Genomic DNA, 57,671 nt, shown 5'->3' with positions numbered 1-57,671 from the left:
TGATAAAGTAGAATTCATATATGCGTAGTAAGAGAACTGTGACAACTGATCATTAAATTGCTTCGTTTTCACTTCATCAGTAATTCGGTCAACACCTAATGTTTGTACACCCGAACCAATTCTCTGTCCTGGCGTATGACCGTTACTTGCTCCTACAGAACCTAAATTCACGGCTTGACGCACATACCCAGGTGTATGAATATTAGATAAGTTTTGTTTCGTCGTTTGTAATCCCATTTGGGCCGCTAGCATACCAGATAGCGGTGTATTATAATCGGATAACCTCATAATGCTTCACTTCTCCTTTACAATAGTTCATTCATAAAGATTTGCGAATTATTGTTTTTCTCCAAATTGTATTCAGAAACGGAATCCACAATGCTCTCTGTAGTTTTTAATAGTACGTTTAAGTAATATTGATTTTTCAAAAGAATCATTTTTACATTTTCTTCTAATCCATTTAAACTTTTTTGTAATTCTTCCATTTTTTCAATTTCTTCCGGTGAAAAATACGAAAATAGCGAACGCATACGCAATTGTTCGACTTTCTTTTCTTCACAAAACTGAACAACCATCTCCTCAAAAGAGCGAGATAATCCTTTTACACCTTCTATGTACTGCAATTGTTCCACTTGCAGCTTTTGAACTGCATTTACATTTTTATGTTTTAAATTCTCATATATTTGTTCTCCAAGCGTTTGAATATTTTCATATGCTTTTTGAATGATAACAAGCTTTTCATATAATTGTATGTACATATAGCTTCCTTCCCTTTTACAAGACTAAATTTACAATTAAACCATGAATTTCTCCAATTTGATTTAACATTTCTAAATGCCCTGTTTTCGTATTAATTAAATTCATAACATCTTCCATTTCATTTAATCCCACTTCAGCTTGTTTTACAATTGTCATTTTCTGCGAATATCCATAACGTGGATGACGAGACATAACATCTTTATATTGCAGTAAGTTATCAACGTAAAAATTCAAAAATGATTTCACAGTATTTTTGTATTCCATAACATTATCGAGCGTTAACTCTAATTCAATTTTCTCTTTAATTTCCCCAATATTATCAACTAGCGCTTCCATTTGTTCTAACAATTTATCTTTTTTCGGATCTGCATGCAAATTATCCGAAAATGCAAGTCCTGTCCTGACATTTGCTTCTTTCGGCATTTGAGTAGCAGGCGGTATATGCGATAAAATTGGATTATGCGCGATAGAACGTAGCATATATATCACCTATTTATTTTTTTATTTCTTTCAAAACTTAATCGTAAAATCCAGTTATTTATAATTATACTCTGAACACTCATATTTTGCAGTTATTTTTTATAGAAGATATGTTACAATTTAGCATGAGGTGGCACGAATCTATGAATATTTTTCTTTGTGGTTCAAATCAATTAACAGCATTAGATCAAGAAGAAATAAAAAAATTTTTAATTGACTATGCTCACAAACATAAAATTTACATATTATGTTATAAATCTATTGAAAATGAAGTTCTTCGTTTTTTCATTGAAAATGAAAGACTCGCTCAAAATTTATGCTTTTACACGCTACAACCGTTACATGTATTAACAGACGAATTTCAAGAAGTCGTTGATTATTTAAAAAAACACGGAGCTGAATATATTGCTTTTGATCATCCTTCCGACTCCATTTATCGATCAGATTATATGTTTTTTGTAAAACAAATTGTCGAAGATACTGATTTAGTTCTCTGTTTTTATAATAGGGATAAACATACGTCTGTCATTCCTGTTGACATTGCAAAAGAAGCAGGAATTGACGCCGTTATTTATGATTTACCTGGCTTACATGAAAAGCAGATGAAAAAAAGCTTTGAACAAAAAATTCGTATGATGTAAAGGGGGAGGCACAATATCGTTATTGTGCCTATTGTAAATATGAAAACTGAACAAGATTATAATCATTTTATTACGAGTTTTAAACAGCTATTTAATATGGATATCGCTTCCTATAAGCAAGATAGAATGCACAGAAGAATCGATGCGTTCATTTCAAGAAAAGGTTTTGACAATTATACAAGCTTTTTAAACAATTTACGCACTGATCAAACATTATTTTTAAGTTTTATTGACTACATTACGATTAACGTTTCAGAGTTTTTCAGAAATAAAGAACGCTGGCAAACATTAGAGACAAAAGCTCTACCAAAGCTACTTGAACAAAATAACGGTAAATTAAAAATTTGGAGTGCTGCTTGCGCTGCCGGTGAAGAACCATATACACTTTCTTTAATATTATCGAAGCATCTAGCTCCGTTTCGTTATGACATTCAAGCAACGGATCTTGATTTTCATGTTTTAGAAACTGCGAAACGTGGTCAATATACGGAACGCTCTTTGAAAGAATTACCTAATGATTTAAAACAACGTCATTTCACAAAAGAAGATGATACATATATATTGCATCAAAATATTAAACAACAAGTTACATTCAAACAACACGATTTATTAATGCAGACATTTGATACGAACTACGATTTAATCATTTGTCGAAATGTAATGATTTACTTTACAGAAGAAGCAAGAATAAAGCTCTATGAAAAGTTTAGTCGTTCTTTACGAAAAGGTGGCGTACTATTCGTTGGTAGCACAGAACAAATTTTAACACCCGAACGCTACAACCTTCAGCGTTTTGATACATTCTTCTACGAAAAAATATAAAAAAAGGTCGTCATAATTGAAATGACGACCTTTTTTTATTATATAATACGAATCAATATGATACCTATAACCCATATAAAGAGAAATAGAGCGGTAACAGACCATTTGTGCTCTTGAATCGTATGTTTCAACGCATGCGATAATTGCGTCATATTCATTTCTGCAAGTGCTTTCCACACACTTGCATCACGTTCTTTAGAAATACGATCCGTACCGCTAATTAAAATTGTTTCGTTAGACAATTTTGTCATGTAAGCTGTAATAACTGTTATCATTAAGTTCGTATTTCCTTCTGATGGATCTTGTTCCACTCTAGAAATGAGCGCACTTACATCAAGTAACGGAATATGTACTTTTCTTCCAAACGCAAGCTGCACTTCAGCGAAATCATACGTTCCATCTAATAACGGAACTCCCTTTATATGCGCTTGTTTAATAAGCCCCTGCAAACTTCTAACAATTTGTTCATATATTTTGTCCGATTGCTTCCCTTCCTCAGACAACATATGTAGCTTTGAAAACAACTGCAACACGGTATCCATTTCCTTAGAAAGCATTTCTTTTACAATCTTTCCATCACCTAAACTCGCAAGTAGAATCCCTATTTCATTATTTTTCGAAATGATTTGGGACTGCCCCGTAAACACAAGGTTACTCCGTTTTCGTTCTTTCTGAATTTCATGTTCTGAAATAGCAGCAGGCTGTTTTAATGGGTGTAGCGTCTTATTTTCAATTGTAGTACGTTTAATTTCCATTTAAGCGCCTCCACTACTATCAAATTATTAGCCCCACTCTTTATTACTCTTTAAAACTAAAAACAGTACAAATAATCCTGACATAATAGCAAACACATTAGAGGCTTGTACTCCCTGTTCACTTTCTTCTTCTTTTTTCTCTTGCTGTTCTTCTATTTTTTCTTTCTTTTTAGAAACGACTTGATCGTCATTTTTACCTCTTTTCTCTTTATGAGCCTTCACATTATTTACTTCCCTATTGTCTGCCCCTGGCTCTTTTATAACGTAATTGTTTTCCTCTTTCTCTTTCAACGGCTCTTTTATAAAATAGTTTACTTTCTCTTCTTGTTTTGGGATTTGAACAACTGGAAGCTTTTCTTCCGGAAGCGGAGTCGCTATTTTCGAATCTTCCTGCTTCTCAGCTTCTTTCTTATCTTCTAGTTTATTTTGATTCTCATGTTCTTCTATCTTTTCATTATCTTCCACTTTTTGTTCGATAATAGAAATGATATATTCACTCTCTGTCACAAGTTTGTTACCTGCCACATCTGTTACTTTCACAATAAGTTGGTGCGGGCCAATAGGCAGCGCTTCTGTTATTTCAATTATTTTCTGCCAATCCATGTCGTGTTTATTATAGTCTAATAAAAAAGTAATATCGTTACCTTCTTCTTTTCCCTTTAATATAACTCGCACTTCTTTAACAGCAGATTCTATATCTACCGTCTTTACTCGTATATGAACGGATTCTCCCTTTTTCCGTTCAATGAAGTTCTCTTTCGCATCATCAATAGTAACCTTCTCTAACTTCGGCAATTCTTTATCTATAGTCGGTGTTTCGTTATTTATTCGAATGAGCGGTACATTTAATTCATTCTCTATTACTTCTTCCTTCTCATCTTCTTTATAACTTTCAACGAGCTGAAGGTTCCAATCACCTTGCAAATCATATATTCCGACTTTGTAATTGGCGATCCATCGTTTCGTTCCTTCTTCATACTCGAAAGATATGACTCTTTCCTGCCTGTACTGCACACCATTTTTTTGTAATTGCAGTATACCTTTTACACTTTGAATATTTTTTTCATTTGGCGCTACAGCAATTCGCAATTCTTCGCCAACCTTTAATTCCTGCTTATTAACTGTAATAATTCCTCGGTCTGTTTCTATCTTTCTTTCTTCTCGTTGTTCTTTCTCTTCCTCATTCTCTACTGCTTTTTTTTCATCTTCAACTAGGGGCATTTCCGTTCGTTTCGGCTGTTCCCGATTCTCTATATTTTGCTCTTCTTGCTCATTCACTTCACTTACATTTTGCTCTTGTACAATTATTTCTTCTGCTTGCCCTTGCAACGGGAAGAAAGTACATATATATACAAATATCAAACTCACTAGAAAAAACTTTACATCTTTCATCTATTTGTTCAAACTCCTATTTCGACGCCCTAGAGCGATTTCGTCACTTTCACTCCGAAAAACCCATCTACATTTACAAGCTCTCCATACGCAACTAATACATCGTTCACATAAATTTGAATGGGTTCATCAATATCTTCATCAAGTACGACTGCTTCGTTTTCTTGTAAACTTAAAATATCTTGAATTGTCTTCACTGTACTTCCAAATACAAATTTAACATTCATTTCTACATTTTGTATAATAGATGCATCCATATACACTGGCTCAACTTGCTTGACTTCTTTATATTCAATCGGCTGTACGACTGGTGCAGGAATTTCTTCCTCTTCAATAACTTCCTCAACTATTTCTTCTTGCTCTTCCATCATCGGATAAAGAAGTCTTCTAACCATTTCTTTCGCTTCTGATATTGGTAGTATTTGATACATCTTTGACTGAAGGAGATCACCAATTTCAAGATTAAAAGTAATTTGAACGAGTTCGTCAACTGCCATCGACTCTCCCAAATACTCCATTTCTTCTTTTAACGAAATAAATTTAACATCTGGTGGTGTCATATCCATTTTTTCTTTAAATATTTCTGACATTGCTGTTGCAGCATGCCCCATCATTTGGTTCATAATTTCTTTAATGCCACTTAACTCTAATTCACTTAGCTCTTTCTCCGGATCAATTTCACCCGTTCCCATCATCATTAAATCTACCATTGTTAAAGCAACATCTTTCGTAAATACGAATACATTCTCATTCTTTAATCCTTCAACAAAATCGACATTTAATATAACAAATGGAACTGGCACTCCGTCATAATGGCGAACATTAATAGCCTCTACACTTGGTGTACTAATAGTGACAGGCTGATTTAAAAGCGTCGATAGTACTGTTGACGCCGAACCGATTGAAATATTCGCAATTTCACCAAGCACATCTTTCTCTTCTTGTGTTAATTGCTCTTTTTCTACATGTTCTTCTACAATTTCAGTTACTACCTCTTCAACTGGAGTCTCTGTTTTTTCTACTTCACCAGATAATTGCAGTAATTTATTTATCATCCGTTTCGCATGTTCAACTGAAACAATTTGCACAAGTTTAGAGTTTACAAGGTTATCTATTTTTAAATCAAACGATACTTTAACAATTGTGTTATTTCCAGTTATTTCAGTGATTTTCTCCATCTCTTCTGATAGCTTTACGACTTTAATTGTCGGCGGAGACATATCTACTGTATCTTGGAAGAATTCCGACATAGATGTAGCTGCGAATCCCATCATTTGATTCATCGCTTCTTGTACAGCACTTAGCTCTAATTCACCAAGTTCTTTTCCTTCTTCCACTTCACCTGTCCCCATCATCATTAAATCAGCAATTGATAATGCAACATCTTGCTTAAGGACAAGAAGATTTTCCATATCTAATCCTTTTGTAAAATGAATATTTAACACAACATGTGGAACTTCAACATCGCTTGTATTATATAAATCTACCAATTCTATACGAGGAGCAGTAATGTTTACTTGCCTATTTAAGATTGTTGATAATACAGTCGAAGCTGAACCAAATGATATATTTGCAATCTCACCAAGAATATCGCATTCTTGAGGCGTTAAATGCTCATTTTCTTTTTCGAGCACAATCGTGCTCGCATTCCCTTTTGTGTGTTGCTCAGGCATTTTCCTTGCCTCCCCATTTCTGTTTTTCTTTCAACGATATAAAGTGAAACTTTAATCAGTGGGGTTTTGTTCCTCCCCCACTGATTATCAGCCCTCACCAATTGGGCGTTTACGGGCAGCAGAGCTCCCACCTAACTTCTTTGTTCCAATCGAATTTTGAGGTGGGAGTTTTACTGCCCACAAATAGTGGGATAAACTGTCTATTACACTCGTTATATTTATCAAACGTATTATTCCCACAATATTTGCAAACGACAGTTGTCACACACTTAATGAATATTTCTAACCCAAAAGCTCCCCAATTGTATACAAGTGGGGAGCTTCCTTCATTCCTATTATAAACCTTCCGGGTTTAAAATGAGGACCACTCGTCCATCACCGAGAATTGTCGCACCAGAGAAACAGTTAGAGCTCTCTGCAAAGAAGTCGCCTAATGACTTTAAGACTATTTCTCTTTGACCGATAATTGTGTTGACAATAAGTCCATAGCTACGACGTGAATTACGAACAATTAATACAGGAACCATTTGACTATCATATGATGCAAACGCATCCTCTACTGTTTTTTCACCAAATACAGTGTTTAAATGTTTTACTTCAATAATTTGATTGCGATAATTTAAAACGTCTTTTCCTTGTAATGATTGAACGTCTTCCTTTTGAATTCGAATCGCTTCGACTATATTACCGAGAGGCAACGCATAACGCGTATCATTTGTTTGAACAAGCATTGATTGAATAATAGACAATGTTAACGGAAGTTCAATTCTGAATGTACTTCCCTTTCCTTCTTCAGAATCAATAATTAAATGCCCACCTAAACTATGAATCGTATGTTTAACAACATCTAATCCAACCCCACGTCCAGAAAGGTCAGATACAACTTCCGCTGTACTAAATCCCGGTTGGAAGATAAGATCAAACACTTCACGATCCGTTAATTTATTTGCCTCTGATTCCGTTACAACACCATTTTTTATCGCTTTTTCTAATACTTTTCCTTTATGAATACCATTTCCATCATCAGTAATTTGGATTACGACATGATTTCCACTATGAAACGCCTCTAATTTAATAGTACCTGTCTCATTTTTCCCGGCATCACGTCGGTTTTCGACAGTTTCAATACCATGATCAATTGCATTGCGAATTAAATGAACGAGTGGATCACCAATTTCATCAATAACTATTTTATCAACTTCAGTATCTTCACCTGTAATTTGTAAATCGATTTTTTTCCCTAAATCTTTCGCTAACATGCGCACCATACGCGGGAAACGATTGAAAACTGTTTCAATTGGTACCATACGCATATTTAATAGTACATTTTGAATATCTTTTGAAATATCCCCTAATCGATTTAAATGCTCGATTAACTCCTTATTTTGAATCGTTTCTGCTAATTCATCAATTCGTCCACGCTCAATTACACTTTCTTCAAACATATTCATTAATGTTTCGATTTTTTCTAACTGAACACGAATAGAACGATTCTCCACTTTAGCATTTTTCGTTTTTGTAGTACTTTTAGTTGACGTATTGCTCACCGGTTGAATTGCCAGTTCTAAAGGTGACTTCAGCTGTCTGGTTTCAACCTGTGGAATCGTTTCTTCCACCTGTACGACTTCTTGTACTTTATGACTACCTTGCTTCACTTCTACTTTCTCAATTTCAGAAACATGAAGCACTACTCGTTTCAATTCTTCAACACTATGATCAGTATTCATATGTACTGTAAACTCAAATCCAAAAGCATCCGCTTCAATTTCTTCAATGCTTGGAACCGTTTTTTGTATATTACCTAAATTTTGTAACGCTTCAATACACATAATGGCACGTACCGCTTTTAAAATAGCTTGTTGTTCAACAGTTATATACACTTCATGAGAAACTGTATCATCATTATTTATACTACTTTGCTCTACATTTTCCATAGAAGCTTCTACATTGCCATTCAATAATGCTTCTAATTTAAGTTTCGTTGATACAACATCTATATTACCCATTCCGCCTTGCTGCACATCTGCAACCATCTTTTCTAAATTATCAATACATTCAAAAATAACATCAATAATATTAGCATTCACCATCATATTTCCGTGACGGATTTCGTCTAAAACACTTTCCATCTTATGCGTTAAATCCGCCATTTCTGTAAATTCCATACTCGCAGACATACCTTTAAATGTATGAGCTGAGCGGAATATTTCTCCTACAACACCCATATCGGCAGGATTGCGTTCTAAATTTAGCACATTTTCATTTAGCGACTGTAAATGTTCTTCTGCTTCTTCAAAAAATATATTTAATAGATCTGTTTGCATTTTAATCCCCTACCTGTCTAACAAACATTTCATTTATGTATAACAATTTAGTGTTTTAAAACAAGAAAAAAGGGGGGCCACATATCTATCTACTATCATTGTTTTGATTCCTTGTGGCACCCCTTATATTAGCTGTTTGCTACTTTTGTTAAAGCTTCAATAACACGATCCGCTTGGAATGGCTTTACAATAAAGTCTTTTGCCCCGCCCTTAATCGCATCTAACACCATACCTTGTTGTCCCATTGCGGAACAAATGACAACCTTTGCACTCGAATCAATTTTCATAATTTCTTTTAATGCTTCAAGTCCGTCCATTTCAGGCATCGTAATATCTAGTGTTACAATATCAGGTTGAAGCTCTTTATACTTTTGAATCGCTTCTACGCCATTCTCTGCTTCACCGATAACTTCAAATTCAGAATTACTTTTTAACAAGTTTTTAATCATTGTTCGCATGAACATCGCATCATCTACAACTAAAATTTTATGTGCCATTCTTTTCGGTTCTCTCCTTACTATGTATAAAAATATCTTAATATTTCACCTTATCATTCTCACTCATTATACAAAATAAAACGATAAAATTTAATATTTTTTTAAAAGAATTTCTGTATTTTTATTATTTTATTACTAAAATAGAAATATATTATTCCTTAATATATATTACAACGCGACGGTTCTTCTCCCAATTTTGCGGTGAATCATTTGGTGCTACTGGTTTTGTGTCTGCATATCCTACCGCTGCTAACCTTTTATCATCCACATTATACACTTCAATTAAATGATGAATCATATTAGCTGCACGCGCTGAAGATAATTCCCAGTTGGAAGGGAATTTTTCATTATGAATCGGTCTGCTATCCGTATGTCCTTCTACAACAATTGGATTTGGTACCGATTGGAAGAACCCTACTAATTGACTAATTACTTCTTTCGCTTCCACCTTAACATTCGCATCACCCGTATCGAATATTAAATTGTCTACTATAACGATGCTAACACCTGTATCTTCTCGATATACATTCACTTGACTAACACCATTATTATCCACATATGCTTTTAACTTTTTATACAATTCATCCATGCGCTTTTTTGAAACTGCTTTTTCATCATTTTTTTCATGTGAAATATCTGGTATTGTATTTTCCATTGCTTTTGCATTTACTTGCTCCGCGTCACTAAACTTTTCAAGCATCTTTGATAATTTTACTGTATCTTGCTCTGAAGTCGCAACTAGTAATACAAAGAAAGTTAGCAATAACATTATTAAATCAGTAAAAGTCGTCATCCAACGAGGCGCTCCTTTTTCCGGTCGCTTACTCATCTTACCACTCCTCAAACTACTAGGCTGCTCGTTTTTCTTTTTTTATCTTCGTTTCATATACGTATGTATCAAGTTTTAACTTTAATTTGGAAGGAATTTGTCCTCGGTACAGCTCTGAAATTGCTTCTATTACAAACTTCTTCTCTGTATACAAATCTTCAATACCACGATACACTTTTTCAGATAGCGGTATTGCAATCATATTTGCAATAATAGATCCATATAATGTCGTCAACATTGCAACGGCCATCCCTGTACCAATTTGTGAAGTATCTTGTAAGTTTTGCAACATAATAATAAGACCAATTAACGTTCCTATCATGCCCCATGCTGGAGCGAAATCACCAATCTTATCTAATAATGTCGCTCCTTTTCTTAACTCATACACTTCAGTTTCAACATCTTTCATTAACACTTCTTTTAATTCCGCTTCATCATAGCCGCTTAACATTAAACGAATTCCCTTTTGAATAAAAGGATTGTCTACTTGCTCTCCATCAACTTCTAATGAAAGCAATCCATGTTTTTTCGATTTTTTCGAAAAATCAACGAACAAATCCGTTAACTGTTCTAAATCTTCTTCTCTTCTATGTAAAACAGTAAAAATACTTTTCATATATTTTTTTATTTCTCCAAATCTATATGCCACAACGATTGTCGCTGTTGTTCCCCCTACGACAATTAAAATAGATGAAACATCTAAGAAATTTTTAAACCCTTTTATTCCACCACCGCCAAACATGATTGCCGCTATTACAATGGCAAAACCTACTATAATGCCAATTGGGCTAGAAATTTCAAACTTCCTTTTTTTTCTTTGTGGTCTAGCTAATACTTGATTTTCGTCTCCCATATTCCTTCCCTTCCTTGTCATTTTTATAAAACATTTTTTTATTTTAATAATGCGTTTTCACATATAACATTCATTATACGCTTATCATCTATTTATCGCAATATACTCATAAAATTGACACATTTCATTTCCACATTAGAATTATAGTATGGAAATATGAGGAGGATCTCGATGGAACATAACATTTTGCAAGTCATTGCATTAGCAGAAAAACTAAAATATGAAATGCGACATAGTTGGCTTTCTAACGGACGTCAAGAAAGTGTTGCTGAACATACGTGGCGTATGTCCCTAATGGCTATCTTAGTTGAGCCTTATTTGGATCAAAAAGTAAATATAGAAAAATTACTTAAAATGGTTATTATTCACGACCTTGTTGAAGCAGAAGCTGGTGACATCCCCGCCTTCGATACGATGAATAGCCGTGAATTACAATTACAAAAACAAAAAAATGAGCAAAAGGCTATTTTAAATATTAAACGTACACTAGAAGGTTCTCTTGGCGTGGAATTATACGATTTATGGATGGAGTTCGAAGCGAAAGAAACGTATGAAGCAAAAGTTGCTAATGCACTTGATAAACTTGAAGTGAAAATTCAGCATAACGAAGCTGATATTGATACTTGGCTACCAATTGAGCATAAAATGACTTTCCAAGTTGGTAAACATACAGATTTTGACTCTTTCTTATCTAAATTACAAAAAATCATTGAACAAGACGGAGAAAAAAAATTACTCGCTGCCGGCATTGACGTTGAAGCATGCAAACAGTAATCATTTAATTATGAAATAAGACACTCAAAATGAGTGTCTTATTTCATAATTGTTGATATTGCCTGCTTATAAATAAGTTGTTGTTTTCCATCTACTAATATTAATACTGTAAATCTATCTACTCCAACTACTTCCCCTACTATTCTTACTCCGCTCTTTAAAAATATAGTAACTGTACCTTTTTCTTCTTTTATTTGTTTATACAACTCTTCTTGTAAATGTTCCAATAACTGTTCTCTCCTTTATCAGTAAATAATCCTAATATAAAAAATTAAAGATTAATCACTTACATACTTTGTCTTTTATATTCATAAACTTATTAATTAGTATATCTAAATCCCGACTAAATAACAAAACTTTATCATGATCTAATCCATGCCTAGCAACAAGTTGAATTAACTCTTTCTTTTTGTGTTCTATTTTATTGTGTAATTGTCCCATCTCCATCTCTATACTAAAACTCCCTTTTCCCATAATATTACTTGTAAAATTATAGTACATTTCCACTCATAAAAAAATAAAAAAATGGCTTTTTTTACAAATTTTATATTTATGAAAAGAAACTTTAATGTAATTGTAAGTTACATACCCCTTTCATTTGCAATACATTCACCTAGTATACACTTCCATATTGTTTTACCATTTTTAAAAAAGCGCTATGAAACAAAGTAAATATCACATTTAAATCCGATCACAGGCTCTTGTCTAATTAGAAGTAAGACTTGCTCCTTTTCTAAATAAAAACATATCTTATAAAGTAATCCATTAGTTATATAGATTAATTTCCTAAAAAGGAGGAAAAAACATGAGCTTTGGTGGTAGTTGCGCTGGTTTCGGCGGTGGATTTGCTTTACTCATCGTGCTATTCATCCTTCTAATCATTATCGGATGTAGCTGTTGGGGTGGCGGCGGAGGGTTTTAAATATAATACGTATCCTTTTCGCTAAACTCTAAATGAATGAAATAGGTTAACTAAAAACTATACGAAAACAGCTCATATTTGAGCTGTTTTTTCATACTTTCGTATGAATTTATGTCCATCTTTTTTGTGATTTCAACTAACAAGAAATCGTTTACTATGGAATAAGAAACATTTTTATTAAGGAGGATTATAATGATTAAAGGTCTTTATGAAGCACATTTACCTGTCTGTAATTTAGAAATTTCGATACCTTTTTATGAATCCTGGGGTTAAAATTATATAAAAGAGACAACGATATCGCCTTCTTTTGGATTGTAGAAAATGAAAGTTTGATTGGTCTTTGGGAAGGAAAAGAATACAAAGTCAATTATCATCCATCCTTACGACATATCGCTTTCCAAGTAAGCTTACACGATTTAGAAAACGCAATACACTGGCTCAAACAGAAAGGAATTCCAGCGCGAAAAAACTTTGGAATGGAGCCAATTGAGCCAATCGTTTTTCCAGAATTAGCACACGCCTCCGTATATTTTAACGATCCTGATGGAAATAGTTTAGAATTCATTGCACAATTACCTGTTGGACTACCTAAAGCAGAGAAAATGTATTTAAGTGAATGGAAAAAGCATGTACAAACATCGCCAATAGATAGGGATTAATTTTTATGTCAGTGCAATCAGTTTCTTATTCCACACTTCTTAGAACAAATAAAAACTTTAAAAAACTATTTTATGGTCAAACATTAAGTGTACTTGGGGATTGGTTTCATACTGTCGCTTTATTAACACTCGTCTATAGCATAACAGAATCTTCATTTATGTTAGCACTCACCTTTATGAGCAAAGGGTTACCTCAACTTCTTCTGAGCCCATTCATAGGCGGAATTGTAGACCGTTTTTCAAAAAAGAAAATTATGATTTTTACCGATAGTTTACGAGGAATTATCGTCCTCACTTATTTATTAGCATTCTACAAAATTGAAATTATTTTCGTTTCTAACATATGCTTATCAGTACTCTCTTGCTTATTCGAGCCTGCTAAGCAATCAACTCTAAAAAATATCGTACATCAAAAGCATTTCGTAACCGCTAACTCTCTTTCTAGTACAATCAATGGTTTTATGTCTATTATGGGAGCTTCTTTAGGTGGGCTCATTGCACAATCTTTAAGTATCGAGATTGCCTTTTTTATTAATAGCCTATCATACTTTATTTCAGCCTATATTATTTATAAAATAAAGATCCCTTCTCGTGACACTTTTAGCAAGAAAAAAGCGTTTTTCACTGATATAAAAGATGGTTATACATACATATTACAAAGCAAAATTATTTTAACATTAATTCTTGTCGGCATTTCATGGGGCATTATTGGAGGTGGCTATCAGTTACTTCTAACAATCTATGCCGAAAGAATCTTCCACACTAACATTGGCATTTTATATATGGTTCAAGGGGCTGGACTTATGATTGGCAGTCTCCTCGTTAATCTTTATATGTCTAAAAATGAAGACAACATGAAAAGATCATTTGGCTTGGCCTATTTACTACAAGGAATTTTCTTTCTCGGATTCATTCTATCCGATCAACTTATTATCGGTATCATTACTCTATTTTGTATGCGCATAGCAGGAGGAATCATCGTTCCACTTGATACGACATTGCTTCAAACTTACACGAAGGAAAATATGATGGGTAAAGTCTTTTCATTCCATTATTCCATTTACGGATCTCTTATTCAGTTATCTATGTTTATTACAGGATGGCTTTTAGAAATCCTTTCTCCTCAAGTAATTGGTAGCTTGTTAGCTATATGCTGTATTTTTGTTAGTTTTATATGGCTTTTCTTGTTTTATGGCGGGGAACTTAGTGAAGAATCTACTATCACTTAATGGCATGTATATGTACATGCCATTTTTATTTTTGTCGAAATTCACAAGAAAAAGGCGATTTATTTCTCTTACGTTCTATTTTTTTAGAATGTACAATAAATTTAGATTATAAGAAAGGGGCTAAAATAATGTTTGAGGATCGACTTACCATTTCAGCAGAACAACAAAAGCTAATTTCCAATGCAACTCGCATTCAAATTCTTCACCTTTTAAAAGACGAAACACTCACTGCAAAACAAGTATCTACTAAACTAAATAAATCTGCTGGTAGCGTTCACTATCACATCCAAATTTTATTTGACGGAGGCTTACTTGAATTAGTAGATACAAAGGAAAAACGAGGGATTATTGAAAAGTACTATAAAGCAAAATCTGCTCACTTCTATATTGAAGAAGCAGGAACGGAAGGAACAAATACAGGGAGCCATATTGTATCTCATTTATTTTTAACTCCAGAGGAATTACAACAACTCACTTGGGAGCTCTCACAAGTTTTATTACGCTGGGAAAGCAAAACCGCTCGTCAATCAGCCTCAGAAGAAGAATACGCTATTTCCTGCCGGATTAAAAAACAATGAAAGAAAGGTCCAATTGTTTATGAAAAATAAATTATTATTATTGTCGGGAACAGGAATTTCTCGTTTAGGTGATTTTATGTATCTCATCGCTCTAAACTTAATGGTGTTAAATAGCACAAACTCCCCTGCTGCTGTAGCAGGATTATGGATTGTAGGTCCAATTGCCACCGTTGTTACAAAAATATGGTCTGGTAGTATTGTAGATCGATTAAATAAACGGTCAATTATGCTCATCGCAGATATTATTCGAGCAGTTCTCATCGGCTGTATTCCACTATTTGATTCTATTTGGGCCATTTATATTTTTATCTTTTTGACTCGCATTGCTACATCATTTTTCGATCCAGCTTCATTCACTTATAAAACAATGCTCATACGAGCTGAAGAGCGCGCTCAATTCAACGCTTGGAATAGCTTATGTACAAACGGGGCTTTTATTATCGGTCCAGCTCTTTCTGGAATACTTCTCACTACTTACTCGGCAGACTTTGTTATTTACTGCAATTCACTTTCATTTCTACTTTCTACAATTCTCATTTACTTCTTGCCAAACATTACATTACAAACAAAGCAAAACGAAGAGGTTGCAAATACTTTCGTACAAACATTACGAAGTGATTGGAAACAAGTTTTTTCATTCGCTCGAACGGAAACTTACATTATTCTCATATTCGTTTTATTTCAATCCACTATGCTTGTTTCTATGGCACTCGATTCACAAGAAGTTGTTTTCACAAATCAAGTACTGTTTTTATCCGATATAGAATATAGCATGCTTGTTAGTATAACTGGTGCTGCTTACGTTTGCGGTTCATTTCTCGTCTCTCTCTTTGCCAAACGATTAGCAATTCAACATTGTATCGGATTAGGTATGATTTTCACAGCAATAGGTTATGTGATTTTTGCCTTTTCAAATTCATTTATAGTCGCAGCGAGCGGTTTCATTTTACTTGGTATTTCTTCATCATTTGCTGGTACTGGCTTTATAACATTTTATCAAAATAACATCCCTGTACATATGATAGGACGTATCGATAGCGTGTTTGATTCAATAAAAAATTTCATCCAAATCTTTTTCATTTTAGCAATTGGAGCATCCGCACAATTTCTTTCCGTTCAAATTACTGTAATCAGTAGTTCATTACTCATTCTTTTCCTTTCCTGTTTATTAGCAATCCGGGTAATGACGCCTTCACGAGAAAAATATTTTAAAGCTACAGGATCATCTTTGGAATATTAACCGCAACATAAAAAGCCGCTATTTGCCGGGCAGTAAGATCCCAATTGGTGTGGGCTAATAATCAGTGGGGGATGAACAAAACCCCCACTGATTAAAATTTCACTTTATGTTAAAATATTTATTGGATCTGATTATGTAGGGGGGCTATTTTGGAGATTATATTCATTTTCATATGTATTATATTAGTAGCTTCTATTTTACAAACAAGTACAGGTTTTGGCTTTTCTATTATGGCAACACCTTTCTTACTCATGCTATTTCTACCACAAGAAGCTATACAAATAAATATCATTTTATCATTAATTATTTCCATATCACTCATTTGGAAAATAAGAATGGACATTGATTTTATTCTACTGAAAAGATTAATTTTCGGAAGTATAGTTGGTGTTCCTTTTGGTATTTTAATTTTCATTTCCATTAACATCAACACATTTAAATTAGCAATTAGCATCCTGCTCTTACTATTAACGTTGATGCTAATATGCAACTTTAAGATTAAATCAACAAAATCTAGAGATTTCTTAGTGGGTGGATTATCCGGTCTTTTAACGACAAGTATCGGTATGCCAGGACCACCCCTGTTACTTTACTTTACAGGAACTGATACGAAAAAAGAGAAGTTGAGAGCAACTACTTTGGCTTTTTATCTGTTTATATATTTCATTAGTCTAGTAACTCAAATACTCTTTACTGGCACAAACAAAACAATTTGGGAATCAAGTTTTTATGCTATTCCAATCGTATTTCTAGGTTTGTATATAGGTCAAATTATTTTCAAATGGCTTAATCAACGGATTTTTAAATTTTTTACATATACCCTTTTGAGTTGTACAGGCATTTATCTTCTCATTGAAAGTTTGAATTTGTTATAAATAAGTTTTTTAAATTAGAAGGTGCTTTAGAGTGTGCAATAACACATAGATCTAAACGAATTTATTGGTTTGGTGTATTTTTAAGTGCAGTGGAGTATTTCACATCAAAAATTAAACAAATTTATTTTAACCCCGTCTTAAAATCGGAACGGGGTTATACGTGTTTTAAGTTTTTAAATTAAATAACTTTATTGTCAGTTTACAATTAGTAGTCCCACTGATGATTCTTTCATGAGAAGAATATTTTAAAGCTACAAGATCATCAATAGAATACTAACTAAACCATAAAAAGCGGCTATTATGCCGCTTTTTACATTAAATATTTTAAAAATAAAAGACCGGATGTTACTATGACAAGAACATTGAAATAAATCATCCAGCCTTTCTCAAAATCTTTATATTTCTCTTCTTTTACTCCATGCTGTTTTAATTTCATAATAATCATAGCTAGTTCTTGTTCGTGCTCTATACTTCCAAATTGTATATATTTTTTATTATATTTAATCCCGTATACGTTTTTCATTTTTTTATGTTGTGAAATTGCTTGAATATCTTCTATTAACATACTGTATTCATTTACCTTTTTAAAATAACAATCTAATCCTTTCATCAGCAACCTTTTATTTGTTAAAACGATATAATAGTAAAAAGTTGCACCTACAGTATAAATATTCGGTATTACTTTTGTATTTACCATGCATCCCTCTTCTACTAACAGTTCATCCTCAATTTCTTCATTTTTTTGTAACTCTTCGCGAATTGATTCTTCTAACATTTGTAAAGTTAATTTTTTTAGCAGTTCACCATTTCTCACATAATACTTATCTATATTTATAGAATCATTCGCTTCTTTCTCTAAACGTGTAATTTCTTCTTCTGAATATTGGAGCTCATTTAACATCGATAATAATCTTTTATCCATATTACACACTCCCTTTCCACAGTTTTTGAAGTTTTTTCTTTCCACGAGAAATTCGATTGTATATATAGTCAGCCGTTACTTTTAATTCTTTCGCAATATCGTCAATGGAATACCTATCAATATACCTCTTTAAAAAGATATACCGATCCTTTGTATTTAAATCTTGTACGAGTTCCATAATCTCTTCTTCTTGTTCTATTTCATACCTATCATGGATACTTGTATCTATTTCTACGTCTTTATCGATTTTATTCTCTTTATATACTTTCTTTTTATATTCCAATGCCTTTAATTTAGTAATACCAATCATCCAAGATTTTAAGTTTCCCTTTTCTATATCAAATTGTTCGATATTAAACCAAATGACAGTAAATACATCATTATAACAATCATCTACATATTGTTTTTCAATAGGGGTACTTAATGATTTATGAATAATGTACAAAATTAATTTTCCATATTGATCAATTACTTCTTTCAAAGCATCTTGATCGCGTTTTTTCATAGCTATAATTAAATCCTCTTCAGAATCGAAAATCATAAACATCTTCCTTCCTCAGTTCCCCTTTAGCAGCTGCTTTTACTTACTATTGGCATTTCATTCTCATTTTCTATCACTTTTGTAAAAATTTATTAATTTTTATTTCTATGTATATGATAACAAATAAAATACCTAAGTTCAGAAAGTAGTATCTACATTCTGAACTTAGGTATTAACAATCAAACTATTCACTTAAACTAACGTTTTATCACAAAGCTCTGTTACATTTTTAAAGTATTGCAAGTTCTCCTTCGCTTCAGCTTCGTTAAATAAATTGAGCTGCTTCATTATTTCAGCGGCAAATTCAACGTACGCAGACCCTACCGCTGTTATGATTTTTCCATCAACGGTTACATCTTTATTTTGTTTATATTCCCATTCATGTAAATGCGCTAATTGTTTTTCATCTGATGTTAATGATGTTGAGAATTTCTTCTTATTAAGCACTCCTGCTGCATGTAGTAAAGATGTCCCTGCACAAATACCCGCTATCCATTTATTTTCCTTATGTAATTCGTTCACGATAGATAACAACTTTTCATTTTCTAAATGCTCAAAAATATGTCCTCCCGGTACGATAAAAACTTCATAGTCCGCTACTTCAATATGCTCGATAGAGACATGTGGTTGACACAAAAAACCACCCTCTCCTGTAACTGTTTTTCCGTCTACTGTTGCCGTTATTATTTCGAATTCCTTACTTATCAAAAATAAACTCGCTACATTCACTTCAAATTCTGCAAATCCATCAAATAAAAAGATTAAAGCTTTCTTCATGTTATCGCCTCCTCTATACCTATTCGAAAACAATCACATTTCTCCTCCAAAAAAGACAAACCCGCATTACAGGTTTGCCTTTTTACTTATTTCTTATTTAATCCTTTTTCATTTAAAAACTCTTTCATATGCATTCTTTTCTCTTTGGACATAAATGAACTCATTGATTCTGTCCATGTTACGTTTTTTTGATTTGACGATCTTTCCTTGTAATACGCACTCATCGTTTCATCATATTCGTTTAATAATTCATCATATTTCTTTTCATCGTATCCATTTTCATGAAGAATTGCTGCTACCGGTAATCGTGGTTTTACTCCATGCTCTTCATCTGGTACTCCGACTGTCATTCCGAATACCGGATATACTTTATCCGGTAAATGAAGCAATTCACTCACTTCTTTCGGGTTATTACGAATTCCGCCAATATAACAAATACCGTATCCTAAAGATTCAACTGCAAGTGCTAAGTTTTGTGCAAATAATGAGGCATCTACTGTTGCTACAATAAAGTCCTCTACTCCCTCATGTTTAATCTCTGTTCCATGTTTTTCACATGCCATTTCAAGTCGCTTTAAGTCTGCACAACAAACAAAGAATGCTGCGCAGTCTTTCACGTGACGATTCCCGGATAACTCAGCTAGTTTACCCTTGAGTTCTTGATCTGTTACATATATAAGAGAATACGCCTGTACAAAATGTGAGGAAGCCGCATGTTGTGCAGCTTGCACCATTCTTTCTACTATCTCTTTTGAAATTGGTTCTTCTTTATATTTACGAACTGAAACGTGTTTCTCCATTTTATGTATCATCTCATTCATGAAAATCACTCCTTTTTTCTCTTCATAATGAAAAATTACCATATCTTTTTCATTATTCACAACTTATAAGCACAAAAAGAGCAATTCTTTTCGAATTGCTCTTTTTTAATGTTTATTAATACGGTATATGAAATTATTTCGACGTTTTGGCAAATAACGACGAATTTATATGCTGTTATGCAATGCTTGTTAAGCTGCTTTCAACACTTTAATACCTTTTACGATATTCCAAATGAAGTAATAAATCCCTACAAGAATGAACACTGCATATGTAATCATCATTCCAATTCCAGCACCATCAGATTGATTGAAGCTTAAACCGTATACGCCCGACACTGCTAATCCTCCAAATAAAATTGCGTATGGGAAAACATGTGACCAAAATGCTTTTTTTGCGTGGTATTTCACTTCATCTTCCGCAACGAAGTACACGATAATTGGTAGTAAAAATGGTGCAAAAAAGATACTAAAGTAACATAACGAAGATAAAATATTATTTCCTTTCATCCGATTCACCTCTAAAGTTTTTTGTTACCTTCATTATGTCAGGAAACCTTTCCAGAAACTATCGCTTTACCTTTCATGAACATGACATTTTTGTAAGATTTCCCTCGAAATAAATCCCGCCTCAAATTTCGGGCGGGATTACTTTCACTATATTCGATTCATAAACCAATATTGCGTAATCGCTAAATATTCTCGTACATTCGATGGAATGATAATTGGCTTCGGTGTTTTGGCCGGAAGCCCTTCTAATTGCAAACCTTGTTTTGCAGCTATTTTTTTCGCTCTAAACATATGGAAATCGTTTGTTACGATCATACCTTTTTTCATATTGGCTGGAATTAAAGGTTTTGAGAATTTAATATTTTCATCTGTGCTCGTCGACTTATCTTCCATTATAATGCGGTCTTCTGCAATATTTTGTTTCATTAATCCTTGTTTCATCGCTAATGCTTCTGTAATATCTTCACCTTTTCCTTGGCCTCCAGATACAATAGCAATTGTTTTATCATGTAATTTTAAATACTCAGCTGCTTTATCAATACGATATTGCAATGAATAAGAAGGTTTTGTTCCATTTACTTTCGATCCTAGTACAATTATATAATCCGCATCATCAATTGCATTCATATGCCCATGCTTATAAATGTTATATTGTAAAAAACCCGCATATACGGCGCAAATCATTATAACAACTAAAATATACTTGATTATTTTCTTCTTTCTCATATCCATATACCCCTATTTCCTTTACTTCCTTCATCATAATATCCATTTATTCGTTTGTATACAGACAAATTCCAATTAACCCTAATTTATCCTCCAAAAGGTAATATTTCTATTAATTTCGGGAATAGTAAGTACAACTTCGCACGAAGGAGTGTCCCTATTGCTTCTCTTTTTATGTAACGTATCATTCTTTTTTATCTTATTTTTACTATCACTTAAGCTACTTGGTAAATCTGCATTAGCACAACTAACTCCTCATGATTTTGGGGCTATTATCTTTTTATCCTATTTAGCTTTTCAAGCCATACCAGTCGCTGGTGCTTTACAAGCATTTCTCGGTATGGTCGTTATTACATGTTTGCATTTGCTTCTTACAAAATTAAGCCTACTCAACAAACTAAATCGTTTTATTCTCGGACACCCCATTATTTTAATTAAACATGGTGATATTATTTTTGAGAACTTACAAAAAAGTAGATATCCGATCCCTGAATTGCTTTCTAACCTTCGCGTCGCAGGATATCCAAGTGTTCATGAAATTGAGTATGCGATATTAGAAGCGAATGGAGCTATTAGTATTTTACCAAAAAGAGAACTTGTGCCTCTGACTCCAAAAGATATGAATATAGATGTTAAGTATGCAGGCTTACCAATTGCTCTTATCGTTGATTCACAAATTCAATACGATAACTTAAAATTAATCCATAAAAATGAAAAGTGGTTACATGCAGAGTTAATGGAGAAAGGCGTTACAAATATTAAAAATGTGGCTTTCGCTTCTGTTCAGGAGACAGATGGATCTTTTGCGATTAGTTTAAAAGAATAAAAAAATCCCCTTAACTTGTTCAAGGGGATTTTCTTCACTATATTGCTTCCTTCTCTCTCGCCATGTTTAACGGAACAGGATGTTTCATGCGATTCATCGTAAATACGATAATTGCTGTCAATACTTCCGCTACTGGCATAACGAGCCAAATTCCAGTTATACCAAATACTTTTGGCATAATCCATAACAATGGGATAACAAATAGTAAACCTCGGCTCATTATTATAAGTACTGATTTTTTCGTTTGTCGCACTGATTGGAAGTATTCTCCGTATACAATGTTATAGCCTAAAAATACATATTGAATAAAGAATAAACTAATACCTGTTAACGTTAACTCCAGTAGTTCTGGCGATTGAACATCAAATAAACCAATAATATATTTCCCGAAGAATAAACCGATGACAATTGCAATACCTCCGAGTACTACCGCAATTTTTACAGCGAACTGCAATCCTTCACGTAATCTTTCTGATAAATTTGCACCGTAATGGAAACTAGCGATTGGTTGTAACGCTGCACCAACACCGAAGAATAATAGCAATGTCATTGCATGAATACTATTCACCATCGCATAAGAAGCTACACCTAGTTCTCCTGCATATTGAACGAACGCAATATTAAAACCGATCGTTACGATTGCAACTGTACTTTCTGCTGTAAAGCTTGGGAAACCGATCACCATAATTTGTTTAACCGTATCCCATTCAAAATGGAATTTCGTCCACTTTAAAACACTATTTTTTCTAAAGAAGTGAGTTAATAATACAAGGAAACCAATTGCTGCCGAAAGAATAGTCGCTGAAGCAGCACCAGTTACACCCCATCCAAAGATGAAAATAAAAATATAGTCGAACACTATATTTAATACAGCCGTTACAACAAGACCTGCCATTGCTAAATTAGGATTTCCGTCATTTCGTATAAATGTACTTAAAATATTTTCTAAAACGTATATCATTCCAAATGTTAATAACACCTGTAAATAGTCTAATGCGTATGGTAAAATCACTTCATTCGCACCAAATAAATATGCTAAATCTTCTATTCTCCATAAGCAAATAGCCGCTAAAACGCCAACGATAACAACTGCTACTGTCATAGATTGAGTAAAGATAGACCTTGCTCTTTCCAGTTTATTTTCACCTAGTGCAATGGAATATAGCGTTGCTCCGCCCATTCCAATCCATAATGAAATAGAGAAGAAAATTGAAAATGCTGGAATAGCTACGTTTACTCCGGCTAAACCGTTCGCTCCAACTCCTCTACTAATCATGACTGCATCAATCACAATATTAACCGACATTAATACCATCCCAAGAACAGCTGGTATTAAATACGTAATAAATAAACTTTTAATTGGTTTTTCTCTTAATTTTTCTGTTGTTTCCATCATATAAATGCTCCTTTTTCAATGCTCTGTTCACAGTTTAAACCTTCAAGTTACTTGAAGGTCAATAGAGAATCGAAAAATATATAAGCCTATTTTTTAACAACAGGTATTTGAATTTCCGTTACTTGCTCCTTCGGATTTTCTGTTACGGACCAATCAATTAATGCAAGTTCCAGTGCATCTCCGCACACTTCATATCCTTCGTTATCAATGTGCTTTAATAATTCCGTATACGTTGCGTCTGTTTCTTCATATGGTCCATGGTGATAAGAACAGGCAAATATCCCTTCTTTTATTTCATCTGAAGTATGCGCTTCAAAAGGCATGTAATCCAATAAAATAAACACACTGTTATATGCTTGAAATTCATTTTGCATTAATGCTTTTTTTGAAACTGTTACACCGATATCACCTGAAAATAAACTATTATCAATTTGCTTCATATTTTTTTGCAACGAATGGATATAATATTCAAACATATCATCCGTTGTATTTGGTGCAACTGCAATTGCTGTAATTTTTCGTTTCGGTATCTTTTTATAAATAATTTGATTTGCTTCAGATTTCGTCGCTTTCTTCATTAAATGGATTTTATGTTCCATTTTTGCCAAAGCATACTCGATTTCTCTTTGTTTTTTCAGCATCATTTCTTGTTGTTTTTCAAGTAAATTCAGCGCATAAGATGGATTTCGTTCATCAATATATTTCTTTATTTCCTTTAATGGGATGTTCAATTGGCGTAAAAATTTAATCGTATCTAATAGTGAAAACTGATCAATTGTGTAATAACGATAATTGGTTTGAGGGTCAACAATTGACGGATGAAAAATCCCTTTTTCATCATAATAACGTAATGTAGATTCCGCTATATTATGCATTTTCGCCATTTCCCCAATTGTAAAACGTTGATTTAATAACATTTTTCTTTCTCCATTCATTATATGTAAACTTTATTACTTCCTATTATATATCTATATCCCCCGTTTCTAAAACGAATCCTCTCATGAAAATCTGCTATTTTTTCATTGATTTTTAATAAATTTTATTATATATTAATTACAGGTTCAAATTACAAGTTCAAAAGAACTCGTAAATAGACCCTTTGTTTAATGGATCTTTACATATTATCATTAGGCAAATTCCGAGAAATCGTATGATAAAAATAAAAAATGATGAGGAGAGGATCAAATGGAATTCGAATTTTTCTTTCAAATTGCACTTATCTTATTAAGTACAAAGCTTGCTGGTGACCTTAGTGTTAGATTAGGTCAACCTTCTGTACTCGGTAAATTAATTGTTGGTATCGTTATCGGTCCAGCTATATTCGGATGGATTGAAAATTCAGATCTTCTAACACAATTAAGTAATGTCGGAGTTATTCTTTTAATGTTTATGGCAGGACTTGAAACAGACTTAGAAGAATTAAACGCAAATCGTAATTCTTCTTTAGCTGTTGCACTTGGAGGTATCGTTCTTCCATTCGTAGGTGGTTACGTTGCCGGCCTTGTTGTCGGTATGGAACAAGGGAATGCTGTCTTTTTAGGATTACTTCTATGTGCAACAAGTGTTAGTATTTCCGTTCAAACACTTCGTGATTTAGGTAAAATGAAAACACGTGAAAGTACGACGATGCTTGGAGCCGCTGTATTTGATGACATTCTTGTTGTTATTTTATTAGCATTTGCAATGAGCTTCTTAGGCACAGATGACGTTAACTTAACAATGATTATCTTGAAGAAAGTAGTATTCTTTGCTTCTATCATTTTAATTGGCTGGAAAGGTGTTCCAGCAATCATGCGTTGGTTATCACCACTTCGCGTATCTGAGTCTATCGTTAGTGCTGCGCTTATCATCTGTTTCTCATTCGCATACTTCGGCGAACTATTAGGAATTGCTGGTATTATCGGTGCTTTCGCAGCTGGTATCGCTATTTCTCAAACGAACTACAAACATGAAGTAGAAAAGAAAGTAGAACCAATTGCTTACGCTATGTTCGTTCCAGTATTCTTTGTTAGTATCGGTATGAATATTACATTTGACGGTATTGGCGATCAAATTTGGTTCATCTTAGCATTAACAGTTATCGCTGTATTCACAAAACTAATCGGTTGTGGATTCGGTGCACGAATCACTGGATTTGATGCAAAGTCTTCTGCAATTATCGGTGCTGGTATGGTTTCTCGTGGTGAAGTTGCACTTATCATCGCAGGAACAGGACTTTCTTCTGGCCTATTAGCACAAGATTACTTTACAGCAATCGTTATCGTAGTTATTTTAACAACGATGATTACACCACCAATGTTAAAATACACTTTTGGTGCAAAAGATAAAGCAATGAAAGCAAGTAAATAAGTTTACTATAATAAAAGGAGATTGCTATCTTAAAAGATAGCAATCTCCTTTTTCATTTTCTCTTTAAACAATTCCATTCATTTTTAACCATTTTTCAAAAATGGAGCGTGCTTCTTCATCATCGATATCATCACGAAATGAATAGACTTTAATGCCGTAATCATCTATATATTCACCTAGCTTCATTTCACTTACTTTCTCATAAAGACTCCCTGCTTCATATTCTGGAATATATGCATCCCAAACTGCCTCATTTATTCTTTTGTACGCTGTCACTTCTAAATCATAACCATCTTCATAATATCCGATGTGATAATGTTTGTTAGGATCATATTTCTCCATTAAAAGCTCCTCCTAATAAACAAAAGCGAGCCTTATATTACAGCTCGCTCCTCTCGTTCTATTTATTAAATACGTTCCATCGCTGTCTTCAACGTTCCGACAATAAAAGCAATTTCTTCACCTGAAATAACGAGCGGCGGTGCTAATGTTAATACGTTATTATACCCTGCTGTTGTCATACCGTTGCGTCCGATAATGAGCCCTTTTTCTTTACAAGCATTTACAACACTTGCAATTTTGTCATTATCAATTGGTTCTTTCGTCGCTTTATCATTTACTAGTTCGATTCCAACTAATAGCCCTTTCCCTCTAATATTTCCAACAAGCGGATGTGCCCCAATTTCTTCTTTTAATTGATTTAATAAAAGTGAACCCATTTGTGCAGAGCGCTCAATTAAATTTTCATTTTCCATAATCTCTAAGTTTTTAAGTGCTAATGCACAAGCCGCTGGATTTCCACCAAATGTATTAATATGACGGAAGAATTCATATTCTCCTGTTCCTTTAAATGCCTCATAAATTTCTTTTTTTACAGCTGTTGCTGATAATGGTAAATATGCGCTCGTAATACCTTTTGCCATCGTAACGATATCAGGCTTAACGTCATAGTTCATAAACCCAAATGCTTTTCCTGTACGCCCGAAACCACAAATAACTTCATCACTTATAAGTAGTGCTCCGTGTTTTTGACATGTTTCGTGAATTGCTTTCATATAGTCTTGTGGTGGCATTAAAATACCTCCGCCTGTAATAATTGGCTCCATAATAAATGCTGCTATCGTTTCACTTAATTCCCATGTCATAACACGATCTACTTCTTTTACGCATTCTACATCATAAATATTTTGTGATTCCATTTCTGGCATGCGGTAACAATCTGGAGGCGTTACATGTAAAAAACCTGAAGCGAATGGCTCATATTGGTATCTACGCTGTGCTTGTCCAGTCGCTGCCATCGTCGCCATTGTGTTTCCGTGATAACCACGATAACGTGACATAAATTTGTAACGATGAGGTTCACCTTTTTGAGCATAATATTGTCTTGCTATTTTAAAAGCGGTTTCATTCGCTTCTGATCCACTATTAGAGAAGAAAATAACATACTCTCCACCAAGCCACTCGTTTAACTTTTCAGCGAGCTTAATTGCTGGTTCATGTGATTGTGACATCGGAAAATATGATAATGTTTGCAATTGCTTATAAGCTGCCTCTGCGAGCTCTTTTCTTCCATACCCACTATTTACACACCAAAGGCCACTCATACCGTCTAAGTATCTTTTCCCCTGTATATCTTCAACCCAGCACCCTTCTGCTTTCGCCCCTACCATTGTACTACTCGGGCTAAAGGGACGCATTCCGTGCCACACATATTGCTCATCTTTTGCTAATAATTCATCGGTTTGTTTTGTCTTCATCATTTCTTCCACCTTCCATAACAACTTATTTTTCACAAAGCTGCGCTGGTACCATGATGAGTTAAATTTCTCCCTGCCTATTTTCATTCCACAAAATTAAGACAAATCCTACTTACAAAGCAGTATTATTTACAATAAAATGACAAAAGAAAAAGGAGCTTTTCTTATATATCGAAAAGCCCCTCTTTTTTAATGTGAAGACGCATCGCTAATACCATGACCAGTATTAGATTTCACAAGAATTTCATCAAATTTCGCTGCATCTTCTTTCTTACTAGATAAAACTGTCCCTAAATATGCTGCAAGGAATCCAAGCGGAATTGAAATAATTCCAGGTGTCGTATATGGGAAAATCGCTTCCCCAACAAATATAGCTTTTCCAGCTACTGGGTTCCAAACGTTTGGACTTAACGCTACGAGAACAATCGCTGATACAAGACCAACAATCATACCAGAAATTGCTCCTGTTGTATTAAAACGCTTCCAATAGATTGTAAATAATATAACCGGTAAGTTTGCACTCGCTGCAACTGCAAATGCTAGTGATACTAAAAATGCTACGTTTAATGTTTGAGCAAATAAAGCAAGTATAATAGATACTATCGCCACCCCAATAGACGCATAACGCGCCATTGACACTTGCTCTTTTTCCGTTGATTTTCCTTTACGAATAATCTCATTATAAAAATCATGCGCGAATGCTGATGCTGCTGTTAACACAAGCCCTGCTACTACAGCTAAAATAGTTGCAAAAGCAATTGCTGATACGAAAGCAAATAAGAAATCTCCGCCTAATGCTTTTGCTAATAAAGGTGCTGCCATATTACCAGCAGGGTTTGCTTTAATAATCGCCTCATTTCCTACAAACGCTGCTGCTCCAAACCCTAAGAAAATTGTCATAATATAAAACGCGCCAATTAACCACGTCGCATATACAACAGATTGACGTGCAGTTTTTGCATCACGTACTGTAAAAAAGCGGACAAGAATATGTGGTAATCCCGCTGTACCAAGGACTAGTCCTAAATTTAAAGAAAGTGTATCAAGACCATCCTTATACTTTACTCCTGGATTTAAAAACGAATCTTTTAATGGAGTAGCTGTTTTCATGTGAGCGAACATTTCAGTCACACTGAAATTAAATTTGGAGAAAACGATAACAGAAATAATAAATGTCCCTGCCATAAGTAGTACAGCCTTTACAATTTGAACCCAGCTCGTAGCTGTCATTCCTCCAAAAATAACATACACAGTCATAAGTGTACCTACGATTAATACAGATGTTGTATATTCAATACCTAATAATAGTTTAATAAGTGCACCCGCACCAACTAATTGTGCAATCATATAAAAAATTGAAATCGTCATCGTATTAAGCGCTGCTATACCACGAACTTTTTTCGCATCAAAACGTGCCGCAATCATATCCGCTAACGTGTACTTCCCTAAATTTCTAAGCGGTTCTGCGACAAGATATAGAACAACTAAATAAGCAACTAAAAAGCCGATACTATAAAAGAACCCATCAAACCCAGTTAACGCTATCGCTCCGGCTATACCAAGAAATGACGCAGCAGACATGTAATCCCCAGCAATAGCCAGACCATTTTGCCAGCCAGTTAATCCCCCTCCAGCCGTATAAAATTCACTCGCATTTTTCGTTTTTTTCGATGCGAAATACGTGATAACGAGCGTACCAAGGACAATAATTAAAAATAGTGCAAACGCAGTAGTATTCAAATTCAGCCCCTCCCTTTTTGCATATCTTGCAGAATTTTTTGCGAAATTTGATCAAAGGATTCGGCTTTCTTGCTGTAAATCATACATAATGACCATGTCATAATAAATTGCGCAAAAGCAAATACCCATGCCCATGTCACATCACCAAACGCCGGTGTATTAAGCACCTTTGAATAGGATGTTAAAATAGGTAGTGCTATAAAAAAACTTAAAAAGAAAATACTCATCGGAATGATAAACTTCTTTTTCGTATTTAATAACAATTGAAACTCTTCAGACTGAACAACTTCTGTATAATCCACCTCATTTTTTAACTTACGTGCTGACGTATCATCTCGTTTCATTCTCTGGTCCCCTCTCTTACTTGAAATGCACTTCCCCCTTGCATACCTAAAAACTAAATTTTATAAATATTCAGAAACTTATTTTCATTTTAGACAATCCGTACATTCCTGCAAAGATTTTTCGATAGACATTTTTCGGCATTTTTCCCTAAGTTTTTAATATACTTTTTCACCATAAAATTCGAGTACTTCAATCCACACCAATCGGGATAAAAAAAGTAGTGCTTATCGCACCACTTCTGTCTTTTTCTCTTTTTCTAAATTACGGGCTGTTTCGCTTAATTCAACTTCTTTTCCATCTTTAAGCGTTCCAAATATAAAATCGAATACTGGATTTGAAACACCAAACCAAAACTTTTCATTTTTATAATGGTGTAATATATGCTGTTTTTTTAGCCATCTTCCAAACTTAGTGAAGGGACGAATCGGTTTATGTGCAATATAATGTTTCCATTCATAAACGAGGAGCATGATAATCATTCCGATTCCGAATGAAAGTGTAACAGTAACACTTTTTGTAATACCATACGTTATAAGTAAATATATAGTAAAGCTAGGTATACTAAACCATACAGGCAAAAATAAAAGCTTTAAATCATCTGGATATACGTGATGATCATAATGTAATCTTCTTAACATTTTTAATAAAAATGCGTTTTTAGGCGGCTTTAGATGGAATAAAAAACGGTGTGTCATATATTCGTTAAACGTATAAAAAACAATCCCAAACATACACGCTAACATACCAATCCATGTGAAAAATTGCATTTTTAAAATAATGATAAAAATTAATAAAATACTATACATAATAACAATATCATGTTGCAAAAAGAACTCTTTTACCACTCTCTTCATCGTTCTTCCCCCTTTTCCAAAAAAACAGCCGTAACATATCGTTACGACTATTTTTTTCTATTTTATTCTATTCACTTTACAAATTTGCCTGCTGTTCTATTGCCGAGAAAAAAGTGTTCGGACCAAATATATTTTGCTTCGGAATAATGTGTTCTACTGCAAACACTGTTACTTCTCCTCTTTGTACTTCTCCAATAATGAGACCAAATACTTCATGATTTACCGCAAACGTTGGTTGTTTCGTTTGCAGTAACCTTGCTGCATTTTTAAATACCGCTTCATATAATGGGTTCCTGTCAGTAATTTCTTTTCGGATTTTTGGTGCTAACGTGATGATAATTTCTTTTCCGTCAATAGTGGTTCGATACATAAAAATCTCCCCTTCAATCTTATGTGAACAACTGTAAAGCTTTGTATGCAAAATGGATGGAATATCCTACTAAAATAATACCTGCTCCGGCTGTAATATAGCCAAGTGCTTTTGGTTTTAATAAAGTTCTTCCAAAATGTACAGAAAAAGCAATATTTAAGTTCCACAAAATAATACCAACAATAATGCAAAGACTGTACAAAAAAGCTTCTTGTTTCGTTACCTTTGTAAGCAATGAGCTAAGTGTACTTCCGTATATACCAAACCAAAAAACGAGATTTAATGGGTTGGATATCGCAATTAAAAATCCCGCCATAAAAGATTGTTTAAGTCCACCTACCTCTTCTTTGTTATATTCCATATTCGAGTGGGAGATTCCTTGTTTTACACTTTGAAATCCTAAATAAAATAACAGGAAAAACCCAGTGCAGTACATAAAAGCTTGTACATATGTATACATAAACACAGAAGATAAACCAAAATAAATAAGAAGCATAAACAAAATATCAGCAGTCATTCCTCCGATTCCAACAATCCACGCATGCCAAAATCCACGTTCAATTCCACGTTTTAACATTTCAATATTAATTGGACCTACCGGCGCAGCTAATGAAATACCCAATACTATTTGTTGTATAATTGCTCCAAACATCGCTCTATCCTTTCTACTTCTTTTACTATTAAGTAATGATGCAAATATAGAAAATAGACTAGCTTTCATAAAAATTATTCACTAATACAATACCCTTTTTTATCCAAAATATACAAAAGAGCCATCAGTTGATGGCTCTTATTTCTCTACTCTATGATGAAAAGGACATTTACCTTTAACCGGCTCAATATCATCCCCTATGAAATATTGTTTCCATTCACGATGATTAGGATCGCCGTAGTGACTAATGTTAGGGTGCTTCGGCAACTGATCCCACTTTTCAACTCGTTCACGGACCATTTGTCTTGAATACGACCCTTTAGGACGATCTCCTTCTAATCCCTCGAAAATAGTTCGTGGCTGGAATCCAATAACGAGAGAATTTCCTAAATGCCTAGTCTTTCGCTGTTTATAAGCCGGCGCATTTCCAAACGCAAATATCGGTTCACCACCAAATGAAAATTCCCATAAATAATGATCTGGATCTTCAGGAATTTGCTTCGGCCATGTTTGATCATCGTTTTCATGTAAATATTGTAGTACTTTCCAAAAATAATCTCGATAATATTCGATTGATTTCTCTTCACATTCCGGCTCTACAAAAAGAAAAAAGCCTCTTCTTACAATTGGCCGTTCTTTCATTAACTCCAAAAAAGATAACATTGTATTGGGTAAATGCCCCCAATCATTATGAGAGAGAAATGAATAACGAAGTTCATTCTTTTTCAAAGCTGTTAAACCGAAATAACACGGAAAAGTTGGTTCTAGCACGACATTCGAAAAATCATGAAATTCTTTTGCAACCCAATTCGGTATGTCGGCTCTATTTTTCATCCCTTCATTATCTAATAAATAAGACTCATCCATTCTTTCACCTCATTATGTACAGCATTCACTTAAGAATATTACATACTCGGCTTGTCCTATACCTTTTTAAAAATTCGAGAAAAAATTAATTCAAAATACAAAATTTTAAAAACGCTTACTTGACTAAATTCTACCAATTCATGTATATTTAAATTAATCATTTGGCAGAATATTCGAGAATATAGCATTTTTTATTTATATTATTTTTTAATGAATTTCACTAAATGAAAAAAGGAATCGTTTTTAGGAGGAATTGTGACATGCAAGGAAAAGTAAAATGGTTTAACAATGAAAAAGGTTTTGGATTTATCGAAATGGAAGGCTCTGAAGATGTATTCGTACATTTCTCTGCTATTCAAAGCGACGGCTACAAAGCTTTAGAGGAAGGTCAAGAGGTATCTTTCGACATTACTGAAGGAAACCGTGGACCTCAAGCTGCTAACGTAGCAAAACTTTAATCCCACATATGACAGGAGGTTACCTTACTTGGTAACCTCCTTTGTTATTCCTTTGTATATTTCCGTTTTCCAGAGCAAAAACTATGTGAAATGCGCAAAATACAAAGGAGGCAATAACAATGGGGTCACATGTAAATGATTTTGAAGAAGTAAAATTCCGTGTAGAAACTGCACAAAAAATGGTAGGTTCTGCAACAATTTCAATGGATCCAGACACATTAGAGCATGCCACTACTGCAGTAGAATCGGCTCGTTCTCAGCTTGAAATCATGAAATCCGTTGCAACGGATTTAGATGAGCCATTTCTAATGAATGAAGAAAAAAAATTAAGTAAATGCGAGCATCAATTACACGAAGCAAAGCACTAAAAAACATCCAGAGAAAATTCTCTGGATGTTTTTTTATGACAATTGCTCCCCATACTTTTTCAACTTCTCTCCAACCGTACATTGCCGTATACAAAAAGAATGGGCATAGTATTTACTATGATTTTTCCGATTATGTTCCTGCAGGAAACATCCTCCGCAATACGTTTCTAATAAGTCATTTACCTCTGTAATGAGTTGCTTCTTCTTCACGTGTGCACCTCTCTATTCGGTTATTTCTTTATGACTATCAATTGTCGTCCCTTCTAATGCTTGCGCTGCTAATTGATGTGCCTCTTTATTTTGTTTTCTAGATATCGGTTCACAAATAAGCTTTAATTTCAGTTGCTTCGCTTTTTGTTCAATTTGGTCTAAGTAATGATTTAAATGTTCATCATAGCAAGGCCATTCACCAGCTAATTGCTGCAGTACAACTTGAGAATCTCCACGAAGTGTAACTGCTTCATATTTAATTCCTAATTCCTCGAGTGTATTCATCCCGTATAATAATGCTGCATACTCCGCTTCATTATTATCATATATGCCTTCTATGTATGCATTGCGACGAATTCGGTAATTTGTATTTCCTTTTTTATAGTATACACATATACCAACCCCAGCTTCTTTCGTCTGCACATCATAACCACCATCAAAATAAACTTGAATTTCTTGCGGATCTTCCTCCACTTGCTTACTCAGTTTTTTCATTTCTTTTAATGACCATTCCGCGTCCATTTCATCGAAAAATAAAAGTTCTTTCACCCTACCTGTTTTCTCAAAATCCTCTGCAAATTGCAGTACATCTTCTATGTTCATATAATCTGTCGTTAATTCCGTCTGCAAACCGCGCTTCGTTTTATACAACCAATGAATTTTATATTTCATACTAGATTCCCCTTTTATAAGACTTCTTATATGTAGCCAGCTAATGAAAGCCTCACTTTATTTTATTATATTGTATCAAGAGTCACAGCATTATATTCAATGTGATTACATACAAAAAGAGCTATCCCTATAGGAATAGCTCTTTCATCTATTGCATAAATCTTTCAAATTGCACTCGCTTATTAATCCAGTACATTACAGGCATACCAATTGCCATTACAACAAATTCACCAACTGCACAAGTTAGCCATGTCAATAAAAATGGCAGATCAAACGCAAGATGAAGTTCAATTGCAATCATAAACATTGTGAATGTAAAAATAACTGTATTAAAAATCATACGAGCCCAAACACCTTTAATGAAGCGCATAGAAATAATAGTTGCAAGTAATGCAAGAATTGATTGCCCTACTCCAAATACTAAATCATAAGCGATCATAGGTGAGAAAAAGAGATTCGTTAAAAATACACCTAATACAATCCCGTAAATTGCTTTCTTATTGAATACAACGAGATGATTAAACATCTCTGAAATACGAAACTGTACACTCGTAAAGCCAAATGGCTGAATAAGCATAGAAACAGCAATATATAATGCCGCTAAAATACCATTACCGACTAATGTTCTTATATTCATGACAAAATCTCCTTAGTTTTTTTACGTGGGATGGTTTCGAACCACGTTATTCGTTTTTAAGCAACAAGATTATATTTTACGCAATAGGCACTCTTTCGTCAATAGATTCCTATCATTTACTACCTTTTTTCTTTTGGACAACGTATAATAAAACATATGAAAGATTTAGGAGGTTTCACTTCATGACAGCAACAATTCAAAATGAAAAAGTGATCGTTTCCATTTCTGACAAAGGTGCAGAATTACAAAGCGTTCGCTTAAAAGAAGATAACACTGAATACTTATGGCAAGGCGATTCTACTTATTGGGGGCGCCGCGCACCAATTTTATTCCCAATTGTCGGCCGATTAGTAGATAATACATACTACGTAGATGGTAAACCATATTCTTTAACACAACACGGCTTTGCTCGTGATCTTACATTCTCTGTAAAAGAACAAAGTGAAACGAATATTACTTATATTGTTACTAGTAATGAAGAAACATTAAAAAAATACCCATACGAATTCGAATTACTCGTTTCTTATGAGCTAGATGGACAAATCGTTCATGTAACATATGAAGTAAATAACCCTACTTCAAAAGAGATGTTCTTCTCAATCGGAGCACATCCTGGTTTCAACTTCCCCTTATTAGAGGGCGAATCATTTACAGATTATCATTTATCATTTAATGGTTCTGAACGCTTAGAAACAAGCGTATTAGAAGGACCTTATCTTTCAAGTAAAAAGCAATTAATCGCTGAAAATACGAATGAATTACCACTTACATACGATTTATTCAAAAATGATGCACTTATTTTTGAAAATATGAATACGGATGAAATCTCTATTCGTTCTCATAAACATAATAAATTTGTAAAAGTAGAATTTGACGGATTCCCATTTGTCGGTGTATGGACACCAGGCAAGAACGCACCTTTCTTATGTATTGAACCTTGGTACGGGATTGCTGATGAAGTAAATCCGGCAAAAGATTTCAAGGAAAAAAAAGGAATTCAATCTTTACAAACGAATGAAACATTTACATGTCGTTATAGTATTACAATCGGCTAAGTCACTCTATCCCCTACTTCAAAGAAACATATAAGTAGGGGATCATCTTATAATTTGGAGGTTTCTCATTTTGATTGAAGTATATATTGATGGTGCATCAAAAGGAAATCCTGGTCCTTCTGGTGCAGGAGTGTTTATTAAAGGGGTGCAACCAGCTGTACAGTTATCATTGCCCCTTGGGACAATGTCCAATCATGAAGCAGAATACCACGCTTTACTTGCGGCATTAAAATATTGCACGGAGCATAATTATAACATTGTCTCTTTTCGTACCGATTCGCAGCTTGTCGAGCGAGCTGTCGAAAAAGAATACGCAAAAAATAAAATATTTGCACCACTATTAGAGGAAGCACTGCAGTACATAAAAAGTTTCGATCTCTTTTTTATTAAGTGGATTCCAAGTAGTCAAAATAAAGTTGCTGATGAATTAGCTAGAAAAGCTATCTTACAAAATTAACGGGGGTATGAGTGTGAAAAAAGATTGGGTTGCTCCTCTTGCTTTATTATTTGTCTCTTTTATTTGGGGAGCTACGTTTGTTGTCGTTCAAAATGCTATGTCTTTCGTTGGTCCATTTACTTTTAATGGTATTCGCTTTTTATTCGCTGGAATTATTTTATTATTCGTTCAAATGATTTTCTCAAAAAGAGCTTCAAAACAAGATATAAAACAGTGTAGCTTCGCTGGATTAATTGTTGGATTCTTTTTATGTATTGGCTATGTATTACAAACATTCGGCTTACTTTATACAACTTCTTCAAAAGCTGGTTTCTTAACAGGGCTTAGTATCGTTATGGTACCAATTTTGTCTTTTATCTTTTTAAAACAAAAAGCTACCATTTTTATCGTAATGGGCATTGCTGTAGCAACAGCAGGTTTATACTTATTAACGGCTGGTGATTCTTTTCAATTAAACATTGGAGATATACTCGTTCTCGGTTGTGCAGTTGCTTTTGCTGCCCATATTCTTGTTAACGGTTTCTTTTCTAAGAAAATATCACCTTTATTACTAAGCACCTCTCAAGTATTAGCTGTCGGTATATTTTCTTCTATTTGCGCTTTTTTGTTTGAAGATTGGGAAAAATTATTTTCAGTTTCACTATGGACGAATCAATCCTTTTTATTCGCTCTATTTCTAACTTCCCTATTTGCGACATCCATTGCTTTTTTCATTCAAACATCGGCACAAAAACACACTTCTCCAACGAGAGTAGCAATAATCTTCGCAATGGAGCCTGTTTTTGCAGCATTAACAGGCGTTCTAGTTGCAAACGAACAACTTTCTATTTCTGCCATTATCGGTTGTTTATGTATTTTCCTAGGCATGGTTTTTGTTGAGCTACCTTCCAAAACAAAAAAAGAAGCGCAGGCTGCGTGAAGTTATGCTTGTAACTTCCGCATAAAAGCCTTAGCGCTTTTTTTATCTGTAATTTCTTCCTCTTTCAATCGTTCTAATAACGCAACAAAATAACTGCCATCAAACTGTAATTGATGTTTAATCGTCGCTTCTATTGCTACGTTCACAATCCCATCAGATGCACCAGTATATCCTTGTCCGAACATAATAAATCCTTGTGCTTCCTCTGATAATTTAAATCCTTTCGTATGTAAGAATGAAAGATAATCTTCTACTGTTTGCATGATATTCCCACCTACTCAAAAATTCTCCACTTCCTATCATACATGTTTTTATACTCTATGAGAATGAAATTTATTTGACAACTTTGTAAATCTATCGTCTACTTCTTAGAAAAAAGAGGAGTTCCTTACAATATAAAAGAATATGTAAAGTGGAATTTATTTTATATTAAAGGGGATATCGAATGAAACAAGCACTATTAATTATCGATGCTCAGCAAGAATTAATGGATGGAAATGAACAAGAAAATGAAGTTTTTCGTAAAACCGAGCTATTATCTACACTAAATACAGCCGTACAGAAAGCAATAGATTCAAATGCCCTTATTGTTTTCGTAAGAGATATCGATGTTGCTTCTGGTAGCGGAGAAGGATTTGAAGTACATAATCAAATTAAAGTACCTCAGTCTGCAATCCTTATTAATAAAGCAGCAACAAACGCATTCTATGGCACTTCTTTACTTGAACTTTTAAAAGAAGAGAAGATTAGCCATATCGTTATCGGTGGATGTAAAACAGAACATTGCATCGATACCGCCGTTAGAACAGCAACTGTACAAGGATTTGACGTTACATTAATTAAAAATGGTCATTCCACAACTGATTCTAACGTGTTATCTGCAGAGCAAATTATTGGTCATCATAATAAAACTCTACATGGACATTATAACGTTGATCATTTTTCAATGGTTAGAGATGTCGAGGAAGACCTTTTTCAACCTATTCATGATCAATATCGCGATTAATATGGCTATAAAAAAGAATCCTTTTCACAAAAGGATTCTTTTTTATCCAAAAATTTGCGCTGCAATACTGTATAGTTCTCCATTTCTTTTCAAAATTTGATCACTATTTTTTATCATAATTGGTGGGGTATTAACCTTTTGAAAACCAGTAATCTCTAATTCTTTCATGAAACCTTTCTTTCCTTCTGGTACATCAATTCTTAATTTACCATGATGCTCTCTTGCTAAATAATGTACCATTCTCATTGCCATCGCATCATTTTTAGCAACGACCGGCCCTATTATTTTATTTTCTGGCGTTTGTATACTTAAACCGTAACCTAATACATTTTGTTGTGCATCCTTTGTAACAATACATTGTTCACTTTGAATAATTCGATACTTTAAAAACTCTTCTCTATTTGTTCCAAATGCATCTTTATCTATTTGTATTATTTCTTCTAAATCACGTTCCTCATAATTCACAATATACTCTTCATTTCCTACACAATGGTAATTCGCATTGTACGAGTTACATATGTATTTAGAAACATAACTAACAGCCCTGAATCCTAGTTTTTCATATAAAATTTCCCCCTCATCCGTGGCAATAAGCATAATGGGGGTTTGAGTTAATACGCTTTTAACACATAAATCCGTTATTATCTTTCCAATCCCTCTTCCTTTATAATCTGGATGTACAATTACCATTCCAATTGAGGCTAATGTCTCCCCGTATAGTATAATTGCTGCGCTAGCAATAAGCTCTTCTCTCTCATTTACTACACCATATACTATACCCGTATTCAAAATCATCTCAATTTCCTCTCTGTTGTAATCCCAGCCAATATGAGAAGATAATGCTACAATATCCTCTATTTTCCCTTTCCTAAGACGCTCCACCCTAATCTCCACTTCAATCATTCCCCATCTCCTTCTTTAGACGTTTGAACCATTCTGCATGAATCAACTTGTACATGTTTCCCTTTATCACTCACACACATATCCTATTTTGACCAAGACTATATTGTAAATGAGGTGACAACATGCCCATTACGAATCGATTTTCTACCACCACTAACGGCGCACTCGCTATTACAGGAAACACACTAGGTTTAAGTAAAATTAGCAATCTAAACCGTGCTGGTACAATCGGTGCAATTGGTGCATTCGTAACTACGAATACCGCTTTACAAGTAACTACTTTTCCTGCAGGTACAACGTTAAACTATACACAAAATAGTTCTACCGCTATTTTGAATATCCCTGCTGGTAGTACTATTCTTTACGCAGAACTCGTTTGGGGTGGAAACTATTTATCTCGGGATCAAAACATTACGAGTGTATTAGGAAACCCCGTTTCTTTTACAACACCTGTGTCAACATACTCAATTACCCCTTCGGCTGTTACAGCTTCAAATCAAACATTCGTTTCTGGATCTGTCACATTTGGATTTTACACACGATCAGCGGATGTAACGTCACTCGTTCAAGCTGCTGGATCTGGATCTTATACAACAGGTTCTGTTCCTGGACTTGTAGATCCTTTAGACGCTTCTAATGGAGCCATTAATTCTGCAGGATGGACGCTTATTGTCGCTTATCAAAACGGTTCCTTACCCGCAAGAAATTTAACAATTTACGTAGCTGGTAACCGCGTTTCTGTAGAAACCGGTAGTGCAGATGTATCTGTCTCAGGGTTTTTAACACCTGCCGGGGGACCTGTAAGCGGGAGATTATTTTTAAGTTCTACTGAAGGGGATGCTGATTTAACTGGGGATCAAGCTTTATTTGGACCAAATTTCAGTTCATTAAATGCATTATCTGGGCCAAATAATGCTGTTAATAATTTCTTCGGTTCTCAAATTAATAATGCTGCAGGGAACTTAGATACAACTGGTACATTTGGAACGCGAAACCAGAGTGCCTCTACAAGTACAAATATCTCCGCTGGAAGACAAGGATGGGACATTACTTCCATTGATATTTCTCCTTATTTAACAAATTCCCAAGTATCTGCCTCAATTCGTTTAACTACTAACGGGGATGCATATATGTTAAATACAGTCGGTTTACAAATCAATATAAACTCACCTAATATACAAGCAACTAAAAGCGTGAATAAAAGTGTCGCTACAATTGGAGATATTCTAACCTATACAGTTACTGTTCCTAACACCGGGCTTCTTCCTGCAAATAACGTTACTTTTACAGATGTTCTCCCTAACGGTACTTCCTTTATACCTGGAAGCGTAACGATAGATAACGTACCACAAACAAACGCAAATCCGGTCGCCGGTATATCTCTGGGGACAATTAATAATGGCTCTTCTCGTACAGTAGCTTTCCAAGCGACTGTCGTTTCTCTTCCAAGTCAAAATCCTATCTCTAACACTGCGAATATTACATTTCAATATACACCGATTGCCGGAGGAACGACTTTTAACGGTCTTGCAACAAGTAACTCTGCAGGAACACAAATTAACCTCGCAGATATTAATGGCACAAAATCAGTTAACAAACTTTTTACCGATATTGGTGAAACATTAACTTACAGTATTGCCTTAGCTAATATAGGAAATATCGCTGCAACTAATGTTATATATACAGATCCGATTCCTAGCGGGACTACTTTCATTCCAGGGAGTGTAACTGTTAACGGAGTTACTCAAGCTGGAGCAAATCCCGCTAATGGTATATCAATTGGATCTATTGCTGCAAATTCTACTACTACTATTTCCTTTCAAGTATTCGTTCCTTCTATCCCCCAAACAAATCCAATATTAAATAGTGGTACAACAACATATCAATACATTCCTGTACCAAATCAGCCGGCAGTAAGTGGAACTGATACGACAAATATTGTCTCCACTCAAGTGAATAATGCTACTGTAACAATGACGAAAGCAGTAGATAAAAACTATGCAGATATTGGCGATACCCTGACTTACACTGTTGCCTTTACAGGTACAGGTAATACGAATGCGAACAATGTTATTTTTACAGATGTCATTCCTACAGGAACAACTTTTGTCCTAAACAGTTTAACAATAGATGGCTCGACACAAGTTGGCGCTAATCCCGCTAATGGTGTGAACATAGGATCCATCCCAACTGGCACAACCAAAAGTGTTTCATTTCAAGTAGTAGTAAACACAATACCCGCGTCAAATGCCATATCTAACGGATCAAGCGCTTCTTATCAGTACACCGTTAACCCTAGCCAATCACCCATTATGAAAAACATTTCTTCTAACGTCGTTACTACTCAAATTAACAATGCGAATTTAACATTAACAAAGTCTACAAATAAACAATTTGCCACAATTGGCGAAACGATAAGTTATACAATCCTTATTACAAACAATGGAAATACGGCCGCCAATAACGTTCAACTAACAGATCCACTTCCAAATGGAACGATATTAACATTAGGTTCTGTAACGCTCAACGGAGTTTTGCAAAATGTAGATTCTCTCGTTGCTTTACCTATCGGCACAATTCCTGGTGGAGCTACTTTCACCTTATCCTTCCAAGTAACAGTCATTAACATTACTGCACAAAACCCTATCATTAATAACGCTTTCTCCTCTTATATTTACACTGTAAATCCAAGCCTGCCACCAACTTCAAAAACAGCAAATTCTAATTCTGTTACATCAACAATTAGACTAGCAAATCTTCATGCTAATAAATCTGTAAGTCAAACGTTTGCGGAAGTTGGAGATGTATTAACTTACACCTTTGCTCTTACAAACGATGGAAATGTTACAGCGAACAATGTATTACTATCCGATTCCATTGCGAATGGCACTTCCTTTGTACCGAACAGTGTTATAGTTAACGGTGTTACTCAGCCGGGCGCAACACCGGCTAGCATCAATATTGGTAGCATCAATGCTAATACTACAATTACAGCTTCATTCCAAATATTAATAACTAGTATTCCAAATCCTAATCCTATTTTGAATAGCGCTTCCATCTCCTATAACTTTATCGTTGATCCAAACGCTTCTCCTGTAAGTACAAACACAACTACAAACACTACATTTATCCAAGTTAATGATGCAAATGTAATTTCGGCAAAATCAGTGGATCGAGAGTTCGCTACTGTTGGAGATATATTAACTTATACCGTTATTTTAACGAATGCAGGAAGCGTTTCTGCTGATAATCCTACTTTCATAGATATAAATCCAGATGGTACTACCTTTATTCCAAATACTTTTCTTATTAATGGCGTTTTGCAAAACAATGCAGATCCAAATATCGGTGTCCTGTTACCTTCTATTCCTGCTAGCGGATTAATTACCGTTTCTTATCAAGTAACTGTCACTGCTTTACCAGCCCAAAATCCAACAACTAATTCATCGAGTACACAGTATAGTTTCGTTCTAAATCCAGGTGATCCACCAATTATAGAAACATCTTTAAGTAATACTGTAAGTACACAAATTAATTTAGCAAATGTAGTTATTGTCAAAGAGGTAGATTTAACTATTGCCGATGTCGGGCAACCAATCACATATACAATTTCCTTAGCTAACCTTGGCAATACTACAGCAAACAATGTTGTTGTTACCGATATAATCCCTCTCGGCACCACTATCGTACCAAATAGTATTTTTATAGGTGGCGCTTTACAGCTAGGTGCAGACCCAAGTACCGGCCTTCAAGTCGGCTCCATTCCTGCAGGTGGTTTTACAACGATTGTTTTTCAAATAAGTGCAAATGGGCTACCTTCACCAAATCCAATTCAAAATAGCGCTTCACTTCAATATAACTTTATCGCTGATCCAAATTTACCTGTTGTTGTGAAAAACGCTACTAGTAATATAGTAACTACACAAATTAATACTGCTAATATTGTTGCTACAAAACTAACGAGCACAAATTTCGCTGATGTTGGTGATGTCATATTATATGCGACTATTTTAACAAATAACGGGAATATCCCTGCTTCTAATGTAACGTTTACAGATATCATTCCAGCGGGTACCCTGTTCATTCCTAATACTGTAACGATTAACAATGTCCCTATAGCAAATGCAAATCCTGCTAACGGTATTTTTATCGGTACGATAGGAACGAATTCATCACGAACCGTTGCATTCCAGGTTCTTGTACCAACTATCCCTGCTGTAAATCCGATTACAAATCAATCAGGCACAACATTCCAATATACGTACGATCCATCCAAGCCAGCTGTAATGCAGATGGTGGCTTCTAACACGGTACAGACAACTATTAATAACGCCTCAATTGCCGCTACAAAATCTGCAGATAAACAGTTTGCTAACGTAAATGATATTATTACGTACACGACTACTTTAACAAATAACGGGAATACACTTGCATCAAATATAGTATTTACAGATGCCATTCCAAGTGGGACTTCATTTATTCCAAATAGTGTAACAGTAAATGGTACTACACTCCCTAATATAAATCCAGCAAATGGCGTAGCAATTGATCCAATAAACCCCAATACAAATACAACAATCTCATTTCAAGTAATAGTAAATTCCATCCCTAGTCCAAATCCAATCCCGAACCAAAGTAATACAACGTACCAATATGTCGTAAATCCTAACTTACCTCCAGCATCCGCCAATGCGTTAAGTAACGTAATAACAACTCAAATTAATAACGCTACGATCGTCGCTACTAAATCAGTGAATACACCGACAGCTGCAATTGGAGATATCGTTACCTATACGATTGCAGTTACAAACACAGGTAATATCCCTGCTAGTGCAAATGTTTTAACGGATGGGCTTGGCGCAGGAGCTTCATTTATCCAAAACTCCGTAACTATCAATAATGTTCCACAACCAGGATTAGATCCATCACTTGGTATTCACTTAGCAGATATTCCACCAGGTAATACTGTATTTATTGCTTTTCAAGCACAAATTTTAGCGATACCGCCTAGTGGCACATTAACAAATAATGCCCTTGTAAATTATGAATATACAGTGAACCCAAACCAATCACCTGCTGTTGGTAGTACAATTACAAACACAACGGTTACTCCAATTATTGATGCTACTCTATCTATAAATAAAACTGTCAATTCAACATTCGCTACTATTGGAGATACACTTACTTTCACTTCTACCATTACTAATTCCGGTAACACTACCGCAAACAATGTTATTTTTACAGATTTAATTCCAGATGGTACAACGTTTATTCCAAATAGTTTTACAGTAAATGGAACAACTATTCCTAATGCAAATCCACAAAATGGTATCAATATCGGTAACATAAATTCAAATGCATCAGTTATACTCAGCTTTCAAGTAAACATTACAACGATTCCAAATCCTAATCCAATCCCTAATAAATCATCGCTTCAATATAGTTTTATTGTAGATATTAATGAACCACCTGTTTCACGAACAGTTAAATCCAATAAAACTTTTACACAAGTAAATACTGCTTCCGTTATCGCAACAAAAACTGCGAGCAGTGCATTTGCTGCTGTTGGCGATACAATTACGTATACAACTACTCTCACTAATAACGGAAATACAACTGCAAACACACCTGTTTTTATCGATATATTACCACCTGAACTTTCATTCGTTCCTGATAGCATACAAATTAATACCACCCCACAACTCGGATTTAGGCCAGATAACGGGGTTCCTTTAGACCCCATTCCAGTTGGAGGAACGACAACCATCAGCTTCCAAGCTATTGTCGGTTCAATACCAGATTCAAACCCTACGATGAACCAATCTAGTACAACATACTCTATCATTATTGACCCTACCGAGCCGCCTGTTACAGAAACGGCTACTAGTAATCCGGTCTTAGTTCAAATAAATGAAGCAATCATTCAAGCAACGAAAAGCGTGGATCGTATCTTTTCTGACGTAGCACCTGGAAATTCATTTTTAACGTATACTGTTTTATTAGAAAATATAGGGAACACGACTGCTATTAATATCATTTTTACAGATCCGATTCCAAATAATACAGTATTTATAGAAGATAGCGTTCGAGTAGGTGGGGTTTTATTACCTGGAGTAAATCCAGCGAATGGGATACCAATTGGAGATATTATTGCAGGAGATTTTATAAACGTCACCTTCCGCGTGCAAGTAGTTAGTATTCCAAATCCAATTTTCACAATTGGGCCTGGGGGACCAAACTCACCGGTTGTAAACGGTGCTTCTATTAATTATCAATTTATGACAGGACCTAATTTACCACTCGTTTCACGAAGTACAACATCCAATTCTGTTTCGACACAAATAAATTCCGGGGAAATTGTAGCGGTTAAATCCGCGGATAAAAATTTCGCAACGATCGGCGATACAATTTCTTATACAATTACATTAAATAACCCTGGAAATGTCACTTCACAAAATATAATTTTCACGGATATTTTGCCTGATGGAACGACATTTATTTCCGGGACTCTTACAAGCGATTCTGGTACACAGCAAATTGGAAATCCAGCGAGTGGAATTCAGATTGGAAATATAAATCCCGGTAGCACGGCTACTATTACGATAAACGTACTTGTAACAAACATTCCAAGTATAAATCCAATCTCTAATTCTAGTTCTATACAATTTCAGCATATTGTTGATCCAAGTCAACCCGCTATAACACAAACCGTTTCATCTAATACCGTTACTACGACAATAAATAGTGCAATATTAACTACAACAAAAAGTGCTGATAAATCTATAGTGTCTGTTGGAGATACGATTACGTATACCACTACTATTACAAATACAGGGAATACAGCAGCAACGAATATAACATTCACAAGCGCTATTCCAGCTAGCACTACATTCATACCAAATTCAGTTACAGTAAATGGAGTTCAGCAACCTGGTGCGCAACCAGCACTTGGAGTAAATTTACCAAATATCGCACCCGGTGAAACAGTAACTGTTACTTTCCAAGTAAATGTTATTTCTATTCCCCCTTCAAGCTCGATTATGGATAATGACACAATTTTATATTCTTATACTGTTGATCCAAGCGGAGCTCCTATTACAACTTCTACTTCAACGAATATCGTTACAAATCCTGTACTAGATGCCATGATAACGATGGTAAAATCAGTCGATCAAACGCTTGTAACACTAGGTGATACCATTACCTATACGACCATTTTAAAGAATAGTGGTAATACAAATGCAACTAACATTACTTTCACTGACCTTATTCCAGATGGTACAACGTTTATTACTGATAGCATTACAATAGATGGCATCACACAAATTGGTCTTAATCCTAATACAGGTATAACGATTGGATCAATTGCTCCTAACAGCTCAATATCTATAGCATTTCAAGTTACCGCTACTTCCACCCCTGTTCAAAATCCCATTGCCAACTCCGCTACTGCTTCTTACACATTTATCGCTGATCCAAATGCACCAATTGTTTCAAGAAATGTTACTTCAAACACAACGTTTACTACAATTAATACAGCTACCATTCTTTCATTAAAACAAGTCGATAAATCCTTTAGTCGTATTGGAGACACACTCACCTATACTGTTACTTTAACAAACAATGGAAACTCATCCGCACAAAATGTTATTTTCTCAGATACAATGCCGAGCGGAACTACTTTTATTGCAAACTCATTTTCTATTAACGGGGTTTCTCAAAGTGGTGCGGACCCAACGAGCGGTGTAAATATTGGGCCTATAACAGCTGGGTCTACAGTAAATGTTTCCTTCCAAGTAAACGTGACCTCATTACCAACTGAAAATCCAATTGTAAATTTCTCATCGACATCGTACCAATTAGTCTCACCGCCTGATGCAGAAACTTCAATTAGTAATCCTGTTTCAACACAAATTAGAGAAGCTATATTATCTATGACGAAAAATGAAAGTCTATCCTTTGCAGATGTCGGGCAAACTGCTTTTTACACTACTTCTATTGCCAATGTAGGCAATACGGATGCAACTAATATTGTATTCACAGATGTATTACCAAGTGGACTCACATTTGTTCCTAGCACGTTAACTGTCGATGGCGTTTTACAACCTAATGCGAATCCAAATACAGGTGTATTACTCGCAGCACTTCCACCAAATGAAATATATAGTATCGTCTTTCAAGTTACAGTGAACAGCATCCCACCGAGTAATCCAGCACCAAATACAGCATCAACGACGTATGAGTTTACTGTTGATCCAGGTAATCCGCCGGTATCGAATACAGCTAGCTCCAACACTACACTTCTTCAAATAAACAACGCAAATATTATTAGTACAAAAACAGCAAATCTTACTTTTGCGGATGTTGGTAATACAATAACATTTACACTTAGCCTTCCTAATACAGGGAATGTGGCTGCAACTGATGTAACTATTATCGATATTCTTGATAGCAATTTAAGTTTCATTCCAAACAGTTTCACAGTTAATGGGCAAACCATTCCAAACGCTGATTTGTCTACTGGTGTAAACATAGGTTCAATTAATGGGGGTAATACGGCAATCGTTACATTCCAAGCAACTGTTACTACACTTCCAACACTTAATCCAATTTCTAATTTTACTTCTACCACATATCATTATGTCGTTGATCCTAGCCAGTCACCTATTACAACTTCCAATCAATCGAATACAACGACAACCCAAATTAATAGCGCTATCCTTACTGCACAAAAAAATTCAAATGCGGAAACGGTAGATATCGGGCAGGATATCGTCTACTCGGTTACAATTACAAATAGCGGAAATGTTAGTGCAACGAATGTTATTTTTACCGACCTTATTCCAGCCGGAACTTCCTTTGAACCGAATAGTTTTACACTTAACGGAATTAGCATCCCAAATGCAAATATAATTACAGGTGTTCCAATTGGTGATATCGCGCCAAACCAATCTGTCATCGTAGCATTTCATATTAATGCCAATGAAATTCCGCCTATAAATCCAATTTCCAACCAAGCTAGTGTGAGCTTCCAACATATCGTTAATCCAGCAAATCCTCCAGTTTCAAAAAATATTACTTCTAACAACGTTACAACAAAAATTGAAAGTGCTATTTTAAACACTATTAAAATAGGAGATAAAGCTTTTGCAACTATCGGTGATACGATTACGTATACAACTACTATTACGAACACAGGAAATATTCCTGCTAACAACGTTATTTTTTCAGATCCTTTACCAACATGGACACAATTTGTTGCAGGATCAGTTGTTGTTGATGGCACTCCATTACCATCCGCTTCTATTATTAGCGGTGTTGGCATAAATACAATAACTCCAAATCAAATCGTAACAATTATGTTCCAAGTCCAAATAATAAGTAATCCAACAACGTTCACAGCTGAACTCCAAAACTTAGGATTTGTTAACTTCCAATATAACGTAGGCAATTCATTACAAGCCCAGCCTGGCAATGTGGAAACGAACGTCTTCGTTACTTCTATTAATTCAGCGATACTTTCAGCTGTAAAAACTACTAATACAGCCTTTGCAAATATCGGAGACACAATCACTTATACAGTTTTGATTCAAAACAGCGGCAATACAAACGCTACCAATTTAAATTTCTCAGATCTTATTCCAGCTGGAACGACCTTTGTTGAAAATAGTTTTTCTGTAAATGGAAGTATCATTCCAGGGGCAGATCCAAATAACGGGGTTAATATCGGAACCGTTAGTACGAACAGTTCCTTAACTGTTACTTTCCAAGTCATGGTTGCATCTACTCCACCTTCAAACCCAATTACAAACGTTGCATCTATTCAATTCACATTCATTGTTGACCCGGCAGCTCCTCCTGTTACAAGCACAATAAATTCTAATGGCGCTTCAACACAAATTAATAACGCTACCGTTACTACTGTTTTAGAAGCAAATCGATCAATCGTATCCATCGGAGATATAATTACGTATACAGCAACATTAACAAATACCGGAAACTTCCCTGCAAATTCTGTATTGCTCATAAACGGAGTTCCTGTAGGTGCAGTATTCGTTCCAAATAGCGTTACGTTAAATGGAATGTCACTTCCAAATGCAAGTCCAACTCTCGGTATTCCAGTTGGTATTATCGCACCAGGTGATTTTGCTACTATTACGTTCCAATTTCTTGCAAGTTCTATTCCACCGCAAGGGGCGATTATAAATCAAGCCATTACAAGTTACACGTATATTGTCGATCCAAGTCAACCTCCAGTTACAGCAACATCCTCATCTAATACGGTTAATACAGCTGTCGTTGATGCATCGTTATCCGTAATTAAAAATACAGATTCTCTCGTACAATCTACTAACGGTACAATCACTTACACAGTAGTCGTTCAAAATAACGGAAATACAACTGCAAATACAGTTAATTTAACAGATTTGGTCCCAGAAGGAACTGCATTTATTCCTAATAGCGTGACCATTAATAGCGTTTCCGTTCCAGGTTCCGATCCAAACGTAGGGATACCATTAAACGCCATCGCGCCGTCAGAAATCGTCACCGTCACATTCCAAGTTATCGTTCAATCCATTCCAAGCGTGAATCCAATTTCTAATACAGCCCGTATTGACTATACTTTTATCGCCGATCCAACCTCTCCTATCATCTCTCGTACAATTACTTCTAATCCAGCATCCACACAAATTTCAGATGCGACTATCATTTCTTTAAAAGCAGTCAATGCACAACAAGCAACAACTAGCGATATTTTGACCTACACGATAACATTAGAAAATAACGGAAATATCTCAGCAACTAATCTCTCATTTTTAGATTCTACTCCAAATGGGACTACATTCGTAGAAAATAGTTTTACACTTAACGGAACAGCTATACCTGGTGCCAATCCAAACGTAGGTGTTACTTTGCCTAACCTTGCAGCAAACGCTACTCACCTTATTTCGTTTCAAATTCTTATTAATAATTCATTCTCGCAAGATTCTATTACAAATCAATCCAATACAACATATACAATTCAACCAGATCCAAGCCAGCCGCCTATTACTGAAACATCTACAAGTAATATTGTCATTACAAATTTTGTGCAAGCACAATTGACAATTACAAAAACGTCCAATCCAATAACTGTAGATATTGGCGGAACTATACTTTATATTTCTGAAGTGAAAAATATCGGCAATGTTGACGCAATAAATATTATTTTTACAGATTCTATTCCAGCTGGGACTACATTCGTTCCCGATAGTGTCACAATTAACGGTGTCCTGCAGCCAGGTGTAAATCCAGAAAACGGAATACCGATTGGAACGATTCCAGCAAATAGTTCAAAAACGATACTATTTCAAGTGCAAACAAACAATCCACCTACTGAAACCGAAATTGTAAATCAATCTTCTGCAAATTACCAATATGTAAGTATTCCTACAGCTCCACCGGTGAATCGCTCTGCAAACTCTAACATTGTTACAACATCACTTCAAAATGCAAATATTATTTCTGTTAAAAGCGCTGATGTAACTTTCGTATCAATTGGGCAAATTATTACCTACACAAATACACTACAAAATATAGGAACCATTCCAGCTAACAATACCGTGTTTATTGATAACATTCCAGAAGGTACTATATTCATTGAAGATAGCTTATCAATAAATAATGTGATTCAGCCTGGCGCGAATCCTGAAAACGGAGTAACTCTCGGCACGATACAACCAAATGAAACAGTCACTATTTCATTCCAAGTACAACTTACAAATATACCGTCCGGCAATACAGTCATTAATATTTCAGACACTTCGTACGAATACCAAATTGACCCTAGCTCTCCGATTATTCAGCGTAGATCGTTATCAAATGCAGTAAACACGGTAGTGCGGACGGCAAATGTTAGTGCAATTAAATCCGCCAATAGATCCATTACACGCATCGGTCAAATCATCACATATACAGTCGCAGTTACAAACGCTGGTACAGTACCTATTACAAATACTCTCCTAATTGACGCAATTGCAGCTGGCACCACATTCGTTCCAAATAGCATCCTTGTAGATGGCATACCAAGACCTAACGAAAATCCAATTACCGGAATCACCCTTGATATTATCCTTCCAAATAATACGATTATTGTTACGTTCCAAGTAAATGTAGTCTCTATACCTTCTCAAAATAACATTAATAATATCGCTGTCATTCACTATGAATATCAACCGGATCCAAGCTCACCACCAATTTCAGAAACGACCTCTTCCAATAGTACAAATATACAATTTATTGACGCTATTCTTATCGCTACAAAATCCGCTAATAAAGTATTAGCTAATATTGATGAAATCATTGAATATACAGTATTAATCCAAAATAACGGATCCACTACAGCTAACTCCATCTTTTTTACAGATACTATAGAAGATGGAACAGTATTTATTCCGGGAAGTGTAATAGTTAACAATACTGTACTTCCTGCAGCAGATCCGAATATCGGCTTTCCCATTGCTAATATCGCGTCAGGTCAATCGACAACAATAACATTCCAAGTTTCCGTTACGAATTTACCTGCTGTAAATCCAGCACCTAATACTGCAAACATCGTCTACGACTTTATTTTCAATCCTGACTTTGCACCAATTCAAAAATCTACTACTTCCAATACTACTTTCGTTCAAATTAATGACGCTGATATCGTTTCACTGAAAACTGTTGATTTAACTTCTGTAACGATTGGTGACATTTTAACTTATACAACAACTTTAACGAATACAGGGAATACGGATGCTACTGCTGTTGTATTTACAGACAATATTCCTGATGGAACAACCTTTATAGACGGTAGCGTTTTAGTAAATAACATTCCGCAGCTTAACGCCAATCCAAGTACCGGTATACTTGTAGGAACGATTGCTCCTGACATTTCTATCCCAGTCACATTTTCTGTTACCGTCGTAGCTCTTCCAGCTAGCGGCCATGTTCAAAATCAATCAGCTTCCCGCTATACAATAAACGGGGAAGAACAAATATCGACTAGTAATATTACCTTCACTGAAGTTATTTCTGCTAATGTAATTGCGACAAAAACAACGCCAATCCAATACGCTGACCTACAAACTATTATCCCTTATACAATTTCCATCATAAATAACGGAAATATACAAGTGGAAAACATTATCGTTACAGATATCATCCCAGCAAATACGAGCTTTATAGAGAATAGCGTTATTGTAAATGGCAACGCTCGGCAAAATGACAATCCACTTAGCGGTATACCAATTGATAACATTCCGCCTAATACGACAGCAACTATTCTATTCCAAGTCCGGGTTATTTCGATTCCGCAAACAAATCCAATCTCTAACACGAGTGCAATTGAATATGAATACACGGTACCAGACCAACCACCTATTACCGAAACTATTATTTCATCAGCTGCTGTAACAGAAATTAATCATGCGAATTTGAATATTAATAAAGCTGTTGACCTTGCATTTGCAACGGTTGGTGATACGTTAACGTATACGATTACATTAAATGAAACTGGTAATGTTGCAGCAAATGATGTAATCATTCAAGATATTATTCCTCAAGGTACTACGTTTATAGAAAATAGCGTCATTGTCAACGGAGAAACTCTTCCGGGAGTTAATCCAGTAAGCGGCATACCAATTGGCACTATAATTGTAGGTGGAAATACTATCGCTTCATTCCAAGTAACTGTAACTTCTATTCCAACACCAAATGAGCTCAACAACAAAGCAATTACTACATTTAACTATATAGTCAATCCAAATAACTTACCTGTTACAAATACGACTACAACAAATACTGTGACAACAACTGTCCAAAATGATAATGTCGTTGCCATAAAATCTGTTAATGCCACGAATGCATTACCTAGTCAAACTTTAACGTATACAATTACTATTACTAATAGTGGCAATGTGACTATTGACGATTTTCTTATTGTAGACACTGTACCAGTAGATACAACCTTCGTTACTGGTAGTGTTACGATTAACGGAATCAATCAACCTAATGCGAATCCCGAAAACGGTATTACATTAGGAAACCTTGCTCCTAATGAATCTGTTGTCGTTACGTTCCAAGTAACAATATCTTCTTTGACTCTTCAATCTGCTATCAATAACGATGCTACTATCTCCTATACGTTTATCGTCGATCCAACCGAACCACCTATTACAATTACAAAGCAAACAAATACCGTTACAACAACGATCGTTGATCCAATGGTGCGCATTGAGAAAAACGCTGACAAATCTTCTGTCGTTATAGGAGATATTATTACATTCACATTAGAGATATTTAATCATTCCCCAATTCCTACAGTAAGTACTTCCGTTTTAGATATGATTCCAGCTGGTACAACATTTATAGAAAACAGTGTAACAATTAACGGTACTTCGGTTCCAAATATTCGACCAGACACTGGTATTAACATTGGTTCCTTATCGGCAGATGGAGTAGCAACTATAACATTTAAAGTTCTCGTAACTTCTATCCCTTCAAACAGTACAATTATCAATTCCGCAACAGTTACAGCTGCTTTCCAATTGACACCACAGGATCCAATTATTATTTTCATTGTTAATTCGAATATTGTTCGTATACCAGTTCAATTTATAACGGCAGCAGTGATAAAAAATGCTTCCGTCAGCTCTGCTTATTTAAACCAATATTTTGATTATACAGTGCGTATTACGAATACTTCCGAGATTTCACTTTCAAATATTTCATTACAAGACACCATTCCAGCAGGTTTACAATTTATGAACGGTACGGTCTTCATTAATGGGGAACGCTCTCCACTAGCGAATCCGAATATCGGTTTCCTAGTCGCTACTAATTTGGAACCGAACGAAACAATTATCGTGTTATTCACAGTACAAGTGATAAGTCCACCTATTAATAATGAATTTAAAAACACGGCAAACGTTTCTTTACAACTTCAAGTCTCTCCTACCGATCCACCAATCACAGTAACCATTACAAGTAACGAAAACATCGTCACCTTTATTCCAGAAAATCCAGATGAAACACTTCCAAATTTAAATTGTTTCTTTGACGGTGAACGTTTCATACGCATTACTCCTCGAAATATACGAAATTACTTTTGGACTTGGATTTGGTGGCGTTAATCAAAAAAGAAAAAGCTTGTAGTTCGGATAATATCCAAACTACAAGCTTTTTTCATAAACAAAATTATCAATTGCTAGCAGCACTATATGCTACATGTCGTTTCTCAATCCGTTCTTCAATTTCTTTCATATTCTCTTTATTAGTTAGTAGGGATTGTTTATTTTCTATTAATAATTGTTTAAAGGATTTTCTCACTTTTTTTCGCATGTTTATTTTCCTCCTTGGGGGATGGTTTATATAAAAGATAACTTGAAACTTTAATCAATGAGAGGATTTACCCTCACTAATTATTAGCCTACATCAATCGGGCTTTTACAGGGAGTTACTCTTCCATCATCACTCTTTATTCAGCTATAATACTGAGATAGAAGTCCTATCTCCCGTTAATGCGGGATAAGGATTTATCTGTGTGTCCTTATAATAGTTGATTGTTGTGAATTCCATTTGAACTTCATATGAAAATTCCGTTTATTTTCTGACAACTTTGTGAACAAAAAAAGAAAGGTTAATCAAAAATATATTTGATCAACCTTTCCATGCTCTTTAAAGCATATTAATTAATATTTCAGGTCTTCCCCAATTCATTTCGTTACAAACAAAGCGTAGTTTTTCTTCGTCCATTGTGTGTAACCCTTCTTCTAACGAGCATGAAATTGGAACTTCACAATGAATTTGCGCTAATTGTAAAGAGATATTTAAATTCTCTAAATCACTTTCAATTTTTGTGCGCTGCGCTTTCGTTAATGATGCTATATTTTCTAGCACTGCCGATACTGTCCCGTATTCTTGAATAAGCTTATACGCTGTTTTTTCACCAATACCTTTTACACCCGGATAATTATCACTTGTATCTCCCATGAAAGCTTTCGCATGAACAATTTGCCAAGGTTCTACACCTTTATCTTCCATGATTTTTTCCGGTGTGTAATACTCGTAATTTCCAATTCCTTTACGAAGAAGCATAACTGTAACATTCGTATCAACAAGTTGAAGTAAATCTGTATCACCTGTCAAAATATAAACTTCCGCTTCATTGCAATATTGTTTTGCAAGCGTACCGATACAATCATCCGCTTCATAACCTTTCATACCGATTACAGGCATAGATAATTTCGCAGTCATTTCTTGCACTAAATCAAATTGCGGAATTAATTCTTCCGGCGGTGCTGCACGATTTGCTTTATAATTCGAGAAAGATTCCGTTCTAAATGTCGTACTTCCCATATCCCAGCACGTTACAATGTGCGTTGGTTCGATTGCTTGTGTTGCTGTTAATAAATGCTTCATATAACCATGAATCCCATTCGTCGGGGTACCATCTTGTCGTTTCATAAATTGTCCATATACACTTGTTGCGTAAAAAGCACGAAATAATAGTGCCATACCATCAACTAATAATACTTTTTTCATAATTCCTCTCCTACTAACAAAAAATAATAACCTCACGTTATCACGTAAGGTTATATATAGATTACCATTCTACGTTTTTGTTCAACTTTGTCTATTATACATTGTTTTTGTATATTTAGCATCATTAACACATTAAGACATTCTACCACAGCAAGTATGAAGTATTCCTGAATACGTATTTTTACCTGTCGAAACAACTACAGCCTTTGCATTTCCGTCAACAATATACGTACCTTTGAAACATACATTTTCAAGTTCAAGTGGATTATAGTCTTTCATCCGTTTTAATGGAATAAATCGTTTACGTTCAAGATGATAGCAACTTTCAAATTTCTCAATACTAGCATCATTTCCTGTCAGCATAGATTCATTTACTAATAAATCATTTGCATAAATAATACGTACATCTGCCGGCACTGTATCGCCCTCTGAAAGAAAAATCATATCTCCAGGTACAAGCTCTTGTATTGGTAATTTCATCATTTTCAGTTCACTGTTTAGCCCTGTTACGCTAGAGGCTTCTACTCTAGAAACAGTAACTGTTTCACATTGTAATTCATCACCCATATTTTGTTTTGAAAGACCTGGGATCATTCCACTTAGCTTCATCATTACTTCCGCAATACGCGCTCTTTTTGAAGTTAATTCATTTCGACCGTATACTTGAATACGCTTTTGTGCCTCTTTCATAGATAGTCCGTCTCTTGTTGTTTTAAAATACGCAAATACAGATTTTACATCTCTTGTTGCGATTTCAATTAATAAATCTTTATTTTTTTGAAGCATTGTTTGTTCTTTCATTGCTTTTTTACTTAATTTATACGAAGTGTTACCCACACTTTTATTTACATATAACATATTATCGTCTCCTCCTTTACAACATAGGAAGAAACACTTTGTTTCTCAATTTATCCACTTTACCGTGAAAGTGTCTAACGCTTAAATACTCGAATAAACGCTACATTACGATAAATATAGAGGGAGGAACAAGTCGTTTCCTGCCTACATCATATATTTTTGATTTGAAGTATATGGGTAACGGAACCGAGTCAGAATTTGACATGCTCCTCACCTCCTCTTTAATTTTTTAGTTATAATCTATACTATGAAATTACTCATAGCTTGCTAACAAAAAAGACCCTTACTCATAAGAGAGCAAAGGTCATTGCATACACAAATAAGCGATTCCTAATATAATACAATTAGAAATCTACGGACCTCTCCCTCGCCGAGTTTTAGCACTGTATAGCATAGGTTCATTACCAGCTACGTTAAGAAAAACCTTAATTCGATCATTCCTGTTGACCCATTGGCGTCTCTCGACATTTTTGGGCAGTAGCATTTCTCTATACAGGAGCCTCACCTAACAGAGACTTATTATAATTACATAGAAAATGTTACTCTTATTTAAAATAGATGTCAACACTTTGTATGGAAACTTTTCCTTTTATTACAACAACTATCTCGAGTTTAGTACACTAATACGTATTCTGCTCAGCGTTCGGCTACATAAATTAATTGAACACATATTGCAAGAAATTAGCACATGAAAAATAAAACCCTTACGTTAAAATGAAGTGAACCCGAATAGTGGTACATGAAAAAAACACCTCCTGAATTCGCATACTAAGTATGCAAATTCAATGGAGGTGTTTTTCGTTTGAAGAC

53 protein-coding genes, 1 pseudogene and 2 riboswitches (1 of these 56 running past the window's edge) are annotated in these 57,671 nt (G+C 34.8%); of the genes and pseudogenes, 18 read left to right on the top strand and 36 right to left on the bottom strand.

All coding sequences use genetic code 11. From position 1 onward, the window contains the following. The 3 genes in view from flgK to ABH955_RS15415 are tightly spaced (at most 17 nt apart) and all read right to left on the bottom strand, a layout consistent with a single transcriptional unit that may run on beyond the window. Positions 1-288: the 5' portion of a flagellar hook-associated protein FlgK gene (gene flgK / locus ABH955_RS15425; protein WP_404456040.1), read on the bottom strand. It extends 1,011 nt beyond the left edge of the window; only the first 288 of its 1,299 coding nucleotides appear in the window; its start codon is at positions 286-288; its stop codon lies off the left edge, out of view. A gap of 17 nt (positions 289-305) precedes the next feature. After that, positions 306-758, bottom strand: a complete 453-nt coding sequence (locus ABH955_RS15420; protein WP_404456037.1) for a hypothetical protein — start codon at positions 756-758, stop codon at positions 306-308. A 16-nt stretch (positions 759-774) separates the two neighbouring features. After that, complete coding sequence (locus tag ABH955_RS15415; RefSeq protein WP_404456034.1) at positions 775-1,239, bottom strand: YaaR family protein; 465 nt, start codon at positions 1,237-1,239, stop codon at positions 775-777. Between the two features lie 143 nt (positions 1,240-1,382). On the opposite strand from ABH955_RS15415, the gene ABH955_RS15410 reads away from it, so the two are divergent. Both ABH955_RS15410 and ABH955_RS15405 read left to right on the top strand, forming a co-directional pair. Beyond that, the gene (locus ABH955_RS15410; RefSeq protein ID WP_098636181.1) at positions 1,383-1,880 is read left to right on the top strand and encodes a flagellar motor switch protein FliG; all 498 of its coding nucleotides are present in this window, start codon (positions 1,383-1,385) and stop codon (positions 1,878-1,880) included. A 39-nt stretch (positions 1,881-1,919) separates the two neighbouring features. Then, positions 1,920-2,702, top strand: coding sequence for a CheR family methyltransferase (locus ABH955_RS15405; RefSeq protein WP_256491126.1), 783 nt, complete (start codon positions 1,920-1,922; stop codon positions 2,700-2,702). 38 nt (positions 2,703-2,740) lie between these two features. Here ABH955_RS15405 and ABH955_RS15400 read toward each other — a convergent pair whose 3' ends face one another. From ABH955_RS15400 to ABH955_RS15370, 7 genes are all read right to left on the bottom strand, one after another. Further along, positions 2,741-3,457, bottom strand: coding sequence for a hypothetical protein (locus ABH955_RS15400; protein WP_113708659.1), 717 nt, complete (start codon positions 3,455-3,457; stop codon positions 2,741-2,743). A 27-nt stretch (positions 3,458-3,484) separates the two neighbouring features. Next, positions 3,485-4,849: a transglycosylase gene (locus ABH955_RS15395; protein WP_404491305.1), complete on the bottom strand. Its 1,365-nt coding sequence runs from the start codon at positions 4,847-4,849 to the stop codon at positions 3,485-3,487. A 29-nt stretch (positions 4,850-4,878) separates the two neighbouring features. After that, on the bottom strand, positions 4,879-6,522 hold the full coding sequence (locus ABH955_RS15390; protein WP_404456024.1) for a flagellar motor switch protein: 1,644 nt from the start codon (positions 6,520-6,522) through the stop codon (positions 4,879-4,881). A gap of 335 nt (positions 6,523-6,857) precedes the next feature. Beyond that, positions 6,858-8,846 (bottom strand): chemotaxis protein CheW, encoded by a 1,989-nt coding sequence (locus tag ABH955_RS15385; protein WP_404456021.1) that lies wholly within the window; start codon positions 8,844-8,846, stop codon positions 6,858-6,860. Positions 8,847-8,974: 128 nt separating this feature from the next. Further along, a complete protein-coding gene (locus ABH955_RS15380) occupies positions 8,975-9,343 on the bottom strand; it encodes a response regulator (protein ID WP_000940577.1) in 369 nt (122 codons plus the stop codon). A gap of 151 nt (positions 9,344-9,494) precedes the next feature. Continuing rightward, a complete protein-coding gene (locus ABH955_RS15375; RefSeq protein WP_404456018.1) occupies positions 9,495-10,172 on the bottom strand; it encodes an OmpA family protein in 678 nt (225 codons plus the stop codon). A 19-nt stretch (positions 10,173-10,191) separates the two neighbouring features. Beyond that, positions 10,192-11,025: a MotA/TolQ/ExbB proton channel family protein gene (locus tag ABH955_RS15370; protein WP_131245961.1), complete on the bottom strand. Its 834-nt coding sequence runs from the start codon at positions 11,023-11,025 to the stop codon at positions 10,192-10,194. 171 nt (positions 11,026-11,196) lie between these two features. On the opposite strand from ABH955_RS15370, the gene ABH955_RS15365 reads away from it, so the two are divergent. Further along, positions 11,197-11,799 carry an HD domain-containing protein gene (locus ABH955_RS15365; protein ID WP_061688870.1) on the top strand — a complete coding sequence of 201 codons (603 nt, stop codon included), beginning with the start codon at positions 11,197-11,199 and terminating at the stop codon, positions 11,797-11,799. Positions 11,800-11,837: 38 nt separating this feature from the next. Here ABH955_RS15365 and hfq read toward each other — a convergent pair whose 3' ends face one another. Next, positions 11,838-12,026, bottom strand: coding sequence for an RNA chaperone Hfq (gene hfq / locus ABH955_RS15360; protein WP_404456013.1), 189 nt, complete (start codon positions 12,024-12,026; stop codon positions 11,838-11,840). A 55-nt stretch (positions 12,027-12,081) separates the two neighbouring features. Continuing rightward, positions 12,082-12,300, bottom strand: coding sequence for an aspartyl-phosphate phosphatase Spo0E family protein (locus ABH955_RS15355; RefSeq protein WP_002189061.1), 219 nt, complete (start codon positions 12,298-12,300; stop codon positions 12,082-12,084). 304 nt (positions 12,301-12,604) lie between these two features. On the opposite strand from ABH955_RS15355, the gene ABH955_RS15350 reads away from it, so the two are divergent. From ABH955_RS15350 to ABH955_RS15325, 6 genes and pseudogenes are all read left to right on the top strand, one after another. Continuing rightward, positions 12,605-12,721 (top strand): YjcZ family sporulation protein, encoded by a 117-nt coding sequence (locus tag ABH955_RS15350; RefSeq protein ID WP_000007805.1) that lies wholly within the window; start codon positions 12,605-12,607, stop codon positions 12,719-12,721. Between the two features lie 192 nt (positions 12,722-12,913). Further along, positions 12,914-13,380 (top strand): annotated as a pseudogene (locus ABH955_RS15345) (VOC family protein). Positions 13,381-13,385: 5 nt separating this feature from the next. Beyond that, positions 13,386-14,609, top strand: coding sequence for an MFS transporter (locus tag ABH955_RS15340; protein ID WP_404491303.1), 1,224 nt, complete (start codon positions 13,386-13,388; stop codon positions 14,607-14,609). Between the two features lie 128 nt (positions 14,610-14,737). Further along, positions 14,738-15,187: an ArsR/SmtB family transcription factor gene (locus tag ABH955_RS15335; protein WP_113938438.1), complete on the top strand. Its 450-nt coding sequence runs from the start codon at positions 14,738-14,740 to the stop codon at positions 15,185-15,187. A 19-nt stretch (positions 15,188-15,206) separates the two neighbouring features. Then, the gene (locus ABH955_RS15330; RefSeq protein WP_000791669.1) at positions 15,207-16,427 is read left to right on the top strand and encodes an MFS transporter; all 1,221 of its coding nucleotides are present in this window, start codon (positions 15,207-15,209) and stop codon (positions 16,425-16,427) included. A gap of 149 nt (positions 16,428-16,576) precedes the next feature. After that, a complete protein-coding gene (locus tag ABH955_RS15325) occupies positions 16,577-17,302 on the top strand; it encodes a sulfite exporter TauE/SafE family protein (RefSeq protein WP_404444708.1) in 726 nt (241 codons plus the stop codon). 310 nt (positions 17,303-17,612) lie between these two features. On the opposite strand, the gene ABH955_RS15320 is transcribed toward ABH955_RS15325, so the two are convergent. The 6 genes from ABH955_RS15320 to ABH955_RS15295 form a co-directional block, all read right to left on the bottom strand. Beyond that, the gene (locus tag ABH955_RS15320) at positions 17,613-18,224 is read right to left on the bottom strand and encodes a flagellar motor switch protein FliG (protein ID WP_404444711.1); all 612 of its coding nucleotides are present in this window, start codon (positions 18,222-18,224) and stop codon (positions 17,613-17,615) included. A 1-nt stretch (position 18,225) separates the two neighbouring features. After that, a complete protein-coding gene (locus tag ABH955_RS15315; protein WP_404491301.1) occupies positions 18,226-18,771 on the bottom strand; it encodes a sigma-70 family RNA polymerase sigma factor in 546 nt (181 codons plus the stop codon). Between the two features lie 186 nt (positions 18,772-18,957). Next, entirely contained in the window at positions 18,958-19,542 is a 585-nt protein-coding gene (locus ABH955_RS15310; protein WP_404444717.1) for a type 1 glutamine amidotransferase family protein, read from the bottom strand. Positions 19,543-19,628: 86 nt separating this feature from the next. After that, positions 19,629-20,363 carry an oxygen-insensitive NADPH nitroreductase gene (gene nfsA / locus ABH955_RS15305; RefSeq protein WP_404491299.1) on the bottom strand — a complete coding sequence of 245 codons (735 nt, stop codon included), beginning with the start codon at positions 20,361-20,363 and terminating at the stop codon, positions 19,629-19,631. A 189-nt stretch (positions 20,364-20,552) separates the two neighbouring features. Beyond that, the gene (locus tag ABH955_RS15300; protein WP_002064599.1) at positions 20,553-20,870 is read right to left on the bottom strand and encodes a magnetosome magnetite crystal formation protein family; all 318 of its coding nucleotides are present in this window, start codon (positions 20,868-20,870) and stop codon (positions 20,553-20,555) included. Positions 20,871-21,017: 147 nt separating this feature from the next. After that, complete coding sequence (locus ABH955_RS15295) at positions 21,018-21,596, bottom strand: YdcF family protein (protein WP_033708135.1); 579 nt, start codon at positions 21,594-21,596, stop codon at positions 21,018-21,020. A gap of 160 nt (positions 21,597-21,756) precedes the next feature. Between ABH955_RS15295 and ABH955_RS15290 the strand changes: the two genes are divergently transcribed. Further along, positions 21,757-22,422 carry a DUF421 domain-containing protein gene (locus tag ABH955_RS15290; RefSeq protein WP_219301895.1) on the top strand — a complete coding sequence of 222 codons (666 nt, stop codon included), beginning with the start codon at positions 21,757-21,759 and terminating at the stop codon, positions 22,420-22,422. 37 nt (positions 22,423-22,459) lie between these two features. On the opposite strand, the gene ABH955_RS15285 is transcribed toward ABH955_RS15290, so the two are convergent. Together ABH955_RS15285 and ABH955_RS15280 are read right to left on the bottom strand one after the other, a co-directional pair. Further along, a complete protein-coding gene (locus ABH955_RS15285; protein ID WP_219303702.1) occupies positions 22,460-23,815 on the bottom strand; it encodes an MATE family efflux transporter in 1,356 nt (451 codons plus the stop codon). Positions 23,816-23,904: 89 nt separating this feature from the next. Further along, positions 23,905-24,735 (bottom strand): MerR family transcriptional regulator, encoded by an 831-nt coding sequence (locus ABH955_RS15280; RefSeq protein WP_002086530.1) that lies wholly within the window; start codon positions 24,733-24,735, stop codon positions 23,905-23,907. A 268-nt stretch (positions 24,736-25,003) separates the two neighbouring features. Between ABH955_RS15280 and ABH955_RS15275 the strand changes: the two genes are divergently transcribed. Then, a complete protein-coding gene (locus tag ABH955_RS15275) occupies positions 25,004-26,167 on the top strand; it encodes a cation:proton antiporter (RefSeq protein ID WP_404491297.1) in 1,164 nt (387 codons plus the stop codon). Positions 26,168-26,230: 63 nt separating this feature from the next. Here the strand turns inward: ABH955_RS15275 and ABH955_RS15270 are convergent, their stop codons facing one another. The 8 genes from ABH955_RS15270 to ABH955_RS15235 form a co-directional block, all read right to left on the bottom strand. Next, positions 26,231-26,509 carry a DUF3986 family protein gene (locus tag ABH955_RS15270; RefSeq protein WP_404444724.1) on the bottom strand — a complete coding sequence of 93 codons (279 nt, stop codon included), beginning with the start codon at positions 26,507-26,509 and terminating at the stop codon, positions 26,231-26,233. 65 nt (positions 26,510-26,574) lie between these two features. Then, complete coding sequence (locus ABH955_RS15265; protein ID WP_033732064.1) at positions 26,575-27,924, bottom strand: aspartate aminotransferase family protein; 1,350 nt, start codon at positions 27,922-27,924, stop codon at positions 26,575-26,577. Between the two features lie 189 nt (positions 27,925-28,113). Next, a complete protein-coding gene (locus tag ABH955_RS15260; RefSeq protein ID WP_113937089.1) occupies positions 28,114-29,664 on the bottom strand; it encodes a solute symporter family protein in 1,551 nt (516 codons plus the stop codon). 2 nt (positions 29,665-29,666) lie between these two features. Then, positions 29,667-30,008, bottom strand: a complete 342-nt coding sequence (locus ABH955_RS15255) for a DUF485 domain-containing protein (protein WP_404455994.1) — start codon at positions 30,006-30,008, stop codon at positions 29,667-29,669. A 225-nt stretch (positions 30,009-30,233) separates the two neighbouring features. Continuing rightward, entirely contained in the window at positions 30,234-30,863 is a 630-nt protein-coding gene (locus tag ABH955_RS15250) for a sterol desaturase family protein (RefSeq protein ID WP_219301847.1), read from the bottom strand. Between the two features lie 76 nt (positions 30,864-30,939). Beyond that, positions 30,940-31,233 (bottom strand): hypothetical protein, encoded by a 294-nt coding sequence (locus ABH955_RS15245; protein ID WP_002086539.1) that lies wholly within the window; start codon positions 31,231-31,233, stop codon positions 30,940-30,942. Between the two features lie 19 nt (positions 31,234-31,252). Continuing rightward, positions 31,253-31,885 carry a LysE family transporter gene (locus tag ABH955_RS15240; RefSeq protein WP_002086541.1) on the bottom strand — a complete coding sequence of 211 codons (633 nt, stop codon included), beginning with the start codon at positions 31,883-31,885 and terminating at the stop codon, positions 31,253-31,255. A gap of 138 nt (positions 31,886-32,023) precedes the next feature. Then, positions 32,024-32,752: a YqcI/YcgG family protein gene (locus ABH955_RS15235; RefSeq protein WP_404444734.1), complete on the bottom strand. Its 729-nt coding sequence runs from the start codon at positions 32,750-32,752 to the stop codon at positions 32,024-32,026. Between the two features lie 260 nt (positions 32,753-33,012). Here ABH955_RS15235 and cspB point away from each other — a divergent pair, with 260 nt between their 5' ends. Both cspB and ABH955_RS15225 read left to right on the top strand, forming a co-directional pair. Further along, the gene (gene cspB, locus ABH955_RS15230; protein WP_002011904.1) at positions 33,013-33,210 is read left to right on the top strand and encodes a cold shock-like protein CspB; all 198 of its coding nucleotides are present in this window, start codon (positions 33,013-33,015) and stop codon (positions 33,208-33,210) included. Positions 33,211-33,329: 119 nt separating this feature from the next. Continuing rightward, positions 33,330-33,578 (top strand): DUF2564 family protein, encoded by a 249-nt coding sequence (locus ABH955_RS15225; RefSeq protein ID WP_002011905.1) that lies wholly within the window; start codon positions 33,330-33,332, stop codon positions 33,576-33,578. Positions 33,579-33,611: 33 nt separating this feature from the next. Here the strand turns inward: ABH955_RS15225 and ABH955_RS15220 are convergent, their stop codons facing one another. The 3 genes from ABH955_RS15220 to ABH955_RS15210 form a co-directional block, all read right to left on the bottom strand. Further along, positions 33,612-33,788 (bottom strand): zinc-finger domain-containing protein, encoded by a 177-nt coding sequence (locus tag ABH955_RS15220; RefSeq protein WP_002011906.1) that lies wholly within the window; start codon positions 33,786-33,788, stop codon positions 33,612-33,614. Positions 33,789-33,800: 12 nt separating this feature from the next. Further along, the gene (locus ABH955_RS15215) at positions 33,801-34,460 is read right to left on the bottom strand and encodes a ribonuclease H family protein (RefSeq protein WP_404444739.1); all 660 of its coding nucleotides are present in this window, start codon (positions 34,458-34,460) and stop codon (positions 33,801-33,803) included. Between the two features lie 148 nt (positions 34,461-34,608). After that, entirely contained in the window at positions 34,609-35,097 is a 489-nt protein-coding gene (locus tag ABH955_RS15210; protein WP_404491295.1) for a QueT transporter family protein, read from the bottom strand. 6 nt (positions 35,098-35,103) lie between these two features. After that, positions 35,104-35,148: riboswitch (PreQ1 riboswitch) on the bottom strand. A gap of 131 nt (positions 35,149-35,279) precedes the next feature. Here ABH955_RS15210 and ABH955_RS15205 point away from each other — a divergent pair. The 3 genes from ABH955_RS15205 (at position 35,280) to ABH955_RS15195 (ending at position 37,528) form a co-directional block, all read left to right on the top strand. Further along, the gene (locus tag ABH955_RS15205; protein ID WP_404491293.1) at positions 35,280-36,152 is read left to right on the top strand and encodes an aldose 1-epimerase family protein; all 873 of its coding nucleotides are present in this window, start codon (positions 35,280-35,282) and stop codon (positions 36,150-36,152) included. Between the two features lie 70 nt (positions 36,153-36,222). Beyond that, on the top strand, positions 36,223-36,609 hold the full coding sequence (locus tag ABH955_RS15200; RefSeq protein ID WP_002011911.1) for a reverse transcriptase-like protein: 387 nt from the start codon (positions 36,223-36,225) through the stop codon (positions 36,607-36,609). A gap of 13 nt (positions 36,610-36,622) precedes the next feature. Then, complete coding sequence (locus ABH955_RS15195; protein ID WP_404491292.1) at positions 36,623-37,528, top strand: DMT family transporter; 906 nt, start codon at positions 36,623-36,625, stop codon at positions 37,526-37,528. A gap of 2 nt (positions 37,529-37,530) precedes the next feature. On the opposite strand, the gene ABH955_RS15190 is transcribed toward ABH955_RS15195, so the two are convergent. Continuing rightward, on the bottom strand, positions 37,531-37,791 hold the full coding sequence (locus ABH955_RS15190) for a DUF6123 family protein (protein WP_001195213.1): 261 nt from the start codon (positions 37,789-37,791) through the stop codon (positions 37,531-37,533). Positions 37,792-37,973: 182 nt separating this feature from the next. On the opposite strand from ABH955_RS15190, the gene ABH955_RS15185 reads away from it, so the two are divergent. Further along, positions 37,974-38,534, top strand: a complete 561-nt coding sequence (locus ABH955_RS15185) for a cysteine hydrolase family protein (protein ID WP_002186259.1) — start codon at positions 37,974-37,976, stop codon at positions 38,532-38,534. Positions 38,535-38,576: 42 nt separating this feature from the next. On the opposite strand, the gene ABH955_RS15180 is transcribed toward ABH955_RS15185, so the two are convergent. Continuing rightward, on the bottom strand, positions 38,577-39,437 hold the full coding sequence (locus ABH955_RS15180) for a GNAT family N-acetyltransferase (protein WP_404491291.1): 861 nt from the start codon (positions 39,435-39,437) through the stop codon (positions 38,577-38,579). Positions 39,438-39,559: 122 nt separating this feature from the next. On the opposite strand from ABH955_RS15180, the gene ABH955_RS15175 reads away from it, so the two are divergent. After that, positions 39,560-54,592 (top strand): DUF7507 domain-containing protein, encoded by a 15,033-nt coding sequence (locus ABH955_RS15175; RefSeq protein WP_404491290.1) that lies wholly within the window; start codon positions 39,560-39,562, stop codon positions 54,590-54,592. A 67-nt stretch (positions 54,593-54,659) separates the two neighbouring features. Here ABH955_RS15175 and ABH955_RS15170 read toward each other — a convergent pair whose 3' ends face one another. The 3 genes from ABH955_RS15170 to ABH955_RS15160 form a co-directional block, all read right to left on the bottom strand. Continuing rightward, positions 54,660-54,800, bottom strand: a complete 141-nt coding sequence (locus ABH955_RS15170) for an FbpB family small basic protein (RefSeq protein WP_001228051.1) — start codon at positions 54,798-54,800, stop codon at positions 54,660-54,662. 336 nt (positions 54,801-55,136) lie between these two features. Beyond that, positions 55,137-56,003, bottom strand: a complete 867-nt coding sequence (locus ABH955_RS15165) for a 5'-3' exonuclease (protein WP_113937083.1) — start codon at positions 56,001-56,003, stop codon at positions 55,137-55,139. A 132-nt stretch (positions 56,004-56,135) separates the two neighbouring features. Next, complete coding sequence (locus ABH955_RS15160) at positions 56,136-56,861, bottom strand: P-type ATPase actuator domain-containing protein (RefSeq protein ID WP_113937082.1); 726 nt, start codon at positions 56,859-56,861, stop codon at positions 56,136-56,138. Positions 56,862-57,215: 354 nt separating this feature from the next. Then, a riboswitch (M-box (ykoK) riboswitch) is annotated at positions 57,216-57,381 on the bottom strand. Positions 57,382-57,671 lie beyond the last annotated feature (290 nt).

The sequence above is a fragment of the Bacillus sp. RC240 genome (assembly GCF_044907945.1).
Taxonomy (GTDB): Bacteria; Bacillota; Bacilli; order Bacillales; family Bacillaceae_G; genus Bacillus_A; species Bacillus_A mycoides.
This window is presented reverse-complemented; position numbering and strand designations above follow the sequence as displayed.

Bases quoted from the DNA above. Each gene is read 5' to 3' on its own strand.
- ABH955_RS15280 (WP_002086530.1), bottom strand. From the start codon at position 24,735: ATGTTATTAAATCAACGTTTTACAATTGGGGAAATGGCGAAAATGCAT.
- ABH955_RS15320 (WP_404444711.1), bottom strand. From the start codon at position 18,224: ATGGATAAAAGATTATTATCGATGTTAAATGAGCTCCAATATTCAGAA.
- ABH955_RS15205 (WP_404491293.1), top strand. From the start codon at position 35,280: ATGACAGCAACAATTCAAAATGAAAAAGTGATCGTTTCCATTTCTGAC.
- ABH955_RS15225 (WP_002011905.1), top strand. From the start codon at position 33,330: ATGGGGTCACATGTAAATGATTTTGAAGAAGTAAAATTCCGTGTAGAA.
- ABH955_RS15370 (WP_131245961.1), bottom strand. From the start codon at position 11,025: ATGGGAGACGAAAATCAAGTATTAGCTAGACCACAAAGAAAAAAAAGG.
- ABH955_RS15330 (WP_000791669.1), top strand. From the start codon at position 15,207: ATGAAAAATAAATTATTATTATTGTCGGGAACAGGAATTTCTCGTTTA.
- ABH955_RS15180 (WP_404491291.1), bottom strand. From the start codon at position 39,437: ATGATTGAAGTGGAGATTAGGGTGGAGCGTCTTAGGAAAGGGAAAATA.
- ABH955_RS15170 (WP_001228051.1), bottom strand. From the start codon at position 54,800: ATGCGAAAAAAAGTGAGAAAATCCTTTAAACAATTATTAATAGAAAAT.
- ABH955_RS15395 (WP_404491305.1), bottom strand. From the start codon at position 4,849: ATGAAAGATGTAAAGTTTTTTCTAGTGAGTTTGATATTTGTATATATA.
- ABH955_RS15165 (WP_113937083.1), bottom strand. From the start codon at position 56,003: ATGAAAAAAGTATTATTAGTTGATGGTATGGCACTATTATTTCGTGCT.
- ABH955_RS15185 (WP_002186259.1), top strand. From the start codon at position 37,974: ATGAAACAAGCACTATTAATTATCGATGCTCAGCAAGAATTAATGGAT.
- ABH955_RS15160 (WP_113937082.1), bottom strand. From the start codon at position 56,861: ATGTTATATGTAAATAAAAGTGTGGGTAACACTTCGTATAAATTAAGT.
- ABH955_RS15315 (WP_404491301.1), bottom strand. From the start codon at position 18,771: ATGTTTATGATTTTCGATTCTGAAGAGGATTTAATTATAGCTATGAAA.
- ABH955_RS15300 (WP_002064599.1), bottom strand. From the start codon at position 20,870: ATGAAAGGAAATAATATTTTATCTTCGTTATGTTACTTTAGTATCTTT.
- ABH955_RS15190 (WP_001195213.1), bottom strand. From the start codon at position 37,791: ATGCAAACAGTAGAAGATTATCTTTCATTCTTACATACGAAAGGATTT.
- ABH955_RS15405 (WP_256491126.1), top strand. From the start codon at position 1,920: ATGAAAACTGAACAAGATTATAATCATTTTATTACGAGTTTTAAACAG.
- ABH955_RS15235 (WP_404444734.1), bottom strand. From the start codon at position 32,752: ATGGATGAGTCTTATTTATTAGATAATGAAGGGATGAAAAATAGAGCC.
- cspB (WP_002011904.1), top strand. From the start codon at position 33,013: ATGCAAGGAAAAGTAAAATGGTTTAACAATGAAAAAGGTTTTGGATTT.
- ABH955_RS15420 (WP_404456037.1), bottom strand. From the start codon at position 758: ATGTACATACAATTATATGAAAAGCTTGTTATCATTCAAAAAGCATAT.
- ABH955_RS15340 (WP_404491303.1), top strand. From the start codon at position 13,386: ATGTCAGTGCAATCAGTTTCTTATTCCACACTTCTTAGAACAAATAAA.
- ABH955_RS15175 (WP_404491290.1), top strand. From the start codon at position 39,560: ATGCCCATTACGAATCGATTTTCTACCACCACTAACGGCGCACTCGCT.
- ABH955_RS15415 (WP_404456034.1), bottom strand. From the start codon at position 1,239: ATGCTACGTTCTATCGCGCATAATCCAATTTTATCGCATATACCGCCT.
- ABH955_RS15295 (WP_033708135.1), bottom strand. From the start codon at position 21,596: ATGAGAAAGAAGAAAATAATCAAGTATATTTTAGTTGTTATAATGATT.
- nfsA (WP_404491299.1), bottom strand. From the start codon at position 20,363: ATGAATGAGATGATACATAAAATGGAGAAACACGTTTCAGTTCGTAAA.
- ABH955_RS15350 (WP_000007805.1), top strand. From the start codon at position 12,605: ATGAGCTTTGGTGGTAGTTGCGCTGGTTTCGGCGGTGGATTTGCTTTA.
- ABH955_RS15310 (WP_404444717.1), bottom strand. From the start codon at position 19,542: ATGAAGAAAGCTTTAATCTTTTTATTTGATGGATTTGCAGAATTTGAA.
- ABH955_RS15285 (WP_219303702.1), bottom strand. From the start codon at position 23,815: ATGGAAACAACAGAAAAATTAAGAGAAAAACCAATTAAAAGTTTATTT.
- ABH955_RS15375 (WP_404456018.1), bottom strand. From the start codon at position 10,172: ATGAGTAAGCGACCGGAAAAAGGAGCGCCTCGTTGGATGACGACTTTT.
- ABH955_RS15215 (WP_404444739.1), bottom strand. From the start codon at position 34,460: ATGAAATATAAAATTCATTGGTTGTATAAAACGAAGCGCGGTTTGCAG.
- ABH955_RS15390 (WP_404456024.1), bottom strand. From the start codon at position 6,522: ATGCCTGAGCAACACACAAAAGGGAATGCGAGCACGATTGTGCTCGAA.
- ABH955_RS15250 (WP_219301847.1), bottom strand. From the start codon at position 30,863: ATGAAGAGAGTGGTAAAAGAGTTCTTTTTGCAACATGATATTGTTATT.
- ABH955_RS15255 (WP_404455994.1), bottom strand. From the start codon at position 30,008: ATGAAACGAGATGATACGTCAGCACGTAAGTTAAAAAATGAGGTGGAT.
- ABH955_RS15210 (WP_404491295.1), bottom strand. From the start codon at position 35,097: ATGAATATAAGAACATTAGTCGGTAATGGTATTTTAGCGGCATTATAT.
- ABH955_RS15240 (WP_002086541.1), bottom strand. From the start codon at position 31,885: ATGTTTGGAGCAATTATACAACAAATAGTATTGGGTATTTCATTAGCT.
- ABH955_RS15335 (WP_113938438.1), top strand. From the start codon at position 14,738: ATGTTTGAGGATCGACTTACCATTTCAGCAGAACAACAAAAGCTAATT.
- ABH955_RS15275 (WP_404491297.1), top strand. From the start codon at position 25,004: ATGGAATTCGAATTTTTCTTTCAAATTGCACTTATCTTATTAAGTACA.
- ABH955_RS15270 (WP_404444724.1), bottom strand. From the start codon at position 26,509: ATGGAGAAATATGATCCTAACAAACATTATCACATCGGATATTATGAA.
- ABH955_RS15410 (WP_098636181.1), top strand. From the start codon at position 1,383: ATGAATATTTTTCTTTGTGGTTCAAATCAATTAACAGCATTAGATCAA.
- ABH955_RS15245 (WP_002086539.1), bottom strand. From the start codon at position 31,233: ATGTATCGAACCACTATTGACGGAAAAGAAATTATCATCACGTTAGCA.
- ABH955_RS15385 (WP_404456021.1), bottom strand. From the start codon at position 8,846: ATGCAAACAGATCTATTAAATATATTTTTTGAAGAAGCAGAAGAACAT.
- ABH955_RS15365 (WP_061688870.1), top strand. From the start codon at position 11,197: ATGGAACATAACATTTTGCAAGTCATTGCATTAGCAGAAAAACTAAAA.
- ABH955_RS15265 (WP_033732064.1), bottom strand. From the start codon at position 27,924: ATGAAGACAAAACAAACCGATGAATTATTAGCAAAAGATGAGCAATAT.
- ABH955_RS15400 (WP_113708659.1), bottom strand. From the start codon at position 3,457: ATGGAAATTAAACGTACTACAATTGAAAATAAGACGCTACACCCATTA.
- ABH955_RS15380 (WP_000940577.1), bottom strand. From the start codon at position 9,343: ATGGCACATAAAATTTTAGTTGTAGATGATGCGATGTTCATGCGAACA.
- ABH955_RS15355 (WP_002189061.1), bottom strand. From the start codon at position 12,300: ATGTACTATAATTTTACAAGTAATATTATGGGAAAAGGGAGTTTTAGT.